Annotated in this window: 48 protein-coding genes (1 of these 48 running past the window's edge); 14 read left to right on the top strand and 34 right to left on the bottom strand. The window is 49.6% G+C overall.

Annotated features, from left to right (window positions below; all coding sequences use genetic code 11):
• The 20 genes from ABEV74_RS13250 to ABEV74_RS13160 all read right to left on the bottom strand — a co-directional run.
• A protein-coding gene (locus ABEV74_RS13250) for a glycosyltransferase family 2 protein (RefSeq protein WP_430146594.1) crosses the window boundary here: on the bottom strand, positions 1 to 50 show its beginning. 946 nt of this gene lie to the left of the window's left edge; only the first 50 of its 996 coding nucleotides appear in the window; it begins with the start codon at positions 48 to 50; its stop codon lies off the left edge, out of view.
• Positions 40 to 1,449: an undecaprenyl-phosphate glucose phosphotransferase gene (locus tag ABEV74_RS13245; protein WP_430146592.1), complete on the bottom strand. Its 1,410-nt coding sequence runs from the start codon at positions 1,447 to 1,449 to the stop codon at positions 40 to 42. Before ABEV74_RS13245 ends, ABEV74_RS13250 begins: the two co-directional genes overlap by 11 nt.
• A gap of 109 nt (positions 1,450 to 1,558) precedes the next feature.
• Positions 1,559 to 2,515, bottom strand: coding sequence for a glycosyltransferase family 2 protein (locus ABEV74_RS13240; RefSeq protein ID WP_430146590.1), 957 nt, complete (start codon positions 2,513 to 2,515; stop codon positions 1,559 to 1,561).
• Between the two features lie 7 nt (positions 2,516 to 2,522).
• Complete coding sequence (rfbD, locus tag ABEV74_RS13235; protein ID WP_430146588.1) at positions 2,523 to 3,380, bottom strand: dTDP-4-dehydrorhamnose reductase; 858 nt, start codon at positions 3,378 to 3,380, stop codon at positions 2,523 to 2,525.
• Positions 3,377 to 4,399 carry a dTDP-glucose 4,6-dehydratase gene (gene rfbB / locus ABEV74_RS13230; protein WP_430146586.1) on the bottom strand — a complete coding sequence of 341 codons (1,023 nt, stop codon included), beginning with the start codon at positions 4,397 to 4,399 and terminating at the stop codon, positions 3,377 to 3,379. Before rfbB ends, rfbD begins: the two co-directional genes overlap by 4 nt.
• 5 nt (positions 4,400 to 4,404) lie before the next feature.
• Positions 4,405 to 4,962 (bottom strand): dTDP-4-dehydrorhamnose 3,5-epimerase, encoded by a 558-nt coding sequence (rfbC, locus tag ABEV74_RS13225; protein ID WP_430146584.1) that lies wholly within the window; start codon positions 4,960 to 4,962, stop codon positions 4,405 to 4,407.
• A 20-nt stretch (positions 4,963 to 4,982) separates the two neighbouring features.
• On the bottom strand, positions 4,983 to 5,726 hold the full coding sequence (locus ABEV74_RS13220; RefSeq protein ID WP_430146582.1) for a sugar phosphate nucleotidyltransferase: 744 nt from the start codon (positions 5,724 to 5,726) through the stop codon (positions 4,983 to 4,985).
• 72 nt (positions 5,727 to 5,798) lie between these two features.
• On the bottom strand, positions 5,799 to 7,379 hold the full coding sequence (locus ABEV74_RS13215; protein ID WP_430146580.1) for a hypothetical protein: 1,581 nt from the start codon (positions 7,377 to 7,379) through the stop codon (positions 5,799 to 5,801).
• A 198-nt stretch (positions 7,380 to 7,577) separates the two neighbouring features.
• Entirely contained in the window at positions 7,578 to 8,312 is a 735-nt protein-coding gene (locus tag ABEV74_RS13210; protein WP_430146578.1) for a glycosyltransferase family 2 protein, read from the bottom strand.
• Complete coding sequence (locus ABEV74_RS13205; RefSeq protein ID WP_430146576.1) at positions 8,309 to 8,725, bottom strand: HAD family hydrolase; 417 nt, start codon at positions 8,723 to 8,725, stop codon at positions 8,309 to 8,311. The genes ABEV74_RS13210 and ABEV74_RS13205 overlap by 4 nt, the downstream gene beginning before the upstream one ends.
• Positions 8,718 to 10,178 (bottom strand): hypothetical protein, encoded by a 1,461-nt coding sequence (locus ABEV74_RS13200; protein WP_430146574.1) that lies wholly within the window; start codon positions 10,176 to 10,178, stop codon positions 8,718 to 8,720. Before ABEV74_RS13200 ends, ABEV74_RS13205 begins: the two co-directional genes overlap by 8 nt.
• A 35-nt stretch (positions 10,179 to 10,213) precedes the next feature.
• Positions 10,214 to 11,188 carry a lysylphosphatidylglycerol synthase domain-containing protein gene (locus tag ABEV74_RS13195; RefSeq protein WP_430146572.1) on the bottom strand — a complete coding sequence of 325 codons (975 nt, stop codon included), beginning with the start codon at positions 11,186 to 11,188 and terminating at the stop codon, positions 10,214 to 10,216.
• Positions 11,188 to 11,997, bottom strand: coding sequence for a glycosyltransferase family 2 protein (locus tag ABEV74_RS13190; RefSeq protein WP_430146570.1), 810 nt, complete (start codon positions 11,995 to 11,997; stop codon positions 11,188 to 11,190). The genes ABEV74_RS13195 and ABEV74_RS13190 overlap by 1 nt, the downstream gene beginning before the upstream one ends.
• Before the next feature lie 25 nt (positions 11,998 to 12,022).
• A complete protein-coding gene (locus ABEV74_RS23260) occupies positions 12,023 to 12,445 on the bottom strand; it encodes a GtrA family protein (protein WP_488168584.1) in 423 nt (140 codons plus the stop codon).
• Positions 12,446 to 12,559: 114 nt separating this feature from the next.
• On the bottom strand, positions 12,560 to 14,755 hold the full coding sequence (locus ABEV74_RS13185) for a glycosyltransferase (protein ID WP_430146568.1): 2,196 nt from the start codon (positions 14,753 to 14,755) through the stop codon (positions 12,560 to 12,562).
• A 5-nt stretch (positions 14,756 to 14,760) separates the two neighbouring features.
• Positions 14,761 to 16,803, bottom strand: a complete 2,043-nt coding sequence (locus ABEV74_RS13180; protein WP_430146566.1) for a glycosyltransferase — start codon at positions 16,801 to 16,803, stop codon at positions 14,761 to 14,763.
• Positions 16,804 to 16,813: 10 nt separating this feature from the next.
• Positions 16,814 to 17,944 (bottom strand): methyltransferase domain-containing protein, encoded by a 1,131-nt coding sequence (locus ABEV74_RS13175; RefSeq protein ID WP_430146564.1) that lies wholly within the window; start codon positions 17,942 to 17,944, stop codon positions 16,814 to 16,816.
• 13 nt (positions 17,945 to 17,957) lie between these two features.
• A complete protein-coding gene (locus ABEV74_RS13170; RefSeq protein ID WP_430146562.1) occupies positions 17,958 to 18,686 on the bottom strand; it encodes an ABC transporter ATP-binding protein in 729 nt (242 codons plus the stop codon).
• A 39-nt stretch (positions 18,687 to 18,725) separates the two neighbouring features.
• Positions 18,726 to 19,511, bottom strand: a complete 786-nt coding sequence (locus ABEV74_RS13165) for an ABC transporter permease (RefSeq protein WP_430146560.1) — start codon at positions 19,509 to 19,511, stop codon at positions 18,726 to 18,728.
• 12 nt (positions 19,512 to 19,523) lie between these two features.
• Positions 19,524 to 20,456, bottom strand: coding sequence for an NAD-dependent epimerase/dehydratase family protein (locus tag ABEV74_RS13160; protein ID WP_430146558.1), 933 nt, complete (start codon positions 20,454 to 20,456; stop codon positions 19,524 to 19,526).
• 232 nt (positions 20,457 to 20,688) lie between these two features.
• Between ABEV74_RS13160 and ABEV74_RS13155 the strand changes: the two genes are divergently transcribed.
• The 3 genes from ABEV74_RS13155 (at position 20,689) to ABEV74_RS13145 (ending at position 26,089) form a co-directional block, all read left to right on the top strand.
• A complete protein-coding gene (locus tag ABEV74_RS13155; RefSeq protein WP_430146556.1) occupies positions 20,689 to 23,133 on the top strand; it encodes an O-antigen ligase family protein in 2,445 nt (814 codons plus the stop codon).
• 141 nt (positions 23,134 to 23,274) lie between these two features.
• On the top strand, positions 23,275 to 24,840 hold the full coding sequence (locus ABEV74_RS13150; protein WP_430146554.1) for an S-layer homology domain-containing protein: 1,566 nt from the start codon (positions 23,275 to 23,277) through the stop codon (positions 24,838 to 24,840).
• A 124-nt stretch (positions 24,841 to 24,964) separates the two neighbouring features.
• Positions 24,965 to 26,089 (top strand): copper amine oxidase N-terminal domain-containing protein, encoded by a 1,125-nt coding sequence (locus ABEV74_RS13145; protein WP_430146552.1) that lies wholly within the window; start codon positions 24,965 to 24,967, stop codon positions 26,087 to 26,089.
• Positions 26,090 to 26,342: 253 nt separating this feature from the next.
• On the opposite strand, the gene ABEV74_RS13140 is transcribed toward ABEV74_RS13145, so the two are convergent.
• Together ABEV74_RS13140 and ABEV74_RS13135 are read right to left on the bottom strand one after the other, a co-directional pair.
• Positions 26,343 to 27,998 (bottom strand): glutamine--tRNA ligase/YqeY domain fusion protein, encoded by a 1,656-nt coding sequence (locus ABEV74_RS13140; protein ID WP_372447206.1) that lies wholly within the window; start codon positions 27,996 to 27,998, stop codon positions 26,343 to 26,345.
• 87 nt (positions 27,999 to 28,085) lie between these two features.
• Positions 28,086 to 29,453 (bottom strand): sodium-dependent transporter, encoded by a 1,368-nt coding sequence (locus tag ABEV74_RS13135; RefSeq protein WP_430146550.1) that lies wholly within the window; start codon positions 29,451 to 29,453, stop codon positions 28,086 to 28,088.
• 151 nt (positions 29,454 to 29,604) lie between these two features.
• Here ABEV74_RS13135 and ABEV74_RS13130 point away from each other — a divergent pair, with 151 nt between their 5' ends.
• The 3 genes from ABEV74_RS13130 to ABEV74_RS13120 all read left to right on the top strand — a co-directional run bounded on the left by ABEV74_RS13130 (position 29,605) and on the right by ABEV74_RS13120 (position 33,740).
• Positions 29,605 to 30,063, top strand: coding sequence for a MarR family winged helix-turn-helix transcriptional regulator (locus ABEV74_RS13130; protein WP_062489988.1), 459 nt, complete (start codon positions 29,605 to 29,607; stop codon positions 30,061 to 30,063).
• Between the two features lie 52 nt (positions 30,064 to 30,115).
• Entirely contained in the window at positions 30,116 to 31,852 is a 1,737-nt protein-coding gene (locus ABEV74_RS13125; RefSeq protein ID WP_430146548.1) for an ABC transporter ATP-binding protein, read from the top strand.
• An 85-nt stretch (positions 31,853 to 31,937) separates the two neighbouring features.
• The gene (locus ABEV74_RS13120; RefSeq protein ID WP_430146622.1) at positions 31,938 to 33,740 is read left to right on the top strand and encodes an ABC transporter ATP-binding protein; all 1,803 of its coding nucleotides are present in this window, start codon (positions 31,938 to 31,940) and stop codon (positions 33,738 to 33,740) included.
• Between the two features lie 62 nt (positions 33,741 to 33,802).
• Here ABEV74_RS13120 and ABEV74_RS13115 read toward each other — a convergent pair whose 3' ends face one another.
• The 6 genes from ABEV74_RS13115 to ABEV74_RS13090 all read right to left on the bottom strand — a co-directional run bounded on the left by ABEV74_RS13115 (position 33,803) and on the right by ABEV74_RS13090 (position 39,723).
• Positions 33,803 to 35,020 carry an MFS transporter gene (locus ABEV74_RS13115; protein ID WP_062489984.1) on the bottom strand — a complete coding sequence of 406 codons (1,218 nt, stop codon included), beginning with the start codon at positions 35,018 to 35,020 and terminating at the stop codon, positions 33,803 to 33,805.
• Between the two features lie 16 nt (positions 35,021 to 35,036).
• Positions 35,037 to 35,543 (bottom strand): MarR family winged helix-turn-helix transcriptional regulator, encoded by a 507-nt coding sequence (locus ABEV74_RS13110; RefSeq protein WP_430146545.1) that lies wholly within the window; start codon positions 35,541 to 35,543, stop codon positions 35,037 to 35,039.
• Between the two features lie 93 nt (positions 35,544 to 35,636).
• Positions 35,637 to 36,503 carry a glycerophosphodiester phosphodiesterase gene (locus ABEV74_RS13105; RefSeq protein ID WP_062489981.1) on the bottom strand — a complete coding sequence of 289 codons (867 nt, stop codon included), beginning with the start codon at positions 36,501 to 36,503 and terminating at the stop codon, positions 35,637 to 35,639.
• Between the two features lie 46 nt (positions 36,504 to 36,549).
• Complete coding sequence (cls, locus tag ABEV74_RS13100) at positions 36,550 to 38,001, bottom strand: cardiolipin synthase (protein ID WP_430146543.1); 1,452 nt, start codon at positions 37,999 to 38,001, stop codon at positions 36,550 to 36,552.
• Positions 38,002 to 38,158: 157 nt separating this feature from the next.
• A complete protein-coding gene (locus ABEV74_RS13095) occupies positions 38,159 to 38,485 on the bottom strand; it encodes a hypothetical protein (protein WP_062489978.1) in 327 nt (108 codons plus the stop codon).
• Positions 38,486 to 38,511: 26 nt separating this feature from the next.
• On the bottom strand, positions 38,512 to 39,723 hold the full coding sequence (locus tag ABEV74_RS13090) for a ParM/StbA family protein (protein WP_062489976.1): 1,212 nt from the start codon (positions 39,721 to 39,723) through the stop codon (positions 38,512 to 38,514).
• A 615-nt stretch (positions 39,724 to 40,338) separates the two neighbouring features.
• Between ABEV74_RS13090 and ABEV74_RS13085 the strand changes: the two genes are divergently transcribed.
• The gene (locus ABEV74_RS13085; RefSeq protein ID WP_430146541.1) at positions 40,339 to 42,618 is read left to right on the top strand and encodes an ATP-binding protein; all 2,280 of its coding nucleotides are present in this window, start codon (positions 40,339 to 40,341) and stop codon (positions 42,616 to 42,618) included.
• Positions 42,619 to 42,762: 144 nt separating this feature from the next.
• Positions 42,763 to 44,718: an LTA synthase family protein gene (locus ABEV74_RS13080; protein ID WP_430146539.1), complete on the top strand. Its 1,956-nt coding sequence runs from the start codon at positions 42,763 to 42,765 to the stop codon at positions 44,716 to 44,718.
• Between the two features lie 64 nt (positions 44,719 to 44,782).
• On the opposite strand, the gene uxaC is transcribed toward ABEV74_RS13080, so the two are convergent.
• The 6 genes from uxaC to ABEV74_RS13050 form a co-directional block, all read right to left on the bottom strand.
• Complete coding sequence (gene uxaC, locus ABEV74_RS13075; RefSeq protein WP_430146537.1) at positions 44,783 to 46,183, bottom strand: glucuronate isomerase; 1,401 nt, start codon at positions 46,181 to 46,183, stop codon at positions 44,783 to 44,785.
• A 131-nt stretch (positions 46,184 to 46,314) separates the two neighbouring features.
• Entirely contained in the window at positions 46,315 to 47,040 is a 726-nt protein-coding gene (locus ABEV74_RS13070) for an ABC transporter permease (protein ID WP_430146535.1), read from the bottom strand.
• Between the two features lies 1 nt (position 47,041).
• Entirely contained in the window at positions 47,042 to 47,755 is a 714-nt protein-coding gene (locus ABEV74_RS13065) for an ABC transporter permease (RefSeq protein ID WP_145977126.1), read from the bottom strand.
• On the bottom strand, positions 47,752 to 48,666 hold the full coding sequence (locus ABEV74_RS13060; protein ID WP_062489970.1) for an ABC transporter ATP-binding protein: 915 nt from the start codon (positions 48,664 to 48,666) through the stop codon (positions 47,752 to 47,754). The genes ABEV74_RS13065 and ABEV74_RS13060 overlap by 4 nt, the downstream gene beginning before the upstream one ends.
• Positions 48,667 to 48,726: 60 nt before the next feature.
• Positions 48,727 to 50,124: a sensor histidine kinase gene (locus ABEV74_RS13055; RefSeq protein WP_430146532.1), complete on the bottom strand. Its 1,398-nt coding sequence runs from the start codon at positions 50,122 to 50,124 to the stop codon at positions 48,727 to 48,729.
• Positions 50,121 to 50,795 (bottom strand): response regulator transcription factor, encoded by a 675-nt coding sequence (locus ABEV74_RS13050; protein WP_430146530.1) that lies wholly within the window; start codon positions 50,793 to 50,795, stop codon positions 50,121 to 50,123. The genes ABEV74_RS13055 and ABEV74_RS13050 overlap by 4 nt, the downstream gene beginning before the upstream one ends.
• A 176-nt stretch (positions 50,796 to 50,971) precedes the next feature.
• On the opposite strand from ABEV74_RS13050, the gene ABEV74_RS13045 reads away from it, so the two are divergent.
• The 6 genes from ABEV74_RS13045 to ABEV74_RS13020 all read left to right on the top strand — a co-directional run bounded on the left by ABEV74_RS13045 (position 50,972) and on the right by ABEV74_RS13020 (position 57,626).
• Positions 50,972 to 51,679 carry a response regulator transcription factor gene (locus ABEV74_RS13045; protein WP_430146620.1) on the top strand — a complete coding sequence of 236 codons (708 nt, stop codon included), beginning with the start codon at positions 50,972 to 50,974 and terminating at the stop codon, positions 51,677 to 51,679.
• A gap of 6 nt (positions 51,680 to 51,685) precedes the next feature.
• A complete protein-coding gene (locus ABEV74_RS13040) occupies positions 51,686 to 53,209 on the top strand; it encodes a sensor histidine kinase (RefSeq protein WP_430146528.1) in 1,524 nt (507 codons plus the stop codon).
• A 209-nt stretch (positions 53,210 to 53,418) separates the two neighbouring features.
• The gene (locus tag ABEV74_RS13035) at positions 53,419 to 54,102 is read left to right on the top strand and encodes an ABC transporter ATP-binding protein (protein ID WP_213527316.1); all 684 of its coding nucleotides are present in this window, start codon (positions 53,419 to 53,421) and stop codon (positions 54,100 to 54,102) included.
• A complete protein-coding gene (locus ABEV74_RS13030; protein ID WP_430146525.1) occupies positions 54,099 to 56,102 on the top strand; it encodes an ABC transporter permease in 2,004 nt (667 codons plus the stop codon). Before ABEV74_RS13035 ends, ABEV74_RS13030 begins: the two co-directional genes overlap by 4 nt.
• Before the next feature lie 90 nt (positions 56,103 to 56,192).
• Positions 56,193 to 56,879: an ABC transporter permease gene (locus ABEV74_RS13025; RefSeq protein ID WP_430146523.1), complete on the top strand. Its 687-nt coding sequence runs from the start codon at positions 56,193 to 56,195 to the stop codon at positions 56,877 to 56,879.
• A 222-nt stretch (positions 56,880 to 57,101) separates the two neighbouring features.
• Positions 57,102 to 57,626, top strand: a complete 525-nt coding sequence (locus ABEV74_RS13020; RefSeq protein WP_062489955.1) for a hypothetical protein — start codon at positions 57,102 to 57,104, stop codon at positions 57,624 to 57,626.
• The last annotated feature ends 45 nt before the right edge of the window (positions 57,627 to 57,671 follow it).

Raw genomic sequence — 57,671 nt, 5'->3', positions numbered from 1 at the left:
GTCGGAATAATGACCGAAACGCGGACCGGTTCGCTGCGGTCAGTACGCATTTTTGTTAACCAAACCGTTCACAACGGTTTTCACAATAATTTTGAGATCGAACAGAAAACTCCAGTTCTCGATATAGAACAGATCGTGCCGGATCCGGTCATGGATGGAGGTATCCCCCCGCAGCCCGTTCGTTTGCGCCCAGCCCGTAATGCCCGGGCGAATGTGGTGTTTCACCATATATTTCGGAATCTCCTCTTTGAACTGATCGACGAAATACGGCCGCTCCGGCCGCGGGCCGACGACGCTCATATGGCCGAGCAGCACATTGAAAAACTGCGGCAGCTCGTCGAGGCTTGTCCGTCTGAGGAAGGCCCCGAACTTCGTGCGCCGCGGATCGTTCTCGACCGTCCATTGCGTGTCCGACACTTCGGCGGGAGAGACGTGCATCGTCCGAAACTTGTACATGTTAAACGTACGACGGTTCAGCCCCATCCGCTCCTGCTTGAAAATGACCGGCCCGGGCGATGTCAGCTTGATACCGGCGACAATGAGCAGCATCACAGGAGACGTTACGATAATCGCCATAATTGAAAACACAATATCGAAGGTTCGCTTCAAAATTCGGTTGCTTAGCTCGTCGAGCGGTATATCACGTACATTAATAAGCGGAATACCTGCGAAATTGTCGAAGAATGGCCGAGCTGGCAGAAGATCGAAGAAGTCGGGAATAATCAACGTTTTTACACCTGCATTATCGCATATGTCGATAATACGAGGATATTTGCTATGCGCTTCAAGTGGCAGCGCTATAATGACTTCATCGATCAAACGGTTTTCGTTGAGAACCTTCTCCAATTCATCGATCTTTCCTACAATAGGTTTCATATGACGATACTCTCGCGGGTGTTCAACATGGTAATCATCCAGAAAACCAAAAACATCGTATCCCAGTTCAGGGTACTGCTGAAGATTCTCATAGAAACTTCGGCCAACGGATCCCGCGCCAAGAATCAATACATATTTTTTGTTATAGCCTTTTCTTCTTAAACGAAACAACCATGTTTTTACCATGTATCGGTAGGATATCATTACTGCAATGTTCGCCCCGAAGAAAATAGCAAGAAATTCCCGAGAAATATGTACTTGTTTTGCTATATAGAGCATGCTAAGCAGGCCAAGAAAACTTAATGAATGAACTTGCACGATGTTCCATACGTCGGAGGCAAAGCTCTTGCGTCGTCTGGGAGCATAAAACCCAACCGAAAATCCGATCAGAACGGACGCAAAAGCATAGACCGTTCCCCAAAGCAGGTAACTGCTCATTGGGAGCGTGTTATAAGATGTAATCCAACCGCTATGAAATTTAACCCAATATGCCGCCATAAAAACCAGCAACATAATGAACGCATCTGACAATACATAAATCTGGGTTAGGAAGCGTTGATTTTGCCGGATCATCGGATGATCCTCCTTAATTACACAAAAATCTATATGAAATGAAAACTACAATAATATATAGGGTTACTCTCATTCTACCAAAAAATAAACAATGGACAACCCTGCTGCTCTAATGATTTCTATTTTTCGCTATTTTCTTATGAAATGTATATTGCCTTTTTCGAATCATGTCGGGTATTTTTTTGATAATAAACGGCCAGCAACTAAGCAGCTGAGGTTCTTTTAGTAAAATATAGATCAGTTTGGCAACTTCTTTTGCAACAAAAACCGGCAAAAATTTCAACCAATGCTTGCCGAATGGTTCATTTTTAATAATGGTAAAGAAACGGTTTTGATAGGAATGTTTTCGAACGAAAAGAGCTATGGACTTTCTGCCTCCTTCTTTCCACCCTCTTCCATGAATCGCTTTTGCCTCAGGTATATACCATGCCTTCCAACCAAGATGACGCGCCCGCCATGCCACGTCGACGTCTTCTTTATAGGCAAAAAAATCCTCATCGAAAAATTGGCCCTTATATGCCACTTCCTTAATCATCGCTGTTCGATATACGGCAGCCGCTCCAGAAACACCAAAAATCTCTTGTCGATCGCACCACTTCGAAATCGAATCTCCCGAGGCTATATCACGGGCATTATGATCGGCTGTCAATTCAATTCCCGCGCTATCCATAACGGAAAGATCATCCGCCCGCCGCAATTGGCCGGTAGCACTTCCTACTTCCGGATGGTTGTCCATGAAGTCAATAATGTTGGCAAGGTAATCTGTATCGAGAATAACATCCGGATTTAAAACGAGCACATAATCCGATTCTGTATACGATCTCGCTTGATTATGTCCTCCTGCAAAGCCACGGTTAACATCATTTCTGATTAGCTTTACCCCTTTTTCTTGAAAAGCTTCTACGATCTCGCATGTATTGTCGCTCGATGCATTATCAACCACGATAATCGAAGAAATAGGAAAGGACTGCTCCAATGCGGCTTGCAAGCAGTCCCCTATGTCTCTCCCGCTGTTGTAGGTTACGATACATACACACACAGTAGAACGCGATGTGGACTTAGACATCGTTACTTCACTCGCTATCTTGTAGATAGTGTCTTAAAGCTTCCCTCCAGTTGCGAAGAGGGTTCAAGCCATTGCTGCGAATTCCGCATTGATCCATAACAGAGTAGGCCGGCCGCGGCGCCGGACGGGGGAAATCGGCGGTTGTGCAAGGTTCTAACACGACATCGATGCCGCTGTCTTCAAAGATAGCATTTGCGAATTCGTACCAGGAGCAACTTCCCGCATTCGAGACATGATAAATGCCGAAATAATCAGTTTTTACAAGCTCAAGCAAAAAACGCGCCAAATCAAAGGTGTAAGTCGGAGATCCAATCTGATCGCGTACAACTTTGAGCGATTTTCGTTCTTTCGCCAGATTCAACATTGTTTTTACAAAGTTATTTCCATACTTGCCAAAAACCCATGACGTTCTGACAATAAAGTAACGGCTGTGGAGTGTCTGCGTCAACTGCTCGCCAGCAAGCTTGGACTTGCCGTAAACCGTTTGTGGATTCGTTTGGTCGTATTCATTGTAAGGAATACGGCTTTTTCCGTCAAACACGTAATCCGTACTGATATAAACGAATTTGGCTCCAATTTCCTCTGAAGCAACAGCCATATTTCGTGTTCCCGCAGCGTTAACTCGAAAAGCGACGTCGGGCTCGGCTTCGGCTTTGTCAACCGCCGTATATGCGGCGCAGTGAATGACTGCATCGGGACGCTGCATATCCATCACTCTGCGGCAATCGTCAAGACTCGTAATGTCAAGCCTATCCCGACTATAACCGACAAGTTCCAACCCTTCTTCACCTGGCAAACGGACCAGCTCCTGACCGAGCTGACCAGAGGCGCCGGTAATGAGTACTTTAAGCCGTTTAATGGTCATCCCTTGTTCTCCAAACGTTTCTTGTATTGCTGCTCATAGTATCGCTGGTAAGATCCCGACACGACTTGCTCCATCCATGATTGGTTGGTTAGATACCAATGAATCGTTTTTTTAATACCGATTTCGTACATATACTTTGGCTGCCAACCCAATTCTTTGCGGATTTTGGTTGCGTCGATTGCATACCGGCGGTCATGCCCCGGGCGATCCTTCACATAAGTAATCAGCTCTTCGGACTTGCCAAGTTCATTCAAAATCGTCTTCACGACGTGAATGTTGTTCCGTTCGTTATTGCCGCCGATGTTATAGATTTCGCCCGGACGTCCTTCATGCATGACAAGATCGATCGCGCTGCAGTGATCCTCTACATAGAGCCAATCACGCACATTCAGACCATCCCCATAAACGGGGAGCGGCTTTTCCAAAAGTGCATTCCGGATCATGAGTGGAATAAGCTTCTCCGGGAACTGGAAAGGTCCGTAATTGTTGGAGCATCGAGTAATATTGACATTCAGACCGAACGTTTCGTGATAGGCGCGGACAAGAAGATCCGCTCCTGCTTTACTAGCCGAATATGGACTGTTCGGCGCCAACGGTGTTTCTTCTGTGAAGAGTCCCGTTTCGCCAAGCGTTCCATACACCTCGTCCGTGGAAACTTGAACGAACTTGCCGACCCCATAATGTTTGGATAATTCGAGCAGCACTTGTGTCCCCAGTACGTTCGTCCGCACAAAAATGTCCGGATTAAGAATGCTGCGGTCCACATGAGACTCGGCGGCAAAATTGATAACTACGTCAATTCCGCCTGCGAATATCGGTTCCAATGCAACACGATCGGAAATATCAGCCTTTACGAAGCGGTAAGTCGGGTGATTTTCAATGGATCGCAAATTCTCGAGATTCCCGGCATAAGTCAAGGCATCGACGTTAACAATTTGATATTCCGGATACTTGTTTAGGATATAGTGAACAAAATTGCTACCGATGAAGCCTGCGCCGCCTGTGATCAGAACGTTCATTGCACTCACCCCCTAAAAATAAAATTGATTTCCGCTTCTTTCAATAAGGGGTGTTTTGCATCCTTCTCCGATAAAATCGGATGATCAACGGGCCAATCTATTGCAAGATCTGGATCATTCCAGGCAATTCCCCGATCATGTTCAGGAGAGTAAAACTCATCCACTTTATACAAGACTTCACAATTGGGCTCAAGTGTACAGAAGCCGTGGGCAAAACCTTGAGGCACCAATAGCTGGAGTTTGTTCTGTGCGCTCAGTTGGAAACCTTCCCATTGTCCGTAAGTCGGCGAACCTTGTCGAATATCCACAACAACATCGAAAATCGATCCGGCAATAACACGGACAAGCTTCGCCTGCGCCTTCGGATGCAACTGATAGTGAAGTCCCCTCAATACACCGGCTTCTACTGAAAGGGAATGGTTATCTTGTATGAATCGGTAATGGATTCCGGCCTTGTGATATGCGGACTCGTTGTAACTTTCCATAAAAAAACCTCGGTGATCACCGAATACGGTCGGCTCAATTAGCTTTACCCCCGAAAGTTTTGTGCCTTTCACTTTCATGAGATCACCTTCTTTTTCTTCTAGCTCTTCAATTTACCGAACTCTTCTCCCAAGTCGATGTCTTTTGCCAGTTCATTAGCCCGAGCCAAAGACTCATGTGTCCCAGCATCCGTCCACCAGCCCGGGAGAATATCATAAGTCAGTTCATTCCTGGAAATATAAGCATTGTTTACATCGGTTATTTCCAGTTCCCCACGAGCGGAAGGTCTTAAGGTGCGTATGATATCGAAAACTTGACTATCGTACATGTAAATGCCGGTTACAGCATAATTACTCTTAGGTACTAGCGGCTTTTCTTCTATCGAGATTATTTTATCTCCGGAAAGTTGAGGAACTCCAAAACGTTGCGGATCTGGGACCTCTTTTATAATAATTTTTGCTCCTCGACCTTGGCTCTTAAATTTATTGACGAAAGGTACGATGCTCCCTGAAAAAACGTTATCACCGAGAATGACGAGCATCTGGTCCGCGTTTACAAATTGCTCTGCCATTCCCAAGGCCTGCGCTATCCCACCCGCCTCATCTTGTACTTTATAAGTTAATGAAAGACCAAGCTCTCTCCCACTTCCAAGTAAATTGACAACGTCTCCCATATGATCTCTACCTGTTACAATAAGTATGTCACTAATCGAACACTCCTTCATTCGTTTTAATGCATGAAAGATCATTGGATATTTGCCAACCGGAAGCAGATGCTTATTCGTTACCTTTGTGAGAGGCAATAAACGAGAACCTGTTCCTCCACTGAGTATGATGCCTTTCATATGAGATATACCCCCCTTCTACCTAATGCCAGATTCAATCCTCCAGATAAAGCCTGGCCTGTACAACCAACATTATAACGCAAGGGACTTTCTTCGCTTCACCTCCAAGAAATGAATAATCATTAGAAAGACTCCTGGTAAAAACATAGGATAATAATACATAAAATAGCTTCCTGGCTGTGTTATAAACAGTAGAGGAACTCTCAAAAGTAATAAAACAGAAATCCAAAAAATCGGGTTTTGTAAAGATCTCATCCTTATGATCACAATAACTAAGTATATAAATACAGGACTGAAGTTCCAAAATATTAGTGTGTTTGGAATATTATTATCAAACGACTTGCTCCAGTTGAGTATATTGACTATGAATTGTCTCAAATTTATATTAATGGGCCGGTTTAAGCTATTGTCCAGCATCAGTTTTGCCCCATCATTATCTAAGTTTTTCAAAATGTAAGAGTTTATATAGTCGCTTGGGTAGTAACCGTAACGCGAAAAACCTGATGAGGAGATCATTGTTCTTGTACGAGATGACAAAAATATATCAAGATTATCAATAACTATTTTTAAATAGGATTTTTTAAAGGATTTAAAATCCTTTTCTGAAAAATCATCTTTTACAGCACCATTCCAGTAACTTGGAACTTCGTATGGTGAAGCCATTTCCTTTGTTTTTTCTACATCTATAACTTTATTTAATTGTATGCTCGTTTCTTCACTGATTATTGCATTCTTATCAGCAAGAATCATCGAGAGAGGGTTAATAAACGCTGTGAGCTCATACCTCATTTGTTGTTTTTCGTCACCTTTGATTAATCCATAAATATTCCCTGCTACTAAAACCCCAACTATTGTTACAAGGGTGAATACTACAATACGTTTCCTTGCTGCTATTCCCAAATACCATATGGCTATTGGAACAAATATAACATGATATATTCCCTCTTTCCTCCAGGTAGATAGAAGGATTGTGAGAAACCCTATAATTATCAAAGTCTTATTATCACATTTCTTTTCTTTAAAACTGAAATAAATTAATCCTACCAGCCAAAGCTCTATAATAGCTAACATCGTGCTCCGAAATGTCATTAAAGTATTAAATAGTACGGCTGGACTTAGAACTATAATAATAATTAGTACGAGTTTATATTTAGAAAATCTTAAAGGATAATTAAACTCTAATTTGGTTATAATCCAAGATGAAACAAAAGCCATAAAAGTGATTTGCGATCCCACAATCATTCCAAAAGACGGGATCAAAAAAAGACTAAAGATGTAAAAGTAAACTGTTTGATAGGATTGCCAATCATCTATATGAAATTGAGTTGCATTTTGATAGATCCAGATTTCATCCCAAACAACTAGTCCTGGCCAACTTAAAAAAAGAATGCCGATATATGGCACGAAAATATAACTAAGATTTTTAAACCATTTGCGATAAAAAATTTCCTTATTTATTATTTTTTTAATAAATTCATATAAAAACAAAACGATAAAATAACAATAAACCACATATAATATTTTTGAAGTGGTATAACCAAAAGAATGAGGCTCACCTGTTATGAAGTGTTTCTCAGAAATAAAAGAAAAAAGAAATAAAATTGTTACTGTACCGCACACAATTATTTGTTTAATAATATTATGCTTTATCATAACTGGACGACCTCACTTATAAATCTAAGTCCGGGAAAACGGTTCAGCAACAATTAAGGGTATTACGACATAGTTTCAATATGCTGTGGACTGATTAACCCGAACGATTATCACACGAAGCAACGTTCGTCTTGTAAACAGGCCAGAGAACAGGCCTTTTTCTTCATAAACCATGATTATATCTTACGGAGCTTCTAATCATTCTCTGAAATCATAATCACACTTTAAGAAACTCTCCACTTCTTCCGGCGTACCAAGTATATGTACACTTTCGGTCGCTAATAACGAGATTGTCACTTTATAATTGTTCTGTATTAATTGGTTATAGATAGGGGCAATATATCGTTCTCCTTTTTCTTCCCTTCCAGGTAGAGAGTAGTACAAGTTATATGCGTGTTCATACAATCTTGCAGAAGAAAACCAATACAAACCAATCGTAGCATAATTAGATATTCGCTTTTTTTCACGAACTTCAATCACTTGATTCTCTTCATTAAGTTTTACAAAACTCCATTTATCACCTGGGGCATTAAAACAAGGAATCCACCCATCATCATTAATGGTATTCTTATATATAACACCCGGCTTTACATGAGTATCAATATTATATATTAAAAGGGGGGATTCGGGAGTCCAGTAAGGTTTACCGAATAAAACGGTTGTTGCCTGACCATCTGTTAAATGATCTATCTCTACTATATCATACATAATAACCCCTAACTTGCTACACTCTTCTCTTATAAAACCTTTTGCATCGTCAGCACTCTGCACGATAAAAATAAAATGATTTCTAGAGAAATCAAATGACTTCAAGCTTATTATTGACCAATAAAATAAAGATCTTCCTTTAACATTTATCATATACTTTGGTTGAAGATAACCTGCCCTCCGAAAACGACTTCCCATTCCCGCCATTGTTATTACAATGTTCACAGTTTCTCCTCCTTGTTCAAGGAGTCTCGACCTTGCTGCAGTAATTCATTAAGCTCATCTTCGTTGTACATCAAAAACTCATTTGGACGAACTGCACGATCATCTATATAAAAACCACTTTCACCTGGCCAAGGTTTACCAAAAAGAATTTCATCATATGGTATATCCCACTTCTCTAACCAATTCATAACATTCCGGGCTGTCTTCGCGTTAATCATTCCTAAATTCCCATTGTAACTCCTCATATTCCGAGCAGTATATATAAGAATTTTAAAGCCCTTTTCTCGCCATTCTCGTATACGCTCTATCATATTGAAGTATGGCATTAAATCTTCATAAGATTGGCCCTTTTCTTTAATTGGACATAAAGTCCCATCCAAGTCGACTATCAGTGTCCCTCGTTTCTCAGACATTTCGTTCCAACTCCTCTTTTATCTTGATTGCATTTAGAACAAACGCTAATACTTTCCTTGGATTATCAATATGCAGTGGAAGCATTGACAAGAAAAGCGAGGTTTCACATAAACGAATTATTCGAATATCGAAACCTGAATTACTAACCTTTTCAAGAAACAAATGTTGATGTTCATCCAGTTTTTCAGACTTAATCATAATTTCAATATTCAATGAATTATTTATGTTAGCTACAAACAACTCATTATTTAGAAAATCATAATTACCTAGAATTGAGTGGGATAATTTTGCTAAATCATAATAAGGATCCATCCATAAATCTTTTTCTTCTAACGCTCCCTTCGTATCAATAAATTTCATCATATAAGTATTTTTATCGTAAAGAATATTGGAAAAACACAAATCACCGTGACCAATGACTTCTTTATAGTTTTTAATCTCTTTGACTAACCGATTATATAATTCATAATAATTATTCAAGAGAGCATCTAAAGTAAACGAAGTTCCATTAATTATATATGACTCTAGTCGGCTAAAGTTAGGAGTAGATTTCAGCTTTTCCATCCGGTCAACCACTTTTTGATAGTACAAATCCTTAAACCTTGCGAGATACTCCTCTCTTTCTAGTTTCCGTGATGGCCTTAAAGTTATGAAATCAAAAATCTTGTCTAGAAAAACTCCAAAATCCTTAATGGAAATGGAATTGTGGATCCACTGTAATGCCATATCAGGTATGTTAAGACGTTCCATGGTGTAACAAGCGTAGTCGTGCTGTAAACTAAAATTATACGGCATTACAAACCATGGTTTCATTTCATTAGGTATAAGATGATAGAAATCATGTTCTTTTTGAATCTTTAATTTATCTGTTGATTTTTTGACGAGCGTATACTTATCCCCAACAAGTTGATTGAAATATCTTGCTTCGAATCCCCCAGAAAAAAAATTAAGAAACGAAGCGATATCGGATATATCCAACAAGAAATTATTAGGTGAGAACAAGAGTGCATTATCACCCAAGTCTTCTTTTGTTACCATTCGTTTATTATTTTCCTTCAACGTTAAATAAAGGTTATAATCTTTAAATGTTGTAAAAATCAGCATTGTAGGGTCAATTTCACGATCTACATGAATGAATTGTGTATAAACTATTTTTCTCATCAATATATTAAAACTTTCAGAGTCTACAACCACTGATCTTGAATAGAAGTGAACAATAATGTGATTTGAATTCTCTTCTTTAAATTTATCAAGAATAATCTGCTTATCCAAGTAATTTTTAAGATGAACGAATTCCGCCATCCCAGTATCGTCCACTAACTTTTTCATTTTGCTCGCGAGGGTAGATTTCTTATGTATAATTTCTCCGAATCGACGTTCGCCTACCACAGAAGAAATTGACCTAGGTAACTCTTCACTATCATCATATAAGAAATAAATTTTTTGTTTCATGTTTACTGGCTCCAATCTCATTTAACATCTGTTGGTTAATAATATTCAGTATTTTTTCTAACATATTGCATTCTTGCTTGTTTATTTCGTAAACGAAGTGCTTCAGAAATCCGATTAATTAACAGAGAACATATAAAATAAAGGGCTAAAAGAGAAAGAATGATTAATCCCAGATTCTTATACAATAAAAAGTTACTTGAATTTGTTTCTGAGGTGGAAATCGAGAAAAATGAGTCATTTAATAAAAGAAAAAAACTTTGAAACATTGAACTGATATTGATAGTTGAAAACAGTATAGATATTGAAAATATTTCCAATATCCAGATGATTACTGAAATAAACAATCCTAAGGAAGATCGGCCTTGTATGAGTGCTTTTATATCACTGTGTATCTTTCTCATGTTATATAAGAAATTAAGTAGTTTCACCCCTCTAGTTGAATTACTTCTGCTCATAATTAACTGATTTACGTATTTATATGTAAAGGGAAATTCTAAATAATAAAAAAAAGAAAATGAAATGAAAGTGAACAAAATAATTACCAACGGTAAATAATCGATCAGCGAAATATCGGATAGTAAAAAATACACTAACATTATTGTCAAAATCACAATTGCATCAAATAAACGTTCAATCCATATTACTACGATTCCCCTACGTACATTTTTGCAAAGCCGTCCAATTTCAATTACGCGAAAAATCTCCCCAACTTTGTAAGGTATAAAAAAATTCACCCATGCAGTTACTGCATATACCCTTAGTAAATCTTTGAACTTAATCTTATTCTCTAGTAGTATTGTGTAAAGGCGGATAATTCTCAAAAGATGAGCAGCCAAGTATAGAAGGGTGAATAAAATAATCGATTTCCAAAATCCCGAACTCTGTTTAACAAAATCAAAATTAATCGAGTACCCTGTTTTTACGGTAAATATTAAGCCGAGTGTTATAAATAGAATAAAGATGATAATATAACCGTCTCTCTTTTGGAGCTTTCTAAAAATTAAGCCCATTATGCAAAATCCCTTTCAAAATTTTTGAATATTAATTCACTATCATAATTCATAATCACTTTTTCACGATGCTCGTTTTGCAAAAATTTCGATTTGTTTATTGCAAACTTCAATAATAAAGCAAGCACTTTAAATGCTTGACGAATCATTTTTACATTTGAAACTTGATCGTCTTCTCTCCACACTAATGGAAAAAAATGAATGCTATGTTTAAAGTATATACTCCCTAGAATCATACAATAATTAAAAGTTAGATCATCAGGATACTGATGGTAAAAGTTATCCTTTAAGCGATCTACCTTGTAACAATTTAGTCCTGATCCCAGATCATATATACGATGTTTAGTTACTATAGAAAAAAGCATATTATAAATGTAATTCCCAAACGTTCTAAATCTCGAATAACCTTGAAGCTTTGAAGCTGGATGAAAACGAGCACCCAGCAAACAGTCTACCTTTCGATGCAATCCCTGTATTAAGAATGGGAGAATATCATTAATATTACCTTGATCGTCGCCGTGCAGAACAATTACATAATCAAAGGAATTACGAATGGCATACTGAAATGCAATCTTATGAGAACCCCCAAGACCATAATTCTCAGTATTTCTGACCACAGATACTTTTAGGCCCTTCATAGTTTTAATCTTGCTAATTGCCATTGCTTCCCCATTATCTGTACTTCGATTATTTACAATCAATACTTCATCAATATAATGTTTAATATCAGTAGTAAACTGTTGAAGTACTCTAACAATTTGCTTTTCACAATTATACATTGGGATAAAAACGAGAATTTTTTCACTCATAGATAAGCCCCTCTAAAATTTCTCATTATATCAGTGTCTTGCTTAAAATTCTTGATGTAAGGAATCGCATAAAAAGATAATTAGATGCCAGTGTAAATGGAGTTAGAATTATTTTAACTGCCAATGGAATACTAATTTTAAAATAATCAAAAGAAGAACTAACAGAGTAACTTATAATATCAATAAGCCACGAAAAAAAACCAATCGATATAATTTGATAAACAAGGTATATCACAAAACCACTAGCAATAAATTTATCTTCTATTAAAAAAATATTGCGTACAGATAAGATATAAACAAATGTAACTGCGATAGATGCACTTATGCAATTAGAAAGCAACGGTGTTATGTCGCGTACTATTAAACATAAATATATAATACTGTCTGTCAACCAGCCGATTCCAGATACACATGCAAATTTAATGATTTTTTCCCATTCAGCCTTCATGCAAGACCATCTTTCCAGAACATATTGTGTTTCTATTAACCCCATTACTTAGAATCGGAATGTGACAACTCCTAATATTCTTCTATTCCCAAGAATCCAATCAAATGCAAAGCTTTAGCTAAACAATTTTTGTAATCTAAGCTTAAAAAACAATCGAATTAATCGAGATCCCCATTTGGAATTAGCTATTCGCATTAATTCATACTTTCTAGTATTTAAATCCTGGAAATTCGACGAATTACCAATCCCAAAACCTACAATCGGATAATTCAACGTTGGATTATCCCAAAGATAGCCTGGCCCATTAGCATCAATTAAATTAAACAACTCAAGTCCATATTTTTGATATAGCTTTACATGAAAACTAGATAATTTTTCTCTTAAATATATCACAACATCTCTATTAAACTGCCTGGACATCGAATCGCTTCGAACACGATATTTCACTAATGGCTCTGGAATACTAATTCCCAAACAGCCATGAGCGCACATTGAGATCCATCCCTCATAGTCTTCCATGCCGTACTCCATCGCTATCTTGTTGAGACCAAAATTGATAAAATCCTGCCTCCTGACTACGACAAAAGCGGCTAACATGTTCGAAGCCAGAAAGTATGGGAATTCTGTATTAAACGTAGGCCACACATTACTCGAATTTCCAAAGTATCTTAACCAGCTATACACAAAGGAAACATTCTCATATTGATTTAATAAAGCAATTGCTCGAGAGTAAAATTCAGGTTCTATAAGATCATCCGCATCTAAAAATGCAATAAACTCACCCTTAGCATATTGAGCGCCAACATTTCTTGCATTGGCCAATCCTTTGTTCGCTATATCAACAACTTTAATATGCGGAGAGCGGTTGCGGTATTTTTCCAATACTTCTAAACTATATTTATCGGTTGATCCATCATTAACAATAACAATTTCGGTTGGTTTATAATCGACATTCAAAGCACTTTCCATCGTTTCATCTAGATGAACCCCGAGATTATAATAAGGAATTATTATAGATAATAGGTTCTTCTCATTTGACGGTTGGGTTGAATATTGCTTTTCATACACACCCTCAAGCAGAGAAGGGAATAATGATTTCTTCTCTGAACGAGATTTCTCAATCACATTCATATAAAACTGTTCTCTTAGTTTAACATTTTCTGCAGTACCGCATAATTGTCTTATCCTTAAATGAGAATGTTTACTCATCTCTTTAAGGCGATTTGCATCCGCCTGTATCAATTCCACCAACTTTTCACAAAAATCACCTTCAACATCCCAGTCAAAGATCAGCCCGGCCTTAGCATCCTCCCCAACCATCTCTGCTTGTCCTCCAGATCGGGAAACGAGCATCGGTGAACCAAGCCACATTGATGTTAAGCAAGTGTATGGAAAGTTTTCATACAGAGATGGAACAATGACCGCTCGAGCTTTTAGAATTTCGGGATTAAGATCCTTCGGTGGAATTGCATCCTTAAATATCAAATTTCCTTCTTCAATACGATGACGATACTGTTCTTTTAGTAACTCTCCAAGATTTCTACCTTTCGGATAAAAATATGTATCTCCCCCAATAATTTTAAGCTTGAATTTGTGCCCCTGTTTCCAAACAAGATCCGCAGCCTTTAACATTTGTACGACGCCTTTTCGATACTCAGTCCTGCCGAAATATAGAAATGTGTCTGAATTATACTCTCTGTTATAACCCGCTTCATATTCTTTCAGTTGATAAGGCAAGTGAATAACCTCAATTGGATTGTTAGGAGCCACATGTTGGACTTGCTTCTTCAGAAACACACTTGGACTTAGCAATGCATCAGCTGCTTTCATGCAGAATTTCTCCATATGCCCAATCCAATAATTTGGGAATTTATACCGCGGCCCTTGATTTACTTTATCTAATTCAAACGTAGGGGTATGTAAATGAACAACAATTGGAATGTCTTTAAGTACAGGATCAAGCTGCCACTTTCTCATCAGGAGATAATACCCTATCCCATTATACTCCTGGATTTCGATAATATCCGGCTTTACCCCATCCTTTTTGATAAGAGAAATTACTTCTTCAGCATATTGATAAGCTAAAGCAGTCCAATAACCTAGATAAGAGTAGAAATCGCCCTGCATGTGTTGGAAACGTACAACTCTAACCCTATTATTATTTTCAATTGAATTTTTGTGCGAGTCTCTCACCATCACTGTAACGTCATGACCAGCTTCTGAAAACATGGTTGATACCTGGTCGACATACATCCCGATTCCTCCACCAAAATCAGGAGGATATTCACTAGTTAAAATCCATATATTCATGCATTTCACCTTGATCTACTTTTATTTTCCTTCAACGCTATCAAAGTCTCAAAGTAAGCTTTAAACTTTTTACATTGATTTTCCCAATACCATGGTCGAACAAATTCTAAATTTTCATTAGACAACTGCTTTAAAATACTTCTATCATCAACTAGTTTAATAATTTTTTCCTTAAGTGCATCTATACTACGCTCTTCAATTATAAATTCTTTTTGTTTGGGGCCAAGCACTTGAGGAACAATACCAACATCAGTTGTAATAATCGGTACACCACAAGCCATAGCCTCCAGAACTGGATTTGGCGTACCTTCTATCTTTGACATACATACCAACACGTCAATCTTCGCATAGTAATTTACCATCTCTTCATGAGGAACAAATCCATCCACCCTATCACAATAGAGCCCAACTACCTGTACCCCTTGATCCATTAACCCTTCAACAGTTGGCTTTACAATTGTACGAAATCCTTTGAAATCTTCTAGCCCCTCCGCCGCCCATTTGCTATTACCTACCCACCCAACCACTAAAGGACGTGTAAATTCGTTAAACCGATTTGGATTAATCGGATAAAATAACTCTTGGTCTACACCATCTTCAATCACCATCTTAGGATTTGGGTATATTTGTATTGATTGATAAATTTCGTTTAGTTTTTCAGAACATACGTAATAATGAAATTGATTAAAAATCCAATTTCTTTGAACAATTTCCTCCTCACTTAAAAATAAATGATCATAAACACTTGTAGATAATGTTTTATTAAAAAGATAATCATTCATAAATTCGGACACAGAGACCGCTTTATCTTGCAAATAGTTGGCATATGCTTCTTCTGCAAAAACTTGAGGAATCATTTCTCGCCAGAAGAAATGTAAAATATCACAATCATGTGTGCGGAATAATAATTTAACAGGATCCCAATCACACTCTTCATAACTGATTAAATCAAATGAAAAATCATTTGCGAGATGCTTTTCTATTTGCCGTGCTATATTTCCGAAGGCCCAGTAGTCTACGTCAACAACTAACGCTATTTTAGCTTTTGGATTTTTTTTCACAATTTGCTCATTAAATGAGATTGAGATATCGTTACCGAAGTTTCTGTTCTTCTCCTCTAGCCACTTAATGAGATTCGCATCCCATATTTTATAGCCATATTTATCTTCTAAATATTTAGCTGAATTTTCGATAGTTTTTACCGAAAATCGCTTTTTTTCATAATCAATGTCAGCTTGTCCGCTTGGTTTGGGATGATCATGCACTAATGAAAAGCAGCATGAGTTGCCAATTTTGTAGCCTTCTCGGAATAACCTTATGGAAAGGTCAATATCCTCAAAACCGACAAACATTTGTTCATCATATCCACCTAATTTGATGAATGTATCTTTTTTTAATATCGATGCTCCTCCAAATAGAAAATTAGAAAGAAATGGTCTGTCTACCTCTTGTTTTAATTGATTATGATTTATTTGCTTGTAACATGTTCCTCCACCTACGTTAATATTCCCTTCATATGACTCCACGTACAAGTGACCGCCTAGCGCAAACGTTTTGTCAGCATCACTATCAAGTAAAGGAAGATTTATGAAATGACATCCTAGTAATGATATTTCTTCTCGAATTATAGCCAAGGGATTATTTATAAAATAGATATCATTATCTAGACACATGACCCACTCAGTTTGGACATATGGCATTGTTCTATTTCTGCCACCAGCAACTCCATAATTTTTGTCCAATTTTTGAATACGTGTTCTTAATGAAAGCGAGTCGCAGACACTTTGAAGCTTATTTAGCTCACTAGGTTCCGATCCATTATCAATAATTAGAATTTCACCTTTGAAAGTTGTAAGATGTTCCTGGATGGATTTCAAGAGTCGAATTGATAGTTCTGATCTATTTAATGACAGGAAAGTAATGGTTAAATTCTCACCATTATCTCCTATATTGCTTCCATAAAGCGCATAATTATCGCTTTCTAATAGGTTATCAAACATGCTATAAAAATATGAGGTGCGTTCGACTCCATAATTCAACAATCTCATTTTTCCACTCCTAGCGCTTCCAAATATTCATCAGTTTTCTCAAAGGTGCAGTAATTCTCCAACTTTTTGAATTCAATAGCGCATGAAGTTCTTCTTCTAGTTGTTTTACATTGGCTTCTTGTTGCTCAAGAATCGCTAACCTCTCTTTTAATATTTGAATGTTCTGTCGCAAAAATTCGTTTTCCTTATTAGCCCCTTTAATTGATAAAGAAAGTTTTTTATTATGCCTATTAAGCATATTATTCTCTTTACTTAACTCGTCTATTTTCGATTCCATTTTATGTATTTGTTCCGTGAATTTGAACTTTTCCTCTGCATGCCTAGTTATTATCTCTTGTTGTTCCAAGTAATTACTATACGATACTATTCGGGTATCATCCATAGATGTACCAAATATACAGCAAGTATTTTCTATTCCGATTTCGTCAGGGCCCCATATTCCAACGAAATAACTAACATTTGAACTGGATATTTGGCTACCGGTCGGAAGCATAATCACATTTGGGATTTGAAAGTTCAACATATGTCCCATATCAACGTGATCATGTTGGATTAATTGCGAGTTGACATTTACATTTGAAAATCCACTGACCGGCACTCCGAACATATACCCTCGAGACTTACCCAGGATAGATTCACAAAGATCGACAAATTGTTGAAACGTGTATTTTCTCTCATGAAACGGGTTCCTTTTGTCTGGTGTATTATAGTACCAGGAATCATTTGGGCATGAAATGATAATTATTCCATTTTTTTTGACCCAACGTTTTAGATTTTCTAAATACAATTCCGGTTTTTTTAAATGTTCTATTGTTTCAAAAGAAACAATCAAATCAAAATAGTTTTCCTCAAAATATCCCGAATTTACCTCTGCATTCAAAACTGAATAAGTGATATTGTTTCTTTTAAAGTTAGTTTTGGCTTTATTTATAGCATCTACCGAAATATCTACTGCATGAACTTCACTTGCTCCCCATTTCTCAGCAAGGGCGAAAGAACCATACCCTTCACCACAAGCAATATCTAGCACTTTTTTATCACGACAATATTGTTGTGCGAGTAAATACCTACCTAAGTGTATGGATGACTCCAGTGCATTGTACTTAGATCCTACTCCAAACTCTAATCGTTCAATAAACAATGTTACTGCCTCCCTAACCTAAATATTTCTTCATTACATCTTCTGTCGGACCGACCTCTATTAAAGATCCTTTTTCCAAATAGGCTACACGACTGCACAGCTGTTTAACTTGAGAAGCACTATGGGAAACGAAAATTACCGTTACTCCCCTATCTAACATATTGCTAATTCGATTCATGCATTTTTCCTGAAACTTATAATCTCCTACTGCGAGAATCTCATCTACAATTAATATATCCGGCTCTACAACTGTTGAAATTGCAAAAGCAATACGGGCCAACATCCCAGACGAGTAATTTTTAAGAGGAACGTCAAGAAACTCTCTGGTTTCTGCGAAGTCTACGATTTCATCAAACTTCTCATCAATGAATTGCTTACGGTAACCTAAAATAGCCCCATTTAAATAAATATTTTCTCTGGCGCTTAGTTCCATATCGAATCCGGCCCCTAATTCGATTAACGGAACAATAGTCCCATTTACCGAGACTTTCCCCTCTGTAGGTTTCAGAACTCCTGCGATTACTTTTAACAGGGTGCTTTTACCTGCACCATTTAGTCCTACAAGCCCAAACACTTCGCCTTTATATATGTCGAATGAGATATTATTCAAAGCCCAAAACTCTTTATAGCTGACTTGCCCCTTGATGATTTTAACAAAATACTCTTTCAAACTATCTATTTTTTCAATTTGTAAATTAAAACACATTGAAACATTACGTATTGATACAGCGATATCCCCCATAATAAGTCCCTTCATAAATAGTGATAAATTTCCAATAAATCATATATACAAAATAAAGCGATCTTGCTTCTTGTAGAAGATAAAGACACCTATAATAAAGGTAATCGATGCAAACAGAAACAAAGAAAGATTTTGTTCTAACGTTGGAAGTTCGTTCAATAAAATAAGTTGCCTTAACATCTCTATAGCTTGTGTTAGCGGATTAATCTCGACAATCGTTCGAACAGTCACCGGCAATATATCAATCGGGTAAAATATTGGTGTTAAAAAGTTAAGAGCCATTATACAAACACTATATAAATGAGCTAGATCCCTAAAAAAAACGGCTGCACATGATAATATTAAACTAATCCCTGCCGTAAAAATGAATAAATATATAACTGGAATAAAAAATAATAACGCAGAAGAATAGAATCTTGCGCCAGTAACCACCATAACCAGTAAAACCGCGATGAAAGACACTAATAAATTGACTAAACTAAACAGATTTTTTGAAAGCGGGAACATGTACTTAGGGAAATACACTTTTTTAATTAATGAAGAATTTGAGTAAATCGACGATAACGCCAAACTGGTGGATTCAGAAAAGTAATTAAACAAAACCGAACCACACAAAAAATAAACTGGGAAATTCGGAATATTCGATTTAAAAAGTGTTGAAAAGACTAACGTTAAAATGATCATGCTAAATAAAGGATTTAGTAATGACCAGACGATACCTAAAAAGGAACGTTTGTATTTAATCTTGAAATCCTTCATAACCAGTTGAATGAGTAGGTATCGATACTTTAGAAAATTCTGCATGTATCTTGCTTGCATTTTCATAACAAAAACTCCTCAATGAGTCAGATCTACTAATTCCCCTAAATAATAGCTAATGGTATCTTTCAATCCTTCTTCCAACGGATACATCGGTGCCCACCTAAGCTCTTTAATAGCCGAAGTGTTATTTAAGCAACTTTCTAAGATATCCCCTGGCCGCTTTTCTAAATATATTGGAGAAATATCTTTACCTGTTAATTCGGCCATAATTCGGACCAAATTATTTAATGATGTAGTTTGATTCGTGCTTATATTAAGTGTTTTTTTACTACCCAGCGTCAGTGCTGCCAAGTTGGCATTTACTACATCCTGAACATATATAAAGTCCCTGGTTTGCTCTCCATCACCAAATATTGTTGGGGTTTCTCCCCTAAGTATTTGGTTTATGAAAATGGAGATTACCCCACCTTCACCTAAATGATCTTGTCTTGGCCCGTACACATTAGCATATCGAAGAATTGTATAATCTAAACCATAAAATTTTGAAAAAATTCGGATATATTCTTCCGGCACATATTTGGAGATACCATAGAATGATTCTGGTTTTATAGGATGTTCTTCAGGTATCGGGAGAAATTTCGGCATACCGTAAACAGCTGCTGAAGAAGCATAAATAAATTTCCCAGTTCCCGACTCGATACAACAATTAAGTATATTCTGAGTTCCCCGAATATTTAATTCCTGATCCATTAAAGGATTTTTCATTGAATAACTGACACTTACTTGCGCAGCATGATGAATAACTACGTCCGGCTTATGTTCCTTGAAAACTCCCTTGATTTGACTAGAGTTTATATCCATATGTAAAAAAACCGCATCTCTATTGACATTCTCTTTTTTCCCCGTTGAGAGGTTATCAATTACGACTACTTTGTGCCCATGCATTAACAAAGCATCCACAATGTGAGAGCCTATAAAACCAGCCCCGCCTGTCACCAAAATCTTCATAAAATTCTAGCTCCTCTGGATTTTTCTTCAACAACCTTAAACTTTTGTAAATATTCACCTGATGCCATAAAATTCACAACGAATTTCTAAAGTCCTAGTAATACTATCAAACTATTTCATTTTTCGAAAGTAATATCTACCGGAAACAACACAAGTTGCTTACAACCGTTATAACATATAGAATAGTTTACGTCACCGAGTTTCACCGCATAGTTTAAGGAGGACCGTCACTGTGAAGTCGAAAAAAGAGAAAGCAAAGTCTGAATTCTCCCTATTGCAATGGTCAGGGCTAGTTATAATATCCATATTCTTTATTTTTTTTCCTTTCCAGGCCGGCCTCTTTAATGGTTGGGATTACCCGTACGAGAAATCCATTCTTCAAGCGATGATTTTGTGCTGCATCCTACTCATCATATTATCGTTCTATCTCATTTTCCGCAATTGGAGACCTGACAATTGGAACAGTATTCTAACAGTCGGTGTATGGCTGCTTCCGGCAATATACTGTTTATCTTCCATACAGGCCGTTTCAAAACATAACGCCCAGTTCATGACATTGATCAGCTTCACGTTATCGGCATTTTTCGTATTCGGAATATACTTTCAGACGACATCCACCTCTCGAAAGTTGCTGGAAAGTGTCGTTATGATCTCGGGGTATGCTATTGTTTTATACGGGCTGCTAAATTATTTCGGACAGACCTACGCGAACGATGCCCTTTGGTTTACCTTGGACACTTATCGCCTTTCGTCAGTCTTTCAATATCCCAATACTTATGCCGGGCTGCTTTCTGCGCTATTCCTTGCCTCTTTGTATTACACAACTCATGCGCAAAAATGGCACTGGCGTTTTGTTCACGCATTGATGCTTGTCCCGGTATTCGTCTCCCTGATCTTGACGCTATCCCGGACAGCTCTTGTCATACTGCCGTTCATTATTCTAATTGTGCTGCCCTTCCTTCGGTTGGCCAAACAAGTAATCTACCTGTTGAACATGGTTGTTTCCGTAGTGTGTTCTTTTGTCATTTCGGGCGGAATGGAAAAGATTCTTGCTGAAGTTGTGGTTAAAGTTTTTCCTAAAAATGAAGGTGAACCTGCGACTCCTCTGCCATTTTGGAACACGCTATCTCTAAAAGGGTGGCTTCTTGTCTTATTCGTTTCCATACTGACTGCACTGGTTGCGATTGCGGTGCAGCGATGGGTCGAACCTTGGCTGGAGAACAGGCTGACGATCATCTCCCAAAAGAAGTGGGCTCGGGCAGCGGTACCGGCCGGCCTGGTCATTCTAGGGATGATAGCCGCCGTGTTGTTGCTGGCAAGCCCGGCAGTACGAGGGATGCTTCCCACCGCAATTGCGGAAAGATTGGAGAATATTAATTTCAATCAGCATAGTGTTCTGGAGAGGGCAACATTCTACAAGGATGGTATACGATTAACCTCCGATTATCCGTTGCTCGGGGCAGGGGGCGGTGGATGGACGGCGCTCTTTGAACAATATCAAAGTAACCCTTACTTCAGCAGACAGGCTCACAGTTATTTGATACAAACATTGGTCGAAACGGGCTGGATTGGGCTCTTCATCCATTTGGCATTTGCAGCAACGGTCTTTTATTTGTACATTCGAAATTGCGTACGCCATCCGGAGAAATTCGGGAGCCATTTCATATACTATATTTTTGCCGCGGCTATTCTGATTCACAGCTTTTTCGATTTTGATATGAGTTATCTTAGCATAGCGGCTCTTGTCTTTTTTTGTCTAGGTAGCATGATGTCCGCTTATGCTTCAAATGAAACTAGTTTGATAAAAAATCCCATATCAAATCTGGACTGGAAGGGTTGGAGACTAGCCTTTCCCGTGTTCATGGGACTTATTACTGTGACTTTTTCTTTTTTCGTATTTAAGGAATATTATGCGAACACACAGTATACAAAGGCGCTGATTCTCGCTCAGGAACAAAAACCGCTGAGTGAACTTACCGTGCCTCTAGATCATGCAATCCAAGCGTCTCCTGCACATCCTAGATTTTTATTGGTCAAATCCGATTGGATGAAACAGGCTTATGCGCAAACGGGAAATCCGAGCTATCTGCAAGAAGCGAAAAAAGTTCTCGACAAACTGAAACATTACGACCCTTACAATCGTCTAGCAATATTAGCAATGTATCGTTACTACAAAGATGCAAACGAGCTGGAAAATGCAATTCAAGAACTTGAAGAGGGCATACGCAAATTCCCGTGGGATATAGAATTCTACGAGACTGCCATCTTTGAATATTACAGAATAGGCGAACAACAATTATTAGAGAATGCTAATAATATTGAAAGTTGGAATTACGTCTTAAATCTGTATAATGAAATTGAAAGACGTATGAAACAATTGGAAGACCTTCCAGAGCAACAGCTCCAGGGGAGACGTTTCGACATTTCCCCGGAAATTCGACAACTGGTAGCGCAGATTTATTATTATACTGATAGGGAGGAACTAACGGTCGAGCTTCTTAGACCTATGATTCATAACAGCGATTTGTCTCAGCCTCTTGGCCGTACATCGGTTCGATTCTATCTTGCAGCTCTCGACGCGATCGGACAACACGATGACGGGCTCAAGCGGCAACTTATAGCGGCCGATCCGGAAGAAGAGCGATACTTGAATGAATTGATGATGAAACAAAAATAATTTTTTATTTACCATTTTTTGTTCTTTTTTACTTGTCCCAGATAAGCTATAATGATACCTCGAGCACTATCTATCATTCTTCTTTCATAAGCCGATATTCCTGATCAGATTGATCGCAAATCATTGAAAGGAGGTGAAACAATGAAAAAGCTCGTTATGAACAAAACCGCGGTTCTTCTCGTCTTCATGATGGTTGTTTCCGCTTTGGCACCGGTATTCGCGTTTGCCGCATCCGAGTTCCAGGATGTCAAACACGATTACTTTACGGATACGGTTACGGGAAGTGTTTATGTTTCGGACGACGTCTATAATCTCAGAGATACCTACTTTGAGCTTAACGACGATCGTATCGTCATCAACGTATACGGCGAAGACAACACTTTGCTGCATACGGTGTATGCTACATACGCTTCCACGGGCCTGTATAAGTTCAGTGTAAACACTGCAACTTATTCCACCTACTTCCCGCTGAAGCTGTCGTACCTCTATGACGGTGCGACTGTTACGGAATGGGTATACAAATCCCAGCCTGGCGGTGGTGGAGGCTTCTTCCCTGGCGGAATCATCGATTCGAACGGGAATGTGAACCGTGACCAATTGATCGCAGCTCTGAAAGCCAGTGACGACGCCCGGATTCTTACTACTTCGGAAGTTGTCAATCTGCCTGCTGACGCTCTGATCTACGGCAAGAACCTGACGCTGTACATGCAAGACGGACGTTCCATCACGCTGCCGCTGTCTGCGCTGAAAGTTGAGGATCTGGCAAAATCCCTCGGGGTTGAGCTGAAAGACCTCATCATCCGCGTAGAGCTGAAGCAGCTGACTGGCGATGCGGCGAAAGCCCTTGAAGACGCCGTTTCTGCTGCTGGCAGCGAACAGCTGTCCATTGCCGTTGACTTCAAAGTCGTTGCAGTTGGTGGCGGCAAAGAGCAAGCGATCAACAACTTTGGTCAGCTGATCAACCGCACAATTGCCCTGGATGCCGATGCTAGCAAGGACAATGCGGTAGGCGTTCTGTACGATCCGACGACGAAGAAGTTGAGCTTCGTGCCGACTACTTTCACCGAGGATAACGGCAAAACGCTCGCAAACCTGAAGCGCAATGGCAACAGCATCTACACGGTAATCAAAGGTAAGTCCGTATCCTTCACGGATCTGGCGAACCACGGTTGGGCTGCCGAAGCTGTAAACGCTCTGGCTGCGAAGCTGGTTGTTGAGGGAACTGGCGCTGACAAGTTCTCGCCTGCCCGCAACATCACTCGCGCCGAGTTCGCGGCGTTGATCGTTCGTTCGCTCGGAATTGAAGCTAAAGGTACTTCCAGCTTCAAGGACGTTCCTGCTAACGCTTGGTATGCCGGCGCAGTAGCTGCTGCTGCTGAAGCTGGTATCGTCAAAGGCGTGAACAGCGATACGTTCAAACCGACGGCTAACATCACCCGCAAAGAGCTGGCGACGATGGTCGTCCGCGCTGCGGCTTATGCCGGTAAAGAATGGAACCTGACGCCTGCTCAAGTTGAGCAAGCGCTGGCGAAATTCACCGACGCAGCCGCTCTGGGTTGGGCGAAAGATGAAGTCGCTGCTGCCATCAGCGCTGGTGTCGTTCAAGGTGTCTCGGCTACGAAAGTAGGCGGCGACAACACGGCTACCCGCGCAGAAGCGGCTACGATGATCTATCGTTTCCTGACCAATGCTGAACTGATTGACTAATCCTCAATCATAGGCGAAAAAGCGACCCTTCGGGGTCGCTTTTTTTCCAACCGTAATCCCTCTCCGACGGAAATTGATGACAACCCGAGATCTTATGAGGATAGGGAAGGAGGATTGTTCCCCTATGTTGAACAAGACATCCTGCTGCATACTCGTAATTGCGCTGCTGCTCGGACTTGCATTGCCTGCGGCCGGTCAGACATCTGCCGATGCGGAGAAATGCGGACAAGCAACCGCTGTATTTCGCCTGGGCAGTACCGTCGTCCGTACCGAAGACGGAACGAACCGGGCGCCGATCGCGCCTGCGCTGCTGAAGGGCAACCTGATGGTCCCGGTCACTTCGCTTGCCGAAGCGCTGGGCGGAGAAGCAAAGTGGAATCCGAAAACAAGGACGGTCAGCCTGACGCTGCGCGGGAAGACGCTGCTCATGAAGATCGGCAGCAATAAGCCCGCGTTGTCCGGTTCGCAGCTGAAGCTTCCTGCACCGGTTACAGCCGTCAAAGGGAATACGCTCGTACCGTTGCGTGCCGTTGCGGACGTTTTCGATGCCGACACATCGGTCAATGACGACAAACGATCGGTCACTGTCCGCCTGCCGTCCTGTACGGATACCGTCAAAGTTTCATATACGTTCGCCAACAGCAAGGAAGGCTGGAGCGGCGAATTTGCCGATCTTCCCGTCAAGTATAGCCAGCATACATACCGTCTCGATTTCAAATGGTCTGCCATTCCGCTTCGGGAAGGCGCCCAGAAGTACGGTTTGCAAATTAGCGGCATGAACCGCAGCGACGATCTGTTCATGTACATTAGCCGGAAAATCGGCAAAGCGGAAGGACTGCGGCCCTATACGACCTATAAAGTCCATCTCAGCTTCGATTTGGCGACGAATGAAAGCAAAGGACTGATCGGAGCCGGCGGATCGCCCGGCGAATCCGTATATGTAAAGGCCGGCGTCGTAAACGTTAAGCCGGAAGCGTTGGAAAAAGACAATGACGGTACCCCGTATTACCGGATGAACATCGATCATGGCAACCAGTCGAAAAGCGGCAAGGACATGAAGGTGCTGGGTAACATTGTAAAGGAGAGTACGGCGGAAGGCTATGCTTTGAAATCGTTTCACGGCTCGTTTACGGCCCGTACGGACGGCAGCGGAGCGCTTTATCTGATCATCGGTACCGATTCCGGCTATGAAGGCATGACATCGCTCTACTACACGAATATTAAAGCTTCGTTCACAAAAGTGGAGTAAAAGAGCCGATAACGGCCATTTCAATGTAAAAGGACTGGATGCTCGGCAGGATGCTCTATCGCAAGCACCGATTCGTTGGGGGAATGGCCCAAAATTCGAGGCAACGTCTTGAATGCTGTTAATCGCAGACTTCAACATGTTGATCGATGTGAGGTGAACGATGGCAATATCGTATAAAAAGCCGGTTCGCATGCCGCCGTCTGAAGACGGCGACGCGAGAACCGGCCTTTTTGTGCGAAACCATTCACCCGATTTACTTCTGAGGCTTACCCGGATCGAACGAGCTCTTCAGCGAAACGATCCGATTGAATACCGGCCGCCCTTCCTGCGACAACACCGGATCGACGTTAAAGTAACCGTGCCGGAAAAACTGGAATTTGTCGTTTCCTTGCGCATCGCGCATGCCGGGCTCCACATACCCTTGCAGCACGGCAAGCGAATTCGGATTGATGCATTCCAGGAACGGCTTGCCGCTCTCCGCCGCCTCATCGGTAATAAGCGGCTCGAACAGACGGAACTCCGCCGGCACCGCCTGGGACGCCTCCACCCAGTGAATCGTCCCTTTCACCTTGCGGCCGGTAAATCCGGAGCCGCTCTTCGTCTCCGGATCGTACGTGCAGCGCAGCTCGACCACATTGCCGGCTTCATCCTTCACAACCTCTTCGCACTTGATGAAATACGCATGCTTCAGGCGCACCTCGTTGCCCGGGAAGAGGCGGAAATATTTGCTCGGCGGATTCTCCATAAAGTCGTCCTGTTCGATATAGATTTCACGGGAGAACGGAATTTGTCGAACGCCCATCTCCTCATTTTCGGCATTATTCTCCGCCTCCAGCATCTCGACCTGCCCTTCCGGATAGTTCGTAATGACCACCTTCAGCGGCCGCAGCACCGCCATCGTGCGGGGAGCCTTCAGCTTCAGGTCTTCCCGGATAAAATGCTCCAGCATCCGCTCGTCGACGACGCTGTTGCTCTTCGCCACCCCGATTTCCCGGCAGAACGCCCGCAGCGCCTCCGCCGTGTAGCCGCGCCGGCGCATACCGCGAATCGTCGGCATCCGCGGATCGTCCCAGCCTTCCACAACGCCTTCTTCGACAAGCGCCTTGAGCAGCCGTTTGCTCATCACCGTGTTGGTCAGATTGAGCCGGGCGAATTCGTACTGGCGAGGCGTCGCCTCCATCTCGCACTCCGCGATAACCCAATCGTACAGCGGGCGATGATCCTCGAACTCCAGCGTGCAGATCGAATGGGTGACGCCTTCGATCGCGTCGCTGAGCGGATGCGCAAAATCGTACATCGGGTAGATGCACCAGCTGTCGCCGGTCCGGTGATGATGAGCGTGGGCGATGCGGTAAAGCACCGGATCGCGCATATTGATGTTCGGCGAAGCCATATCAATTTTGGCGCGCAGCACCTTCTCGCCGTCCTTAAATTCTCCAGCCCTCATACGGGCAAACAAATCGAGATTCTCTTCGACGCTGCGGTTGCGGTACGGGCTCTCCTGCCCCGGTTCGGTCAGCGTCCCCCGCATCTCCCGGATCTGGTCGGCTGTCAAATCGCAAACGTACGCTTTGCCCTTCCGAATGAGCAGCTGCGCCCGGGCGTACATCTCTTCGAAATAGTCCGAAGCGAAACGCAGCTCATCCCACTCGAAGCCGAGCCACCGCACATCATCTTTAATCGCCTCGACAAATTCCGTATCTTCCTTCACCGGATTCGTATCATCGAATCTCAGGTTCGTCCGGCCGCGAAATTCGTCGGCAAGCTCGAAATTGAGGCAGATCGACTTGGCATGGCCGATATGCAGATAGCCGTTCGGTTCCGGAGGAAAGCGGGTCACCACTTCCCGTACAGCGCCGGTCCTGACATCTTCCGCAACAATTTGCTTGATGAAGTTTGAAGAGGACATTTTACTTTCCAATGCGACCAACCTTTCCCGCAAAACATACTATTCCTCTATCATACACAAAAAGAAGGAGGAATATAAGGGGAAACATTACAGCTTGAGAAGTCCCGACGAATGCAGAAAAATGAGCACAATGAGAATCGGCGCCACATAGCGCAGCGCGGCAAGCCATATGCGGAGCCACCATCCGGTCAGTCCGGCTTCATCGGCCGCCCGCTTCCATGCATACCCGACAAACAGCGTCACGATCAGGCCCCCTACCGGCAAAACAATATTCGAAGTGATAAAGTCGACCCAATCGAAAAACGTCTTCCCTTGCCATTCCAGCCCCGGCAGCGTGCCGCCGACCGATACGGCCGACGGGAACCCGACGGCCAGACAACTGATCGTTACGATCGTCGCCGCCTTTACCCTGCTCCATCTTTTCCGTTCTATCAAATACGTGACCGGCACTTCCAGCAGCGATACCGCCGACGTCACCGCCGCAATGGCGACAATAACGAAGAACAGACCGGCGAACAGCGAACCGAGCGGCATCGCATCGAACGCTGCCGGCAACGCGACGAACAGCAGCCCCGGCCCTTGATCGGGCGCGATCCCGAAGGCGAACGTCGTCGGAAAAATAATGAGCCCCGCCAGCAGCGCATACAGAAGATCACCGAGCCCGATGGCGAATGTGGCGGCGCCGAGCGATTGCCGCCGATCTACGTAGGCGCCGTAGGTGAGCATCGTGCCCATGCCGAGCGATAGCGAGAAGAACGCATGTCCGAGCGCGATCAGGAATGCCTGCGGCGTCAGACTGGAAAAGTCCGGGCGCAGAAAGAACGCCACCCCCTCGGTCGCGCCTTCCAGCGTCACCCCCCGAATCATCAGCACGACAAGCAGCACGACCATCGCAGGAATCAAAATTTTATTAAACCGTTCGATTCCGGAGGCGATGCCTTTTGCCACGACGAATCCGGTCAGCAGCATGACGATTGCCTGCCACAGCACCGGCAACCAGCCTCCGATAAATTCCCCGAAACGCGCGGCATAGTCGGCATCGTGGAACAGCTGTCCCGAGAAGGACAGAACGGCATAATGGATCGTCCACCCGGCAACGACCGAATAGAACGACAAAATGGCAAATGCGCCAACAATCGTAATAAAACCGAATCGGCCCCAAAACGGCTTGCCGCTCAGGCGAACCAGCGATCCGGAAGCGCTGCCCCGGCCGCCCCGGCCGACCGTCAGCTCGGCCATTAACACCGGTAATCCGACCAGCAGCAGACAAATGATAAAGACGAGAAAAAAAGCCGCTCCTCCATTTTCCCCTGTAATATAAGGGAACTTCCACATGTTGCCCAGTCCGACGGCGCTTCCGATCGCCGCCACGATGAAGCCTTTCGAAGAGAAGCGCTCCGTCGTCCCTCTCTCCAGTTCAGGCGGCTTCTCAAGTTGTTGTGAATGTTGATTCATGTCTCACCTCAAGTGGAGTTATAACAAACGCCATTATTATACCATTTCCGTCAAACTTGGACAGGCTAAACGGCCAATTCAGAATTGACGATGTTTCCCAATGCGATTAGTATATAGTTAGTCGACTAATTAGTTTGGAGGAGGGATCGCCTTGGATTGGCGCCATGCTCATCTGAACCGGATTATTGCCCGGACGGTCAAGCTCCATCACAGCCTTGTCCAGCAAATGTTGAGCGAATTCGATCTTCACCCGGGGCAACCTCCGCTACTGCTCGCGCTCGGGCGCCAGGACGGACGCAGCCAGAACGAGCTTGCCCAGGAGCTTCGCATTACGCCGGCTACGCTGACGATGATGGTCAAACGGATGGAAAAGAACGGCCTCCTTGTACGCCGCACCGACCCGCAAGACTTGCGCGTTTCCAGGGTCAGCCTGACCGACAAGGGTCGGCAGGCGCTCAGTGCGGCCAGAGAAGCGCTGGAGAAGCTGGAAGAAGCGGCATTCGTCGGCTTTGCGCCGGAAGAAAAGGAACTGCTGCGCTCCCTTATGCTTCGCGTCTACGAAAATCTGTCCGCCTGCGAGCAAGCGATGCAACCATCTCCTCCTTCATGACCGGCCTGGCCCTATCCGATACCATACTACCCAAAGGAGCGACTCGATTGCCATGTTCAAGTTAAAGCGTTACTTGAGGCCGTATTGGCTCCCCGTTCTGCTTGCTCCGCTGCTCATGCTCGTCGAGGTGATCATGGATCTGCTTCAGCCTATGCTCATGGCCAGCATCGTCGACGACGGCGTCATGAAGAGGGACCTGGCGCATATTCAAACCATGGGACTCATCATGATCGGCGTCGCGATCATCGGACTTATCGGCGGCGTCGGCTGCAGCGTCTATTCCACCATCGCTTCGCAAAGCTTCGGCACCGACCTGCGGCGCGACCTGTTCCGCCATATCCAGACACTCTCTTTCGCCAATCTCGACCGGCTGAAGACTGGCTCTCTCATTACCCGTCTGACGAACGACATCGTTCAGCTCCAAAATCTGGTGCAAATGCTGCTGCGCATCTTCGTACGAGCACCATTGCTCGCAATCGGCTCCATCGCGATGGCGATCGTCATCAGCCCGCGTCTGGCTCTTATTCTGGGCGTCGCCGTGCCGCTCCTATTCGTCATTCTGTTTCTGCTCATCCGGCTCGCTTTTCCGCTCTTCTCCGGCATGCAGGCCAAACTCGACAAGGTCAACAGCGTACTGCAGGAAAATCTGGCCGGCATACGGGTCGTCAAAGCGTTCGTCCGCGCCGCATTCGAAAACAACCGTTTCTCCATCGCGAATCATGACTATACGGATACCGCCATTCGCGCGATACGCATTATTATGCTGAACATGCCGATGCTGACGCTTGTGCTCAACCTGAGCATCGTCGCCGTGCTCTGGTTTGGCGGAAACGCCGTCTGGCAATCGTCGATCGCAGTCGGGGATCTGATCGCCTTCATCAACTACGTCACGCAAGTGCTATTTTCCCTGTCGATGATCGGTATGATGCTGATGGCCGTTTCCCGCGCCAAAGTATCGGCCGACCGGGTCAACGAGGTGTTCGACACGAAGCCGGAAATCGCGAACCGCCCCGGTGCCAGGACGAACGTCATCCGGGAAGGACGCATCGAATTCGACCGGGTGACGTTCCGGTTCGGGGCCGCCGAAGTGCCGGTCCTGCATCATATCAGCTTCACGGCGGAACCCGGCAACACCGTCGCCATACTTGGTTCTACCGGCGCCGGCAAGTCATCGCTCGTCAGCCTCGTGCCCCGGCTGTACGACGCGACCGAAGGCCAGGTGCGCATCGACGGCATCGATGTCCGCGATATCGATCTCGATCATCTGAGAAGCCGGATCGGTCTCGTGCTGCAGGAGTCCGTCCTGTTCACCGGCACGATTCGCGATAATATCCGGTACGGCCGTCCGGATGCGTCCGACGAGGAGGTCGAGCAGGCAGCCAGAGCGGCGCAAGCGCACGAATTTATCGCGAATATGCCGGAAGGCTACGATACGATGCTCGGACAGCGGGGCGTCAACTTGTCCGGCGGGCAGAAACAGCGCATCGCCATCGCCCGCGCGCTGCTCGTCCGGCCCGCCATTCTGATTCTGGACGACAGCACAAGCGCGGTCGATCTCGGCACCGAATCGCGCATTCGGGCGGCGCTTGCGGAGCTGATGCGCGGCTGTACGACGCTGCTGATCGCGCAGCGCATTACGTCGGTTATGGACGCCGATCATATTCTCGTGCTGGAGGAAGGGAAGATCGCGGCGGCCGGCTCGCATGCCGAATTGATGCGGCATTCGGACATATACCGGGATATATACCGTTCCCAGCTCGGAGAGGAGGAAGTGCTGTATGACCGCTAAATCGCATGAATCGGCGAGCGGACAAGGCGTGGCAGCAGGCGGCGCGGCTCCGCTGCCGCCCCTGAGACCCGACGGCGGACCGGTTATGCCCCATATAGGGCCGGGTGGCGGACCGCCCGGACGCGGAATGATGATGCCGAAAGTGCGGGCGAAGAACGCGGGCGCTACATTGCGGCGTATCTGGCGCTACCTCGGCCGTCAGCGCGGCGGCTTGATCGCGGTGCTGGCCGCGACAATCGCTTCCACCCTGCTCGGGCTGGCCGGCCCCTATCTGATCGGCCATGCGGTGGATCATTATATCATCCCGCAGGATTATGACGGGCTGGTCAGCCTCTGTCTGCTGCTTGTGGCCGTATACGCGGGTCACGCGCTGTTTACCTGGATCCAGACGTACGTCATGGTCGGCCTCTCCCAGCGGACGGTCCGGGATATGCGGCGCGATCTGTTCGCCAGGCTGCAGCAGTTGCCGCTGTCGTTCTTCGACCGTCGCACCCATGGCGAGCTGATGAGCCGGACGACGAACGATATCGAGAACGTATCCGCGACCCTTAATCAGAGCGTGACCCAGCTCTTGTCCAGCGTGCTGATGCTCGCCGGTTCTCTCGGCTTCATGCTGGCGCTCGATCTGTGGTTGACTCTCGTCAGTCTCGTGACGGTGCCGCTGGTCATATTGCTGACCCGATTCATTGCGGCAGGGACGCGCAAATATTTCGCCGGCCAGCAGCAAAAGCTCGGTGAATTGAACGGATTTATCGAGGAGACCGTATCCGGTCAGAAAGTTGTGCAGGTCTATCGGCGCGAGAGCGCCGCGGCGGCACAATTCGATGCCCTCAACACGGAACTGCGCGGCGTCAGCATCCGGGCGCAAATCTACTCCGGACTGGTCGGTCCGGTCATGAACGTGCTGAACAACTTCGGGTTCGCGCTGATCGCCGCAGTCGGCGGATGGATGGCGTACCGGAACTGGACGACAATCGGAACGATCGTCATCTTCATGAATTATTCCAAGCAGTTCCAGCGGCCGCTCAACGAACTGGCCAACCAGTTCAATCTGCTGCAGTCGGCCGTCGCCGGCGCCGAGCGGGTATTCGAAATTCTCGATACGGATACCGAATACGCCGAAACGGAAAAGCATGCCGCAAGCGAGGGGCTGAAGGGTGAAGTCCAGTTCGAAAACGTGACGTTCAGCTACAAGGAAGGCGTTACGGTGCTTCGAAACGTCTCGCTCATCGCCCGGCCGGGAGAAACGATCGCGCTTGTCGGACCGACGGGGGCGGGCAAGACGACGATCATCAATCTGCTTACCCGTTTTTACGACATTGACAGCGGCCGCATTACGATCGACGGTACGGATATTCGGGATATGGATAAAAACAAGCTGCGCTCGCAGCTCGGTCTCGTCCTTCAAGATGCGTATGTCTTCTCCGGCACGATACGCGACAACATCCGTTACGGCAAGCTGGAAGCGACAGATGCCGAAGTGGAAGCCGCTGCCCGTCTGGCCAATGCGGACGCATTCATTCGCAAGCTGCCGCTCGGCTACGACACGCCGCTTACGGGCGGAGGCGGCAATATAAGCCAGGGCCAGCGGCAGCTGATCACCATTGCCCGGGCAATATTGGCCGATCCGGCCATTCTTATACTGGACGAGGCGACAAGCAGCATTGATACGCGCACCGAAATGCATATTCAGGAAGCGATGCGGAAGCTGATGAGCGGCCGAACGAGCTTCGTCATCGCCCACCGGCTCAGCACGATCCGCGAGGCCGATCAAATTCTCGTCGTGCACGGCGGCGAAATTATCGAACGCGGCACGCATGCGGAGCTGCTGGAGAAGCGGGGATTTTACCGTGACCTGTACATCAGCCAATTCGAGCGCACCGGCTGAAATCAAACGAAGCAGCCGATGACCGATTCATGGAATCGTCATCGGCTGCCGGATATCGGAGATCAAGCCTCGACCGACGGCTCCTTCGTGCGGGCGGCTTGTCGCGAGACGACCGCGGACAGCACGATAACGGCGATGAACAGCACCATAATGACGGATGACAGCCGATACATGCCGGCGTATCCGGTCTTGGAGGCGATCACGCCAAGCAGAAGCGAACCTGCGGCAATGCCAAAGTCGAGCGAGTTGTAGAACAGACTGTTCGCCATGCCGCGTTCCTGCGGCTTAACCGAATGAATCATCCAGGCTTGGATGGCCGGTTGAATCATGCCGTAACCCGTTCCGTACAGCACGGCGGCGGCAATCAGCATGCCCGGACCGTTCGTGCCCGACAATACGAGCAGGCCGATAATGGCCAGCGCGCCCCCGGGAACCAGAACGGCCACGCTGCCTTTGCGGTCGAACAGCTTGCCCGAGAACGGACGAACCGCCACCATCGACAGCGCGTTGACAAGAAAGAACAAGCCGACGTTCGACAAGTGGACCGTCTTCCCAAACAGCGCCAGGAAGCTGACCAGACCGCCAAACGTGATGGCTACAAGCAAATTAAGCGATGCGGGAAGCAGCAGCTTCCGGACCGCGCCTGACCGAGGGGCATCGCCCTTATGCCCGTCCTTATCCTTCTTCTCCGGCAGGCGAAAGGCCGACGCCGGAATCGTATGGCGCGGCAGCAGCAGCGGAAATGCGGCCAGAACGACCATACCGCCCAATACCGTTAAATAGCCGAAGCCAAGCTTCATGACTTCCAGGCCGATCAGCGGGCCGACCGACATGGCGATACTGGTCGACAATCCGAAATACCCGATGCCTTCGCCCATTCGTCTGGCCGGGATAAGCTCGGCTACGAATGTCGGCATGACGACGCTGGCCATCCCGAAACCGACCCCGTAGCCGATCCGAAGCAGCAGCAGCGCTTCAAACGAACCGGCCCAACTATACGCGAATGTGATCATAGCGGCGATGCCGAGTCCGGCATACATGATCGCGACCGGCCGAACCCGCTTCATCGCCCACGCCGTAGCAAAGCGGGTGGCGATGGCCGAGAATGCGAACAGGCTCGTCACCAGACTGATCTGGCCGTCGCTAACCCGAAATTGCTCCTGAACATAAGATGTCGACGGTGACAGGAGCAGATGCAGATTCAGAAACAAACAACAATAAGCCAATGTGATGGCGATAAACGATCTGGTCCATAACCTCTCATCCTGAAATTCAGACATCCCATCCATTTCTCCTTTATGTTTTGCCGATGAACCGGTCAATGGTCGCGGCTATGCGCCGCAATTGCGATTTCAATTCGTTCGCCTCGGCGTCCGAGAAGCCTTCCATGGCATCGGTTAACGCTTCCCGCTCAATCGGTATCGTCGCCGCGGTCAGCGCCTTCCCCTGCTCGGTCGCGAAAATGCGGTAGGACCGGCGATCCGAGCCGCTAATCCGTCTTACGATGAGCGATTTCGATTCCAAAGCATCCAGAATCCGGGTAACCGTCGGACGGTCCTTGCCCGACCGGTCGGCGATATCCTTCTGAATCATCCCTTCCCGCTCTACGATACGCACCAATACCGCCCATTGCTCCGGCGTAATATCGTAAGGCTTGAGCCGTTGCGCGAACAATTGAACGAGCTTGCGGTACGTTACGCCCATCAAAAAACCGATCGATTCGTCCAGCGGGCTTGTCCCGTGTCCGTCGACCGGTCGTGCTTGCTCCCCGTCATTACGCTGCCTGGTCTCCCCGTACGCCAATGCCGAATTTCCCCTTCCGGTTGTTCCTTTTCTAATTAGTTGCTTTAGCAATTATATACAAGACAACTAAATACGTCAACCTCGCTTCTCCCGCTATAACGAACGGAAGCGAGCGGGGTAATCGGTAATCCATCCATCCGCCCCGGCCTTCAGCAGCCGGGTCATCTGCGCATAACGCCTGACCGTATAAGGCAGGGTCAGCAGTCCGAATGCATGAAGCCGCTGAATCGTCCGGATGTCGGCATCCTTCCAGTGCAGATTGACATAACGGATATACGCCGTATATTCGAACAAATCAGCGTCCCGCAGCCTGCGTCCCCGTTCGACCAGAAGAGCGAGCGGGACATCCGGCCGCAATCGGTGGAACTTGTTTAAAAACTCAAGATGAAACGACTGGACGATAATGCCTGCTCTCCGGTCCCCGGCCAGCTCCGGCCGTACCGCCCGCTGCTGCGGCAGGGCAAACGCGTACCGTCCCAATACTTCGGCCAATCTCGACGCCGCCTCCGGATCGTGCTCCTTCATCTCGATCAGCAGGCCGATTTTCCCTGCATAACGGTCCAGCACTTCCCCCAGCAACGGAATCCGTTCCCCGCGAAAACGCCGGTGGAATGCGCTGCCGGCGTCCAGCTTGCGCAGCTCGGAGACGGTCATCTCCTTCACGCTTCCTGTCCCGTCGGTCGTGCGGTCCACGGTGTCGTCATGAATGACGACCAGACGCCCGTCGCGGCTTGTCCGCACATCCAGCTCGATATAATCGGCCGGAATGCTCGCACTCATGTCGAAAGCGGCCATCGTATTTTCCGGCGCCGCGCCCATCCCTCCGCGATGCGCCGCGTTAACCGGCTTTGCCCGATAAGGAGGCGCACCGTCCGGGAGCAGCGGATGCAACCAGGAACCGACCGTTAACATCGACAGAAGCGCGAGCGCCGAAGCTGTCATTTTCGCATACAGTTTCATGTTCGTCGTCCCCCCTTTTCATTGTGGTATGAAAAGGGGGGAAATATTATAAAATCGGCGACAACAGCCGGGACACCGATTCTTTGAGACGGCTGAGCAGCGGACGCTGCAAATATTCCTGCGCCGTCCATTCGCGGCATCCGCGCTTGTCCGAATTAAAAATCCGCTCGAGCCGGCTGGCCGTCTCGGTGTCATAAATAAAGGCGTTCACTTCGAAATTGAGCTTGAAGCTGCGAATATCGATATTGGCCGTGCCAACGCTGGCGATTTTGCCGTCCACCACGATCATTTTGGCGTGCAGAAACCCTTGATCGTACAGAAAACAGCGGGCCCCGCTGGCGAGCAAGTCGCCGACGTAGGAACGGGACGCCCAGTACACGAAAAAATGGTCCCGCTTGCTCGGAATCATCACTTCCACCTCGACCCCTGACATGGCGGCGGTGCGGAGCGCCGTCAGCAAAGCTTCATCCGGCACGAAATAAGGGGTCTGCAGACAAACCCGCTTCTTCGCCGCATAGATCATCTTGATATAGCTGTCCTTTATCTGCTGCCACTCCGAATCCGGACCGCTGGAAACGATTTGCATGCCGACGGTGCCCCGTTCCTGTTCCGGCGGCGGCGGAAAATACCGGGCTTCGAATGCGATGTTCTGCCCCGACGCCAAATTCCAGTCGGCCAAAAACAGAGTCTGGATCATCTGGACGGCGCTGCCGGTCACCTTCAAATGCGTATCCCGCCATTCGCCAAAACGCTCGTCCATCCCCAAATATTCGTCACCGACGTTGAAGCCGCCGATATATCCCCACTTTCCGTCAATAATCGCCAGCTTGCGGTGATTTCGGAAGTTCAGCTTGAAATTGAAGAAAGGGATACGGGAAGGGAAGAAAGCGACCGCTTCTCCTCCCGCTTCCTGAAAGCTGCGGAAAAATTTCCGCTGCAATCGAATGCTGCCGATATCGTCATAGAGAAACCGGACTTTGACGCCTTCCCTCGCTTTGCGCGTAAGCGTCTCGATAAGCTTCCGGCCCAACCGGTCGTCCCGCACAATATAGTACATCAGATGAATATGATCATTCGCCGCTTCGATATCCGCAAACAATGCGTCAAATTTGCTAATGCCGTCCGTGAAGACTTCAATCCGGTTGTTCTGGGTATACAGCGCCTGATCGCTGGCCATGTTCAAATAGATCATATCGCGGTACTCGGCCATCGCCGGATCGGCGAAGCGGATATCGCCGCTTTGCATGCGGGCCCGCTGATCCTCGATCAGACTGTCCAGCACCTTCTCCGTTTCCATGACCAATTTGCGGTACCGGCGCTTGCTCAGGCTTTGTCCGAGCATCAAATACAGAAGAAACCCGAGAGCCGGAAGGAAAAACAGCACCATCAGCCACGCCCAGGTGGCGCTGGCGTTGCGCCGTTCCAGAAAAATGATCGTGACAGCGAGAAACAGATTGATAACCATAAGAAGCGAGTATAAATTCGGAACTGTGTTCATGGGCTACAACACCTCGATCGGCAACGGGGATAAATCTGCACAATAGTATATCATACGGCTTGCATCATGAGGAAAATAATGCGGAAACACAAAGAAACACCAGGTAACACTTTGTGTCATCCGGTGTTTCTTTGTGTTGTTTTGCCGTTTATCCGCATCAAATCCACGATTCGATATCTTCTTCGTCAATCTCCTCTTCTTCCGGCGGAGCCGCCGCCGCGGCCGTCTCGGACAACCCTTGCACATAGGCGGGAGCTGCCGCGCCGGCTTCGCCGGTAACCGGCCCCGTAAGCGGAAAGTTCCGGTCGGCGGGAATAAACTGCTGCAAATTGCGGACGCCGTTGGCCCTGATCTCGTTCTCGATCAAATAGCGGATCGAGTCCATCAGATTGCTCTGGCAGTTCAGCCATTCCATAATGGCTTCCGCTTCGTTCTTTTTCGTTTTCAGGCTGATATTTTCGCCTGGAAGCTTCTTCTTCTTCATTCGGCTTCACGTTCCTTACCGTGGCGTCATGCGCCTTTCTCGACGGCTTGTCTCGATTTGCTCTTGAGCGCCTCATAAATTTTGCCGCGAACGAAAGCATCCAGCCCTTGCGCGTTCATCGTCACGGCATAGGCTGCCGGTATGTACAGCAGCTTGATCTCCCGCTCGTCGCACAATTCCTTCAGCAGCGGATACAGCACCGGACGCATCAAAATGCTGCCGCCGCCATAAACGCAGATGACGTCGACTTCGTTGCGCGCCTTGGTCAGTTGCTTGCGGATGTTTTGAATAATTTGCCGGGCTTGTCCTTCCAGCGGCCGCTGGATCGTCTTCATCGCCCGGGCGTAATATTTATGCTTCGGATTTTTCAATACGTCGCTGAAAAACTGTCTCGGGCTGTCCGGCAAATGGATGAGCCGGTTGAATTCCGACAGCGCCTCCTCAATCGCGTAGCCGGCTCCGTGATGGCTGCCGTGCACGAACTGCCGGAGAAATTTATTCCCTTCCGTAATCGGGTACTCGGTCGATCCGTCGCCGATATCCGTATGCAGAATGCGCTTGTCCTTGAAGTAACTGCCGTTAAAGTTCTTCCCGAGTTTATACGTTTCCGCAAATTCGCTGAAAATATCGCCTTCCCGCCAATTGCCTTCGGCATCTTTCTGGAGGGCGAAGATGACCGGCGTTGCTTCCGGCACGACTTTCGTAAATTCGAACACGATCTTCACCGTCACCCGCTGCTTGCCCAGATGCACGGTGACATGATGGGGCGCCTCCATGAAACGGCGCTCGAACTTTTGCGCGGCTTCGTCGGTATGCTGCGTGATCGGCAGCGCCGTCACCATATCCACTCCCGCTTCGATCTGCTCGGGGATGCTTTTTTCCTCTTCATACGCCCGCTGCACGGCGACGGCCGCAATTTGCGCCAGCGTGTTCACGACCGGCAGCTCCGCATCGCATTTCTGATCGATCCCGACATGAAGATTGTCGATGATTTCGCCGCTTTCCAGCGCGAACTTGCCGACATAATACATGCCCGGCCGCGCGGAAGGAGAATCGATCGTTACGATCAGCTGATCCTGCAAATTTTTGATGAAGCTCTCCGGAGATTGTTCGTCGCTCCAGGGGAGCTGATCGACCCGGCAGTTGACATTGGGCTGCTGGATCAGCTTGCCGTCGATGATCAGATCATGCTCGCTGTTGCCGTTATCGTTTCCGACCAGAAAATGATACTTTTGCATGGAATGGTTCCTCCTTTTCATGTTTCAACCTTCGTTTGGCTTGCTTCACATTTGCGGCAAACTAAGTAATACCGAGTACGATCAAATATGTCCGGGCAGAACCTTGACGTCCTTCCGGAACGCCAATCAGATGTTTGACCTATATATTAAACTTTCGATTTATATGCCCGATTTCCTTCCCTTGCCGCAACTTTCCACTTCAAGTTCCTCCTCCCTTCCCGGTTTTTATCCCGAAGGTTCGAAACAACCGGACGCTGATCCGCTGCGAAACCGAACCGCTTCCGTTGACTTCGCCTTGCCGCCGGATCGCCCGACGAGGTGTAAATTATGCAACAACATTTCTTTATACCGAATGAATTACATTTATATAATAAACTTTCGTTTTCTATAAATCATCTTTTAAATACTGTATTTCTTCATAATTTTATTGCATATTTCAAACCTATATATGGATTTCCAAACGGCCAATTATACAGCAGTTTCGCGCTCTTTCAAGATAAAAACCGGATAAAGGTGAAACGGAAACAGGTAGCGGGAGAAGGCCCGTCAATGGTATGATACCAGTACACTTTATGCATTTTTGCTGCAAGAACAACGAATGGGAGAGATTTCCTCTTGACGATAAAAACGAAGCTGACCTTCTTTATTTCCTCTATAGTTGCCGTTATTCTCGCCTTGAACCTGTCCATCAACTATTTTACTTCCCGCGACAGGCTCCTGGCCGCGTCCGAGCAGCAGATGAAAGTCATTGCCCGGCAAATCGCCGCGACGATCCAAACGTCCGAGCAAGCGCGGCAATTCATAGAGGAAGCGGTCGCCGACAAACTTCGACAGGCGGCCTTGGCGGCCAAATACCGCCTCGATCCCGATATCGCCAACGTAACGAACGAACAGCTTGCGGCGCTTTGCGAAGAATTGGGGATCGACGGCCTGACGCTGTGGCAGCGAAAGGACGACGACATCGTGGCGGTCAAATCGTCCGATCCGAAAGAGATCGGCATGAGCGCCAAATCGTGGGACTACTGGTACGACGCCTTCAACCAGCTGTTCGATTTGCGGCGGGTGTCGGTCGGGCAAGGGTATGCGCTGGAGCATTTCTGGTCCGGGCCGATCAATTTTGCCACATCGGATCCGTCGAACATTATCAAATGGGGAAATTATTACGACGGCACAACGAATTACATGATCAATCCGATGGTCCATGCGGACGTGTTTTTCGATTTTGAGCGGTATGCCGGAACGGAGACGCTGCTCCGGAAATGGATCTACAACAATCCCGACATATTGGAGATTACCGGCTTCGATCCGGAATTTGTCGGCAAAGCCCCGATTCTCAAACTAAAACAGGGGCAAGTCGTACACAATCTCGATGTCCGCGCCGTCTTGTTCGGCCCCTATCAATATGAAGACAAGAAGCGGGATGTCGGAATTATTCACAGCGTATCACGCAGCGGTGAAATGTCTACTGTCCAAACGTCCGCACTCGGCAAGCGAATTTTGAAAAGCTTCGTTCCGATCGACATCCCGGGCAGAAAACCGATCGTCATCGGCATTACGATGGACCGTTCCGCGATGGAACAGACGCTTGCCCGGCAGTTGCTGACCCAGGGCGCCGTATCGCTGGCGCTGTTTCTCGCTTCGGTCGCAGCCATCTATATACTTGTCGGCTTCTTCATCCGCCCGCTCGGCCAGATCGTCGAAAGGGTGAACGAAATCGCCGCGGGCCATTTCGGCTCCCATATTCCCGTCCGCAGCCGGGACGAGCTCGGCTTGCTCGCTTCCCGCATCAACGCCATGTCGGACAATCTGCACGATTATTTGAACCGGTTAACGGATTCCGCGAAAGAATTGCAAGGGACCAAGGAATATCTGGAATCGTTCATCAATCATACGACCGACGCGATTCATGTCGAAGACCCGAACGGCACAGTCGTTCGGGCCAACAAGGCGTTCGAGACTATTTTCGGCTGGAAAGAGCATGAAATTGCCGGCAAGCGAGCGCCGATCATCCCGCCCGAGCAGGCCGAAGAGCATGAACGGCTCATTTGCACGATCCACAGCGGCGGCACAGTGGCCGATTACGAAACGATTCGTCTGACCCGGGACGGCCGGCCGATCGATGTCAGCGTGACGATATCGCCGATTTGCGACAGTATGGGGCAGATCGTCGGCATCGCCACCATTTCGCGCAATATTACGCAGCGCAAGCAGACCGAGGAGATGCTTCGCCGTTCCGAGAAGCTGACCGCCATCGGTCAGCTCGCAGCAGGCGTCGCGCACGAAATCCGCAACCCGCTGACGACGCTTCGCGGCTTCATCCAATTGCTGCAAACCGATGCCGACCGGAGCTTGAGCAAAGAGCATATCGACATTATGCTGTCCGAGATGGACCGCATCCATTTCATCGTCAGCGAATTTCTCGTATTGGCCAAGCCCCAGGCCGTACGGTTTCAGCAAGTGGATCTGGCCGAAACGTTGCGCGATCTTATCGTGCTGATGCAGGCGCAAGCCATGATGAGCGGTGTTCGTCTGGAATTGAAGTTTGACAAGGATGTTCCGGCCATCGAAGGAGAACCGAATCAATTGAAGCAGGTCTTCCTGAATATCCTGAAAAATGCGATCGAAGCGATGCCCGACGGCGGCCGACTGCTGATCGAGCTCAAAACCGGGCAGGAAGGCGTAGTCGTCCGCTGCACGGACGAAGGCGTCGGCATTCCCGCAGAGGAGCTGCCGCGCCTGGGCGAACCGTTCTATACGAGCAAGCCGAACGGCAACGGTCTCGGCCTGATGGTCAGCCAACAAATCATCAGCAACCATAAAGGCGTCATTCGGATTGAAAGCGAGCCGGGACAGGGGACATGCGTCGAAATCCGGCTGCCGCTCGCGAATTCCTGATTGAACCGAAACTTTTTGCATCCTTTGCTCGTTACATTTTTGACACGTTCTTTTTCGGGTAGCATAATGAATATACTATGAATCTATCGCCAGTACGCAAGACGATGCGTACATATTTTCGCATTTTCAGAGAAAGCGTTGACGATGGATCGGCCATGGCGCCGCTCCCCGAACGGAAAGGAAGGGTTTCACGTGCAATTGCAGCCGCAGGATCGGCTATGGAGCAAACAACCGTTTTTGTTTTTTACCATTGTGCTTCTGCTCAAAAGCTATCTGGCCTGGATGGTCGTTTTTGACAACGGGCCTTCCTGGACGACCGTCGTGAAAGAGCTGCCGTTCGTCTGGATCGCATTCTGCCTTATCGAATGGTTCGCTTCCAAGCGCAAGCTCTTTTACTATTTGACGGTGAACCTGCTGGTGACGGGAATCCTGTTTGCAGTCATCATGTATTACAAATATTATGGCGTTATCGTCACCTATCATGCGCTGGAGCAGGTAAACCAGGTCACAGCCGTGAAGAACAGCGTCTTTTCGCTGATGGACCCGTACTATTTGTTCATCTTCATGGACATCGTCATTCTCGGCTACTGGCTCTTCCGCACGCGAAAGACGCGGAAGGTTTCGTTTCAAGCGCCGGCGGCCGGCGGTGACAAAAGGCGTTTCGTTATGCCTGCTATTTTCGCGGCCTCTCTATTTTTGTGTCTGTTTCACGTGCTCCCGAACCGGGCGAGCATGAACGAGATTACGAAAGCGGAACAGATGGGCATTCTCAATTACGAAGCTTACACGCTGTTCGCAAACGAGAAGCGCGAGCTGATCGACCGGAGCGAAATCAGCCAGCAGCGCATCAACGCTTTGAAAAATGTGAAAGCGCCCGCCAAACCCGCTTATAAAGGGATCGCCTCGGGCCGCAACGTGATCGTCATTCAGATGGAATCGTTCCAGAACTTCCTGATCGGCCTTACGATAGACGGCCAGGAAGTGACGCCGAATATGAACAAGCTGGCGCGGGAGCATTTTTACTTCTCCAATTTCTATCAGCAGGTCGGTCAGGGCAATACGTCCGACGCGGAGTTCGTCGTCAATACATCGTACTATATTCCGCCGCAAGGAGCGGCAACGCAACGATACGCCGGGAAAGAGCTTCCCAGCCTGCCCAAGCTGATGAAAGCGAAAGGGTATTCGACCGCCACATTCCACACCAATGTCGTGGAATTCTGGAATCGCGGTGAGCTGTACGCGGCGCTCGGCTTCGACCGCTATTTCGACCAGCAATATTTCGGCGACGAGGATACGGTATTCTTCGGCGCATCGGACGAGGTGCTGTACCGGAAGACGATGGATCAGCTGCGCGATATGCAGGCGAGCGGAAAACCGTTCTATGCCCACATTATTTCGATGACTGCGCATCACCCGTTTACGACGCCGAAGGAGAAGGACAAGATTACGTTGCCGGAGCGTTACCAGGATACGTTCGTCGGCGATTATATCCGCGCGCAAAGCTATGCCGACTACGCGCTCGGCCAGTTCATCGACGAATTGAAGGAAAGCGGCATATGGCAGAACAGCCTGATCGTCGTGTACGGCGATCATCAGGGGCTTCCGCTCTATTCGCTCGACCGCGACGACGAAGAGCTGATGGCGGAAATCTACGGCAGGGAGTACAGCTACACCGACATGATCAACGTTCCGCTTATTATCGCGGCGCCGGGACTGACGAAACCCAAAGAGTTCGAACAGCTCGGCGGTCAGGTCGACGTGCTGCCGACGATCGCCAATCTGACCGGCATTTCGCTCAAAAACTATATTCATTTCGGACAGGATCTGCTTAACCATGATTACAACCTGCTGCCGCAACGTTATTATTTGCCGACGGGTTCGTTTATGAGCAGCAAGGCGCTGTTCATGCCGGGAAGCGGGTTTGAAGACGGCAAGGAGTATCCGCTGGCCGTGGAAAGCGAGGAGCGGCCGCTGGCCGGGAACGGAAGCCAGGAGCTCGGCGCTACCGAGGAAGAATACGCCCGGGCATTGAAGCTGCTCGACTTGTCGGACAGCTATGTCAGCCAGCTCCCGGACCGGAATCCGGAAGAGAAGGAATAGCGAGCGCAGAAAGAGGCTGCGACCGCGCGATGCGGTTCGCAGCCTCTTTCCATCCATTGTCCGTTTAAAACGGGAAGTACGCTTCCGCGTTGCGATATGAAATATCGCGGACCATATCGCCCAGCAGCTCGAAGTCGGCCGGCGCTTCGCCGTTCTCGACCCATTCGCCGAGCAGGTTGCACAGAATGCGGCGAAAATATTCGTGACGCGTATAGGACAGGAAGCTGCGGGAATCGGTCAGCATGCCGACGAACCGGCTGAGCAGCCCCATATCGGCAAGCGTTTTCAGCTGCGCAATCATCCCCTCCTTCGTATCGTTGAACCACCAGGCGGAGCCGAACTGCATTTTGCCCGCAATTCCGCCTTCCTGGAAGCTCCCGATCAGCGAAGCGAGGATCGGATTGTCGCCCGGATCGAGCGAATACAGAATCGTCTTGGGCAGCGTACCGCGGCTCGCCAGCGCATCCAGCAACCCCCGCAGCGGACGGGCGATATCGCCGTCCCCGATCGAGTCGAATCCGGTATCGGGGCCGAGCCGGGCAAATGCGGCGCTGTTGTTGTTGCGGTGAGCCTTGATATGGTACTGCATGACCCAGCCCCGCGCATTGTACAGCTTGCCGAGATGGATATAGGTGTACGTCTTGTACTTGCGCTCTTCTTCCGGGGTGACGGCATCTCCCGCTATCGCCTTGGCGAAAATGGCTGCCGCCTCTTCTCTCGTCGTCTCGGCGAACGGCACTTCATCGAGCGCATGGTCCGATACCCGTCCCCCCGCTTCGTGGAAAAACTGCACGCGATCTTCCAGCGCCGCCAGAAAATCGTCGTACGTCCGGATGGAGCGCCCGGCCGCCGCCCCCAGCTTGCCGACCCATTCGGCGAAGCCGGTTCGTTCGATCCCGAGGCCTTTGTCGGGACGGAACGACGGCAGCACCTTCACCGGGAAGCTGTCGTCCTCCTTCAGCTTCAGATGGTACTCGAGCGTATCGGTCGGATCGTCCGTCGTACAGACGACGCGGACATTCGATTTCACGATCAGGTCTCGGGCGCCGAACCCGCCGCCGGTCAGCTTGGCGTTCGCCTTCTCCCAGATGACCGGCGCATTGCGCTCGTTGATCAGCTCCTCGATGCCGAAATAGCGGCGCAGCTCCAGATGCGACCAATGATAGAGCGGATTGCCGAGCGTCCGCGGCACGGTGCGCGCCCAGGCGAGAAATTTGCCGTAATCGTCGCCGTCGCCGGTCACGTAAGCCTCTTCCACGCCGTTCGCCCGCATCGCCCGCCATTTATAGTGATCGCCGTACAGCCATATTTCGGTCAAATTGCGGTACGTTTTGTTCTCGTAAATTTCCTGCGGACTCAGATGGCAATGATAGTCGATGATCGGCATATCTTTCGCATAATCGTGATACAGCTTCTTCGCCGTCTCGTTCGACAGCAGAAAATGTTCGTCCATGAACGGTTTCATTGCGCATTCCCACTTTTCCTTAAAATTTTGAACAAGCCGTTTGCATTAATCATTTCGTTGCAAACGCTCTTATTCCTTGTTGCTGATGTTGCACAATGGCCGGAAAAGTGTAATATTTTGCGCACCTCGACTTACATCGCCTTTCTCCTGAAGTAAAGCAGGCCACCCGCGAAGAAGAGCGCGAAGCCGCCGGCAATGACGATCAGCAGCGTCTCCGGCGGGACAAGGAACGCGCCGAAGCCGTCCTGCCCCCCTGACAGCATGGCCAGCACCGGCTGCCCCCAAGGATACCACGGACCGAATTTCTCCGAGTTGATGACCAAAATATTGGGCAATGTAAAGATGACATTCAATGCCAGCGGAGCGGCGAAGCTGGACCAGGCGGTCGATACGGCGAGCTGAAGCGCGGCGAGCGGCGCGCAGGCGACCCAGCCTCCCAGCAGGCTGCGGCCGAGCATGTCCCATGGAACGGGAGCTTCGATGCCTTTCAGCATGCCGACGCCAAGGAGGCCGCCGAGAAACAGAAGCTGGCAGGCAAGCAGCAAGCCCATGACGAGTCCGAACTTGACGACGTATACCCCGGTTCTGGACACCGGCAGCACGAAAATTTGCTTCCATCCGCCGCCGGCATGCTCGTAACGGCAGATGAAGGCGGCGAATACGCCGGCCAGCAGCGGCAGAAAGAGCAGCCCGTGCAGCAGTGCCATCGTCGCCAGCAGTTGATGCCAGGGGAACGCCTCTTCCTGCACCGATTCGAGAAGCGCCAGCAGCGAGGCGAGCAGCGGGCTGACGAACACGAGCAGCGAAATATGGGATTTGCGCAGCTTCAGCAATTCCGAGCGGAAGATTCGCCACATCCTACTTCACATCCCTTCGCGCGAAATGAACGAGTCCGGCGGCGTACAGCAGGAAGCCGGCCGCAAGTCCCGCGCCCGCGGATACGAACGGGTCGTTCCATTCGTTGATCAGATAAGGCCACTTCCACGGGAACCAATCGCTCATTCGGACCGAATAGAGCGACAGAATCGTGCCGGCGATGCCGACGGTAAGCGGAACCGCCTGATTGCTCAGCGTGACGGACATCCATATCTGCAGCGCCATGAACGGCATGGCGGCGACGAACGGCAAGTACGACGCGGTCAGCAATTCGCCGACAGGAAACGCGTAACCGAAGCCAAGACCGGCGCCGAGCGCCGCCGTGCCGACGGCCAGCAGCGTACAGGAGACGGCAAGCACGACAAGCAGGATGGCGAATTTGGCGGTAAATACGGCAAACCGGGTCACCGGCAGCGCCAGCGTCTGCTTCCAGGCGTTCGTCTGATGCTCCAGCGAAGCCAGCATGGAAGCGACGAGCGCCAGTCCGAGCAGCAGGGCTGGCACAGCCAGGTAGTGGACGTTCCCGATCAGTCCGCCCCACAGATCATCCTCGTACTGCTTGACCAGATAATCGTAGCGAAGACCGAAATTGGCCGCCTGAAGGCCGACGACGCCGGCCGGGCCGATCACGGCGAGAAACCAGATCGGCTTCTTGCGTATTTTGAGCCATTCCGCCGCCATCACCCGCGCGATCACAAGCTGTCCCCCCCATCCGTCAAAGCAAGGAAGTGCTCTTCCAGCGAACGCTTCTCCTCCTGGATGCGGTAAACCGCAATATCGTGCCGCACGAGCAGCCGGACGATCGCTGCGACTTTCTCATCGGGCAGCGATTCGACAAGCAGCCGGCCGTCTGCCGCTTCGGCCCGGATGCCGCTGCCGAGCAGCGCTTTCCACGCTTCCTCCGGCCGGTCGACGGTCAAGCTGATCCGGCCGCGCGAGCGATCCCTGAGCGCCTGGATCGAATCCTGAAAAATCATTTTCCCTTTATGAATGATCCCGACGCGGGTCGCCATCTGATCCACTTCCGACAGCAGATGGCTGGAGACGAGGATCGTCATGCCGTGATCTCTGGCCATGCTTTTGATCAGCTCGCGAATCTCCAGAATGCCGGCCGGATCGAGGCCGTTCGTCGGCTCGTCCAGTATGAGCAGTTCCGGCTTGCCGAGCAGCGCCGTGGCAATACCGAGCCGCTGCTTCATGCCGAGCGAATACGCTTTGACCGGGCGGCCCGCATCCTTCGTCAGACGGACGACGCCAAGCACTTCGTCGATGCGCGACTTGGGCGCGTCAAGCAGGCGGCGAACCGCCTCCAGATTCTCGTATCCGGTCAGATGGCCGTAGTAGGACGGATACTCGACGAGCGAGCCGACTTTGCGCAGAACGGCAGTCCGGTTGCGCTGCAGATCCTGGCCGAACAGTCGGACCTTGCCCCTCGTCGGCCGGATCAGGCCGAGCAGCATCCGGATCGTCGTCGTCTTGCCGGCGCCGTTCGGGCCGAGAAAGCCATATACTTCCCCTTTGCCGATCGTCAGATTCAATCCGTCTACAAGCGTCTTGCCGCCGACCGTCTTCGTCAGTTGGTCGGTTTCGATAATCCATGCACTCACGTCAATTCACCTCGCCTTCTATCGTAAAGGCGCCAGGTTAATTTTCGTGAGGATGCAAGTTTAAATTTGGATTAAACCGCGGATGCGGATGACCGTTCCGCCGCTGCCGCTGATGATGTCCCAGTCGAGCTTCATCTCCTTGAGCATCAGGGCGACGATCGTCATGCCGATGCCGGCGCCCTTGTCTCCGGAAACGCCGTTCATGCCGGGACCGCGGTCTTCAAGCTCGATGACGCCCGCTCCGTCTTGTCGGAAGGCCCGAACGGCGAGGTAGTTTCCGGTCTTCGCATGGCGAAGCACATTTTGCAGCAAATTGTCCATCACCCGCTCGAACCACGCCGGGTCAACCTCCCACGCGAAGCCGCGTTCCGGCAATTCCAGCTCGATCTCGAAGCCTTCGTTCTCGAACGCCGGATACCAGTTCGCACATACCGTGCGCAGCAGCCGGACCATATCGGTCCGTTCCGGACGATACGGGTATTTGCCTGCCGCAAGCAGCGTATACGACATCAAATTGTCGATCAGCTGGCCGAGATAGCCGACTTTCCGGTCGATCAGCGCCAGCGATTGACGGCCTTTCTCGCTTAGCGGTTCCTCTTGCAAGCTGTAGACATGCCCGCGAATCGCGGTCAGCGGCGTGCGCAAATCGTGGGACAGGTTCGCGATCAGCGAACGCCTAAGCCGCTCTTCCTCCCGCTCCCGCCGGCGGCCGGCTTCCAGCTCGCCGATCATCGTGTTGAACGCTTGCTCCAATTTGCCGATTTCGTCGGGCTTGTGCACGACGGTCGGACTCGGAATGCCGTGCGGCGACGGCTTGGTCATCGCCTGCTGCAGACGGAGAAGCCGCCTTCGGATCCGGTAGAAGAAAATCCACGACACGAATAAAAATAATACGATGACAGACAGCGTCGTCATGATTAATACCGTATCGCGCTTCTCCCATATTTGCTGGCCGCGGGTCGTCATCTCGGAACGCGGCAGCTCGAACACCATGAAGCCCGCCTCTTCCTTGCCGCCGATAAACGCGACGACGGTGAACGGGTCGCCGTCGTACCGTTCTTTCATGAACCGCACCGTATAGGCGGGGGTCCACCGTTCCGGCACGTCCAGCGTATCCGGCAGACGGAGGCGCGTCCTGCCTTGTCCGTCCACCCAGTACATGGAAGCCTCCTCGTACTTTTCTTTTAACCGGATCAGCCGGGCGTCGATTTCCTCCGCCGATGCCCCGTCCAGCTGCCGCGCTTCGTTGTGCCACATTTTCTCCATTTCGGCGCCGAATTGATAGATCTCCTCACCACCCAAATCTTCGGGCGGCATGAACAGGTAGACGACGGTAATGGACAGCGGAAACATGACCGGCACCAGCACGATCGCGAGCAGGATGATGAGCAAATATTGGTTCAGCAGCGAATGCTTCAGCTTCAGGCGTCCGAACAGGGAACGAAACCGGCCGCTCATGCCTTCACCCGGTAACCGATGCCGCGAATCGTCTCGATAATGGCCGGAGCGCCCGGATCTTCCTCGATCTTCTCCCGGAGATGCCGGATGTGCACATGGAGCGTCTTGTCCCCTTCGAAATACGGTTCGCCCCAAACCGCCTCGTAGATCTGCTCCTTGGTCAGAATGCGGTTCGGATGCTTGGCCAAATACATAAAGATTTGCAGCTGTTTGCCGGTCAGCACAATCTCTTCGCCGGTGCGCCGGTCGACCACGAGATGGCCGTCCGGATCGACATCCAGATGGCCGAGACGCAGCCTGCGTGATTCCGCCTTCCCGCCATAACGGCGGAGCAGCACTTCGATGCGGGCCGCCAGCTCGTCCGGATGGAACGGCTTGGTCAGGTAGTCGTCGGCGAATTGCAGTCCCTGAAGCTTGTCGTCGACCGCTGTCCGGGCCGACAGCAGCAGTATTGGCGTTTGCGGCGACGCCTTCTTCAGCCGCTGGCCGACAGTGAAGCCGTCCAGTCCGGGCAGCATGACGTCCAGGATGACGATATCGGCGTCTGCGATGCGCTCCACCGCTCCGTCGCCCGATGTAAGCCAGTCCACTTCATAGCCGCGCCTCTTCAAATCCTGCTCCACCCAGCTGCCGATTTCCCGGTCGTCCTCGATATAGAGTATGCGTGCCAACGCGCTCTCCTCCGTTCCTCTTGTTTCAGCGTTATTTTTTTAATTATAGAACGATTGCGGGGCGGTCACCAACAGCATGTACAAAAAGCGGCCGGCCCGGGGGAAGACGGATGCGGCTGAGCCCCGAACGCAGTGAAGGAAACGGCGGCGCATATGGAGAATCAGGTAAACGGGTGATGCAGATGCATATTTTATGGATTGAAGATGAAACGAAGCTGCTCCATGAATGCAAGGCCTATTTGGAAGCGGCGGAAGGATACAAGGTGACAGGCGCCGCCTCCTACGCGGAGGCGCTTCCCGTACTGGCCGGGGATAAGCCGGACTTGCTGATCGTCGATTGGATGCTGCCCGGCGGCACGACAGGATTGGATATTTGCAAGCGCAATGCCCGGGAGTGGCAACTGCCTGTCATTATGGTAACCGCCAAAGGCGATGAATTCGATAAAGTGCTGGCGCTGGAAATCGGCGCCGACGATTATTTGACGAAGCCGTTCGGCTTGCGGGAACTGTCGGCGCGCATCAAGGCTGTCATGAGACGCGCTGGAGCCGGAGGAGTCCGTGAGGAGCGCTCAGGCGAAGCTCCGATTCGCCGCGGGCCGCTCGTCATCGACGGCTTGCGGATGGAAGTGAAACTGGACGGCCGGCCCGTCGACCTGACGCGGACCGAATTTCAGCTGCTTGCCAAGCTGGCGGCGCAGCCCGGCCGGGCTTTTACGCGCCTGCAGTTGATGGACGAGGCGCTCGGCGACTCGTTCGCCGGCTATGAGCGTACGCTCGATTCCCACATCCGCAATATCCGCCGGAAGCTGGGAGACGATCCCGCCGAACCGCGGTTCATTCTGACGGTCTACGGCATCGGATACAAGTTCGCGGAAGGAGCGTGATCCGGGATGACAAAGCGGTCTGCGCGGCCGTTCTCCGGTACCGGCCGCGATTGGCTGGCTGGCGTCTTCGCAGCGGCTTGCGCGGCGGCGGCCTTCCTCGGCGCCGCACTGCTGTATGCGAACGGACAACAGCAAAAGGAGAATGAACGGCTTGCGCTGTTCTGGAACCGCTATGCCTCGATGTACTACGAAATGAACGGCGGCTGGAGCGGTCTGGCGGAGCGGCTTGCGGCGGATTGGAACCGCTATGGCGGAGACGGCGAAGCCGTCGCGGTATGGGCGGCTGGGGCCGCGGAGCCGGTAGCGGCAGCCGGCGATCGGCAGACGGCGGTGCGGAGCGGCGGCAAGCCGGTGCTGGCCGACGGGCGCATCGTCGGCCATACTCGGGCCGCTGCCCACTCCGGGCGGCTGCTTGACGGAAGCGAGCCTGGCCTCGCCCTTGTCGTGGCCGGGCTAACGTTCAGCGGCTGGCTCGCCGCCGATAACCGGCGGCGCCGGCGGCTGCAGCGGCCGCTCGACCGGCTGGCCGGCCGCGTGATACGGCTTGCGGAGACCCGCTATGATGTCGGGAGCGAGGAGGCCTTGCGCCCGCGGCCGCGCAGCAGTTCGGCGCACGGCGAGGGGGCGTACGGCGAAGTGGCGCGCGGTGGGGCGCACGGCGAAGGAGCGGCGGGCGCACCCGGACGCTGGCCGTCGGCGGCGCATTCGGCCATTCGTCGCGACGTGAGCCAGGTGGCCGAGGCGGAAGCGGCACTCGATCGGCTTGAAGAGCGGCTTCGCCGGCTGGAGACGGTGCGGCGCACGATGGTCGCAGACATCGCCCATGAGCTGCGGACGCCGATCGCCGTCATGCGGGCGCAGCTCGACCATGCGCTGCAAAGCGGCGATTCGCTCCCGCCGGCCAAAATCGCAACGCTCCACGATGAAGCGTACCGAATGTCGAAGCTGGTCCGCGATCTCCAGGAGCTCGCCCTGGCCGACTCCGGCCGCCTGCCGCTCGAGATGGACTGGTTCTCCCTGTCGGATATGCTTGCTTCTATCGTCGAGACGCTCGGGGCGGCGGCGGAGACCGACGGTGTGGCGGTACGGCTGGACTGCCCCGGCCCGGTACAAATATACGCCGACCGCATTCGCATCCAGCAAGTGTTCGTCAACTTGCTGGGCAATGCCATCCGCCACGGCCGCACCGAAGTGGCCGTAACCGCCGGCATTCGCAATGGAGAAATCGAAGTCGCGATTGCGGATGACGGCATCGGAATCGAGGAAGAAGAACTGCCTCGTCTGTTCGACCGCTTCTATCGCGGAGGCGCGTCCGTGGCGGCATCCGGCGGTGCGGGCAATATGCCGTCGGGCGATGCGTTTGGCGGCGGAGCCGCGGGACCCGACAGCCGCAAGGCCGGCGGTCTCGGCCTCGGACTGGCCATCGCCAAAGAATATGTGACCGCCCACGGCGGCACGATCGCGGTATCCAGCCGCTGGGGCGAAGGTACCGTCTTTACCGTGCGTCTCCCCGTCATGACCCCGGTCTGATGCCGGCCGACATGCCGGCGCGAAGCAGGCCGAAATGGCAGGCTGCGCCGCAGCTCCCTTCTCCCGATCTGCACAACTTCTGCACAATCGCTCGACAAGGAGTGCATATCTTTTTGCTATCCTGTTGCCTGACAATAAGATAGCGGCGTTGCGGATCGCCGTCTTCGGCGGCGGCCCCGTTGCGCGCAAGTTGAAAGAGGTGGCAAAAGATGATCGTGGCACGCGATCTGAGCAAAACGTACGGCAAAGGCGACGCCGCAACGAGAGCGTTGCGGGAAGTCAATCTCGAAATCGAACAAGGAGAAATGGCGGCCATTATGGGGCCGTCCGGCTGCGGAAAAACGACGCTGCTTCAGCTGCTCGCCGGCATCGAACGAATGAGCGAAGGGGAGGTTTGGCTGGACCGGATTCCGCTGCACACACTTGACGACCGGTCGCTCTCCAGTCTTCGTCTCCAAAAGATGGGCTTCATTTTCCAATCCTACCACCTGATTCCGGTGCTGACCGCAGCTGAAAATACCGCCATTCCGCTTATCGCCGGAGGCATGCCCGCCAAGGATGCCCGGCGGCGAGCGCTGGCCGCGCTCAAGGAGGTCGGCCTTGGAGGGATGGAAGACCGTTATCCGGGCGAGATGTCCGGCGGGCAAAACCAGCGCGTCGCCATCGCCCGGGCCATTGCTGCGGAGCCGGCCGTATTATGGGCGGACGAGCCGACCGGAGCGCTTGACACCGACACGAGCGGGCAAATTATCGGCCTGCTGGAAATGCTTAACCGCCATCGCGGCACAACCGTCGTCATCGTCACGCACGACCCGAAAATCGCGGAGCGCTGCTCCCGCATCATCCGGATGCAGAACGGGCGGATTCTGCATGACGGGAGGAACGTCTCATGATCCGCTCCCCGCTCGTCTGGAAGATGGCCTGGCTCAATCTGCGCAGCCGGCCGCGCCAATCGCTCCTGTCGATACTCGGAGGCGCGATCGGGGCCGCATTGATCGCGATGTCGACCGTGCTGTATCTGTCGGTCGAACGGAGCGGACAGGCATGGATCGACGCTCATTACGGACCGATCGACTGGGAACTGCGGCCGGTCGATCCGCGTTCGGAGACGTTTGATGCCGGAACGGCCGCGAAACTGATCGATACTTTGCGACACCGACCGGAGCTGCGTATCCTGCCGACCATTCAGCAGGAAGGCGCCGTGTACTCGCTTGACGGCACAGGGGCCGAAACGACCGGAGCGAAGACGGGTATTCTCGTCATCGGCTTCCCCTTTGATATGGCGAAGACGTTCAATCCGGAAAACGAATCGTTGTGGGCGAATGGGCTTCAGGACGACGAGCTGGTACTCGACCGCTACACCGCGGGCGAATTGGGCGTCGCCGAAGGAGATGTCGTCTCCCTCGCCACGGCCGGCGGGCAACCTCAGAAACTGCTGCGCGTGCAGCATATCGCGGAAGAGCAGGGACTGGCCGGATATCGGGGGTCCGGCGCCTATACCGGCACGGCGATCGTGAACGAACGGACCGCTCGCGAGTTGACCGGGCTTGAAGACGGCGCCTACCATGCGGTATTGGCCGGACGCGCCGACAAGTCGGCTTCCCTCATTTTCCCTTATATCGGGAACGATCCGGTCTACAACGTCGAACATCTGAAGCAGCAGGCCGAAGTGAAAGCCGGACAGGCGGACTATGTGCTCTGGTTTGTCGCTCTGAGTTGTATAGCCGTCCTGTCCGGCACCGTGCTCATGCAGCAGATGATGCGGATGCTGGCGGACAACCGTCGGGAGACGTACGGCATCCTGCGCGCCATCGGTCTGTCGCGGCGGCAGGTCGGCGGCATCTTCCTGGCGGAAGCTTCCTTGCTGGCGCTGCTTGGCGCGCTGGCCGGTACAGCGGCCGGCACCGTCTTTGGCGCTGCCGCTGTCGACTGGTTGTTCGTCAGACATGCCGACATCGTCGCGCGCATATCGGGCGGCAACATTCCGGTTTATCCTTATTTATCGTTCGGTTACCAAACCGCTGCCGCCGCCGTTTCCTTTCTGTTTTTGCTGCTCATTTCCATCGATGCGGCGCGGAAAGCGGGCAAAATTCCGATTATGGAGACGATCCGGGGCATGCCGCCGGGTGCGGAATCCATATCTTCGGCAGCGCGGTTGCGAATGAAAGACCTGCTTATGGCGATAGCGGCGGCGTTGTTCATCGGCATCCATCTGTATTTGCTTTTCCTCGATACGCCCGAGCTTGACCTCGGCAGCGTCGCACCTGTTTCGCTCTCGTGGCTGGGAGCTTGTCTCGGCACGCTCTATCTGCTGCTGCTTGCCGTTTCGCGGCTCGACCGCCTGCTCGGCTTTGGCTTCCGGATGATGGGATGGTCGGATAGCGCCATACTGCTCGCCTCTCGATATCCCCGCTTGCGGAAAGGACGGACGTTCGCCGTCGCACTGCTGTTCGGCCTGTTGATGCTCACCGTGACGTTCGTCGTCTCCCTGGTCAGCTACTTCCTCGCTTACCATGAAGCGAGTCGAACCGATCAGACGGTGCTCGGTTTCGGCGGGTATGTCGGTTACCGGACGGAAGCGGAGCACGATCGCATACTGGCCGCAATCGAGAAGGACGCAGAGCTTGACCGGGAAATTGAAGGCTATGCCGTCAGCGAACCGTATATGCTGATGTTCTCCCCGAAAGGACATGCACAAGCGGTTGTGCCGGTCACAGAATCGTTCATCGGATTGAGCAGCCTGCCACTAATCGAGAGGGACCCCCGCTACAAGTCGGACCGGGAAGCCTGGGAAGCGGTGATGCGCGATCCGAAGCAAGTGATTTTGCCGGAATATATGATCAATCGGAATGCGGAAGAAGCTCCTTTCGGCCGTCCCGATGAGGAGATTTAGGTTGGCCGGCCTATCAAGCTGCCGGTATATAAAAGCAGGCTGCGCGGAGTCAACGAGCAATGGGAGCCTGATACCGAACGAGAATTTATCGTGGCAGGCATCGCCGGGATAGACACAAAGAACGAACCGACCTACAGCTTCTACAGGGCAACCTTCGTGCATCCGTCCGTCCACGAAGAGTTGAGAACGTTCGGCCACAAATGGCCGGACCAGCAATATCTCGGCTTCGTGCTGCTGCACTTTCCGTACGAGGACATCGGAAATTCCTATAAGCTCGAAGAACGGTTCGCCATTCACGGTGTCACGTCCTTCCGCTCGCCTTATGCGGTAGACGCAGCCGAGCAATTTATGTACCGTCAGATGATCAACGCCTTTGTCGGCTTCATGCTGCTGTCCGGTATCATCGGCTTGTGCGGGCTGGCCGTTATTCAATTCCGGGCGGTTCGGGAACGCAGCCGCCAAATCGCGATGCTCCGCTGCATCGGCGTGCCGAACCGGCAGATCGGCCAGATGTTTCTGCTGGAAGGAACGATCGTCAGCTGGACCGGTCTGCTGGCCGGGTTCGCCTGCGGCCTATCCGGCGCGTGGCTGTATGCCGCAGGCGCCATAGTCAGCACTGCCTCAAGCTACCGGCTTGTACCTTTTACTTACCCGTTCGACATTCTTTTGACCGTCCTGGCTTGTCTGCTGCTCATCGCGATGGCGCTTAACATCGGTCCTGCCCGCGCCGCGCTTCGGCTGTCTCCCGGTGAAGCGGTGCGTACCGCATCCGAGTAGATCGGCGGCAGGGCTGCGTAAAATGCCTTAAAAAACGAACGAGAACGACGGTCTTATAAGGACTGCAGTCATAGAAGGGAACTGCGGATGAGCGGTTATAGATCGCCGGTTGGATTTTTATAGGTATGACCGATTTCGACATGGTGCAGGTTACTTCGACAATACCGATGTGTTACATTATCGTTGCTTTCGAAGAAGGAAATATTAGGATGGCAATCCATTATGAAACATCGGAATGAGCCGAAGTCCAGAAAGTTGCGTACGCTGCTTATCGCCATGTCGCTTATGTTGATGATCCCTTATTCTGCGGCATTTGCCGAAGGGGATGCGGCCGGGAAAGCTGCCGAAGATCAGAAGCCAAACGTTGCAGCCGGCGTCACCGTCATTCGCGCCAACGGAGACGTCGTCACCCCGCTGGGCGCAGGGGAATGGGATTATCTCGGCAAACGGACGACATCTTCCAGCGAAAATCCGTCCAATTACGTCCATTCCGGCGGAGGAGATTTCAAGTATAAAGTCGCATCCGGACCCAGCGGCGGCGCCTGGTATCAATTGCGCGAATACGATCCGGACAACGCGGACGACATTATTACGGATCCTTACGGTTACAGCTTCTTCTACTTGTATCCCGGAGATACCCTGATTTACAGGGGAATCAGCGGCGCCGTCGACGGCACGAATAAAAAAGCGGAGTTTTATGTTTATGAAACCTTCAGCGGCTCCGCAACCGTTCAATATTGGGATTGAAGAAGATGCCGGTTCGCACGATGCATAAGAAAAACGCCTGACGGC

It is taken from the genome of Paenibacillus cisolokensis, assembly GCF_050481165.1.
Taxonomy (GTDB): domain Bacteria; phylum Bacillota; class Bacilli; order Paenibacillales; family Paenibacillaceae; genus Paenibacillus_AH; species Paenibacillus_AH cisolokensis.
This window is presented reverse-complemented; position numbering and strand designations above follow the sequence as displayed.

Coding starts and splice junctions, on each gene's coding strand:
- ABEV74_RS13245 (WP_430146592.1), bottom strand. CDS start 1,449: ATGATCCGGCAAAATCAACGCTTCCTAACCCAGATTTATGTATTGTCA.
- ABEV74_RS13240 (WP_430146590.1), bottom strand. CDS start 2,515: ATGTCTAAGTCCACATCGCGTTCTACTGTGTGTGTATGTATCGTAACC.
- rfbD (WP_430146588.1), bottom strand. CDS start 3,380: ATGACCATTAAACGGCTTAAAGTACTCATTACCGGCGCCTCTGGTCAG.
- rfbB (WP_430146586.1), bottom strand. CDS start 4,399: ATGAACGTTCTGATCACAGGCGGCGCAGGCTTCATCGGTAGCAATTTT.
- rfbC (WP_430146584.1), bottom strand. CDS start 4,962: ATGAAAGTGAAAGGCACAAAACTTTCGGGGGTAAAGCTAATTGAGCCG.
- ABEV74_RS13220 (WP_430146582.1), bottom strand. CDS start 5,726: ATGAAAGGCATCATACTCAGTGGAGGAACAGGTTCTCGTTTATTGCCT.
- ABEV74_RS13215 (WP_430146580.1), bottom strand. CDS start 7,379: ATGATAAAGCATAATATTATTAAACAAATAATTGTGTGCGGTACAGTA.
- ABEV74_RS13205 (WP_430146576.1), bottom strand. CDS start 8,725: ATGTCTGAGAAACGAGGGACACTGATAGTCGACTTGGATGGGACTTTA.
- ABEV74_RS13200 (WP_430146574.1), bottom strand. CDS start 10,178: ATGAAACAAAAAATTTATTTCTTATATGATGATAGTGAAGAGTTACCT.
- ABEV74_RS13195 (WP_430146572.1), bottom strand. CDS start 11,188: ATGGGCTTAATTTTTAGAAAGCTCCAAAAGAGAGACGGTTATATTATC.
- ABEV74_RS13190 (WP_430146570.1), bottom strand. CDS start 11,997: ATGAGTGAAAAAATTCTCGTTTTTATCCCAATGTATAATTGTGAAAAG.
- ABEV74_RS23260 (WP_488168584.1), bottom strand. CDS start 12,445: ATGAAGGCTGAATGGGAAAAAATCATTAAATTTGCATGTGTATCTGGA.
- ABEV74_RS13185 (WP_430146568.1), bottom strand. CDS start 14,755: ATGAATATATGGATTTTAACTAGTGAATATCCTCCTGATTTTGGTGGA.
- ABEV74_RS13180 (WP_430146566.1), bottom strand. CDS start 16,803: ATGAGATTGTTGAATTATGGAGTCGAACGCACCTCATATTTTTATAGC.
- ABEV74_RS13170 (WP_430146562.1), bottom strand. CDS start 18,686: ATGGGGGATATCGCTGTATCAATACGTAATGTTTCAATGTGTTTTAAT.
- ABEV74_RS13165 (WP_430146560.1), bottom strand. CDS start 19,511: ATGAAAATGCAAGCAAGATACATGCAGAATTTTCTAAAGTATCGATAC.
- ABEV74_RS13160 (WP_430146558.1), bottom strand. CDS start 20,456: ATGAAGATTTTGGTGACAGGCGGGGCTGGTTTTATAGGCTCTCACATT.
- ABEV74_RS13150 (WP_430146554.1), top strand. CDS start 23,275: ATGAAAAAGCTCGTTATGAACAAAACCGCGGTTCTTCTCGTCTTCATG.
- ABEV74_RS13145 (WP_430146552.1), top strand. CDS start 24,965: ATGTTGAACAAGACATCCTGCTGCATACTCGTAATTGCGCTGCTGCTC.
- ABEV74_RS13140 (WP_372447206.1), bottom strand. CDS start 27,998: ATGTCCTCTTCAAACTTCATCAAGCAAATTGTTGCGGAAGATGTCAGG.
- ABEV74_RS13135 (WP_430146550.1), bottom strand. CDS start 29,453: ATGAATCAACATTCACAACAACTTGAGAAGCCGCCTGAACTGGAGAGA.
- ABEV74_RS13125 (WP_430146548.1), top strand. CDS start 30,116: ATGTTCAAGTTAAAGCGTTACTTGAGGCCGTATTGGCTCCCCGTTCTG.
- ABEV74_RS13120 (WP_430146622.1), top strand. CDS start 31,938: ATGCCCCATATAGGGCCGGGTGGCGGACCGCCCGGACGCGGAATGATG.
- ABEV74_RS13115 (WP_062489984.1), bottom strand. CDS start 35,020: ATGTCTGAATTTCAGGATGAGAGGTTATGGACCAGATCGTTTATCGCC.
- ABEV74_RS13105 (WP_062489981.1), bottom strand. CDS start 36,503: ATGAAACTGTATGCGAAAATGACAGCTTCGGCGCTCGCGCTTCTGTCG.
- cls (WP_430146543.1), bottom strand. CDS start 38,001: ATGAACACAGTTCCGAATTTATACTCGCTTCTTATGGTTATCAATCTG.
- ABEV74_RS13095 (WP_062489978.1), bottom strand. CDS start 38,485: ATGAAGAAGAAGAAGCTTCCAGGCGAAAATATCAGCCTGAAAACGAAA.
- ABEV74_RS13090 (WP_062489976.1), bottom strand. CDS start 39,723: ATGCAAAAGTATCATTTTCTGGTCGGAAACGATAACGGCAACAGCGAG.
- ABEV74_RS13080 (WP_430146539.1), top strand. CDS start 42,763: ATGGATCGGCCATGGCGCCGCTCCCCGAACGGAAAGGAAGGGTTTCAC.
- uxaC (WP_430146537.1), bottom strand. CDS start 46,183: ATGAAACCGTTCATGGACGAACATTTTCTGCTGTCGAACGAGACGGCG.
- ABEV74_RS13070 (WP_430146535.1), bottom strand. CDS start 47,040: ATGTGGCGAATCTTCCGCTCGGAATTGCTGAAGCTGCGCAAATCCCAT.
- ABEV74_RS13055 (WP_430146532.1), bottom strand. CDS start 50,124: ATGAGCGGCCGGTTTCGTTCCCTGTTCGGACGCCTGAAGCTGAAGCAT.
- ABEV74_RS13045 (WP_430146620.1), top strand. CDS start 50,972: ATGCAGATGCATATTTTATGGATTGAAGATGAAACGAAGCTGCTCCAT.
- ABEV74_RS13040 (WP_430146528.1), top strand. CDS start 51,686: ATGACAAAGCGGTCTGCGCGGCCGTTCTCCGGTACCGGCCGCGATTGG.
- ABEV74_RS13035 (WP_213527316.1), top strand. CDS start 53,419: ATGATCGTGGCACGCGATCTGAGCAAAACGTACGGCAAAGGCGACGCC.
- ABEV74_RS13030 (WP_430146525.1), top strand. CDS start 54,099: ATGATCCGCTCCCCGCTCGTCTGGAAGATGGCCTGGCTCAATCTGCGC.
- ABEV74_RS13020 (WP_062489955.1), top strand. CDS start 57,102: ATGAAACATCGGAATGAGCCGAAGTCCAGAAAGTTGCGTACGCTGCTT.